General features: G+C 63.5%; 44 protein-coding genes, 1 tRNA gene and 1 pseudogene. 20 read left to right on the plus strand and 26 right to left on the minus strand.

Going from position 1 to position 50,041, the window contains the following annotated elements:
* Positions 1-226: 226 nt before the first annotated feature.
* The 6 genes from ACYP5B_RS21240 to ACYP5B_RS21265 form a co-directional block, all read right to left on the minus strand.
* A complete protein-coding gene (locus ACYP5B_RS21240) occupies positions 227-829 on the minus strand; it encodes a 50S ribosomal protein L25/general stress protein Ctc (RefSeq protein WP_267605409.1) in 603 nt (200 codons plus the stop codon).
* Between the two features lie 122 nt (positions 830-951).
* Positions 952-1,905: a ribose-phosphate pyrophosphokinase gene (locus ACYP5B_RS21245; RefSeq protein WP_017229695.1), complete on the minus strand. Its 954-nt coding sequence runs from the start codon at positions 1,903-1,905 to the stop codon at positions 952-954.
* A gap of 96 nt (positions 1,906-2,001) precedes the next feature.
* Positions 2,002-2,078, minus strand: a tRNA-Gln gene (locus tag ACYP5B_RS21250).
* A 59-nt stretch (positions 2,079-2,137) separates the two neighbouring features.
* Positions 2,138-3,016, minus strand: coding sequence for a 4-(cytidine 5'-diphospho)-2-C-methyl-D-erythritol kinase (gene ispE, locus ACYP5B_RS21255; protein WP_318231594.1), 879 nt, complete (start codon positions 3,014-3,016; stop codon positions 2,138-2,140).
* Positions 3,013-3,642, minus strand: a complete 630-nt coding sequence (lolB, locus tag ACYP5B_RS21260; RefSeq protein ID WP_459570984.1) for a lipoprotein insertase outer membrane protein LolB — start codon at positions 3,640-3,642, stop codon at positions 3,013-3,015. Before lolB ends, ispE begins: the two co-directional genes overlap by 4 nt.
* A 119-nt stretch (positions 3,643-3,761) precedes the next feature.
* The gene (locus tag ACYP5B_RS21265; RefSeq protein WP_459570985.1) at positions 3,762-5,645 is read right to left on the minus strand and encodes a tetratricopeptide repeat protein; all 1,884 of its coding nucleotides are present in this window, start codon (positions 5,643-5,645) and stop codon (positions 3,762-3,764) included.
* A gap of 141 nt (positions 5,646-5,786) precedes the next feature.
* Here ACYP5B_RS21265 and mutM point away from each other — a divergent pair, with 141 nt between their 5' ends.
* From mutM to mutY, 3 genes are all read left to right on the plus strand, one after another.
* Positions 5,787-6,668 carry a bifunctional DNA-formamidopyrimidine glycosylase/DNA-(apurinic or apyrimidinic site) lyase gene (mutM, locus tag ACYP5B_RS21270; RefSeq protein WP_459570986.1) on the plus strand — a complete coding sequence of 294 codons (882 nt, stop codon included), beginning with the start codon at positions 5,787-5,789 and terminating at the stop codon, positions 6,666-6,668.
* Between the two features lie 283 nt (positions 6,669-6,951).
* The gene (locus ACYP5B_RS21275) at positions 6,952-8,895 is read left to right on the plus strand and encodes a dynamin family protein (protein WP_400091477.1); all 1,944 of its coding nucleotides are present in this window, start codon (positions 6,952-6,954) and stop codon (positions 8,893-8,895) included.
* A gap of 110 nt (positions 8,896-9,005) precedes the next feature.
* Positions 9,006-10,175, plus strand: a complete 1,170-nt coding sequence (gene mutY / locus ACYP5B_RS21280) for an A/G-specific adenine glycosylase (RefSeq protein WP_400091479.1) — start codon at positions 9,006-9,008, stop codon at positions 10,173-10,175.
* Between the two features lie 322 nt (positions 10,176-10,497).
* On the opposite strand, the gene ACYP5B_RS21285 is transcribed toward mutY, so the two are convergent.
* The 11 genes from ACYP5B_RS21285 to ACYP5B_RS21335 form a co-directional block, all read right to left on the minus strand.
* Positions 10,498-11,175 (minus strand): LON peptidase substrate-binding domain-containing protein, encoded by a 678-nt coding sequence (locus ACYP5B_RS21285; protein WP_459570987.1) that lies wholly within the window; start codon positions 11,173-11,175, stop codon positions 10,498-10,500.
* 66 nt (positions 11,176-11,241) lie between these two features.
* Positions 11,242-12,159 carry an RNase adapter RapZ gene (rapZ, locus tag ACYP5B_RS21290; RefSeq protein ID WP_459570988.1) on the minus strand — a complete coding sequence of 306 codons (918 nt, stop codon included), beginning with the start codon at positions 12,157-12,159 and terminating at the stop codon, positions 11,242-11,244.
* Between the two features lie 119 nt (positions 12,160-12,278).
* Positions 12,279-12,602: a PsiF family protein gene (locus ACYP5B_RS21295; protein ID WP_459570989.1), complete on the minus strand. Its 324-nt coding sequence runs from the start codon at positions 12,600-12,602 to the stop codon at positions 12,279-12,281.
* A 175-nt stretch (positions 12,603-12,777) separates the two neighbouring features.
* Positions 12,778-13,749, minus strand: a complete 972-nt coding sequence (gene hprK, locus ACYP5B_RS21300) for an HPr(Ser) kinase/phosphatase (RefSeq protein ID WP_006159437.1) — start codon at positions 13,747-13,749, stop codon at positions 12,778-12,780.
* Positions 13,750-13,784: 35 nt separating this feature from the next.
* Complete coding sequence (gene ptsN / locus ACYP5B_RS21305) at positions 13,785-14,240, minus strand: PTS IIA-like nitrogen regulatory protein PtsN (protein ID WP_006159436.1); 456 nt, start codon at positions 14,238-14,240, stop codon at positions 13,785-13,787.
* Positions 14,241-14,619: 379 nt separating this feature from the next.
* On the minus strand, positions 14,620-14,970 hold the full coding sequence (gene hpf / locus ACYP5B_RS21310) for a ribosome hibernation-promoting factor, HPF/YfiA family (protein WP_006159435.1): 351 nt from the start codon (positions 14,968-14,970) through the stop codon (positions 14,620-14,622).
* A gap of 49 nt (positions 14,971-15,019) precedes the next feature.
* The gene (locus tag ACYP5B_RS21315; RefSeq protein WP_267605421.1) at positions 15,020-16,495 is read right to left on the minus strand and encodes an RNA polymerase factor sigma-54; all 1,476 of its coding nucleotides are present in this window, start codon (positions 16,493-16,495) and stop codon (positions 15,020-15,022) included.
* 137 nt (positions 16,496-16,632) lie between these two features.
* Positions 16,633-17,418 (minus strand): LPS export ABC transporter ATP-binding protein, encoded by a 786-nt coding sequence (lptB, locus tag ACYP5B_RS21320; RefSeq protein WP_150991814.1) that lies wholly within the window; start codon positions 17,416-17,418, stop codon positions 16,633-16,635.
* Positions 17,419-17,464: 46 nt separating this feature from the next.
* On the minus strand, positions 17,465-18,109 hold the full coding sequence (gene lptA, locus ACYP5B_RS21325; protein ID WP_459570990.1) for a lipopolysaccharide transport periplasmic protein LptA: 645 nt from the start codon (positions 18,107-18,109) through the stop codon (positions 17,465-17,467).
* A 54-nt stretch (positions 18,110-18,163) separates the two neighbouring features.
* Complete coding sequence (gene lptC / locus ACYP5B_RS21330) at positions 18,164-18,790, minus strand: LPS export ABC transporter periplasmic protein LptC (protein WP_267606579.1); 627 nt, start codon at positions 18,788-18,790, stop codon at positions 18,164-18,166.
* Between the two features lie 15 nt (positions 18,791-18,805).
* The gene (locus tag ACYP5B_RS21335) at positions 18,806-19,789 is read right to left on the minus strand and encodes a KpsF/GutQ family sugar-phosphate isomerase (RefSeq protein WP_318231585.1); all 984 of its coding nucleotides are present in this window, start codon (positions 19,787-19,789) and stop codon (positions 18,806-18,808) included.
* A gap of 151 nt (positions 19,790-19,940) precedes the next feature.
* On the opposite strand from ACYP5B_RS21335, the gene ACYP5B_RS21340 reads away from it, so the two are divergent.
* A complete protein-coding gene (locus tag ACYP5B_RS21340; protein ID WP_400102661.1) occupies positions 19,941-21,920 on the plus strand; it encodes a monovalent cation:proton antiporter-2 (CPA2) family protein in 1,980 nt (659 codons plus the stop codon).
* Positions 21,921-21,956: 36 nt separating this feature from the next.
* Here the strand turns inward: ACYP5B_RS21340 and ACYP5B_RS21345 are convergent, their stop codons facing one another.
* Together ACYP5B_RS21345 and ACYP5B_RS21350 are read right to left on the minus strand one after the other, a co-directional pair.
* Positions 21,957-22,340, minus strand: coding sequence for a ribbon-helix-helix domain-containing protein (locus tag ACYP5B_RS21345; protein WP_267605424.1), 384 nt, complete (start codon positions 22,338-22,340; stop codon positions 21,957-21,959).
* Positions 22,341-22,408: 68 nt separating this feature from the next.
* Entirely contained in the window at positions 22,409-22,987 is a 579-nt protein-coding gene (locus ACYP5B_RS21350; RefSeq protein ID WP_043343454.1) for a DJ-1/PfpI family protein, read from the minus strand.
* Between the two features lie 161 nt (positions 22,988-23,148).
* On the opposite strand from ACYP5B_RS21350, the gene ACYP5B_RS21355 reads away from it, so the two are divergent.
* Together ACYP5B_RS21355 and ACYP5B_RS21360 are read left to right on the plus strand one after the other, a co-directional pair.
* Positions 23,149-23,721, plus strand: coding sequence for an adenine phosphoribosyltransferase (locus ACYP5B_RS21355; RefSeq protein WP_267605425.1), 573 nt, complete (start codon positions 23,149-23,151; stop codon positions 23,719-23,721).
* Between the two features lie 353 nt (positions 23,722-24,074).
* Positions 24,075-25,760 (plus strand): Na/Pi cotransporter family protein, encoded by a 1,686-nt coding sequence (locus tag ACYP5B_RS21360; protein ID WP_400096236.1) that lies wholly within the window; start codon positions 24,075-24,077, stop codon positions 25,758-25,760.
* A 28-nt stretch (positions 25,761-25,788) separates the two neighbouring features.
* On the opposite strand, the gene ACYP5B_RS21365 is transcribed toward ACYP5B_RS21360, so the two are convergent.
* The 3 genes from ACYP5B_RS21365 to uvrA all read right to left on the minus strand — a co-directional run bounded on the left by ACYP5B_RS21365 (position 25,789) and on the right by uvrA (position 29,611).
* Positions 25,789-26,274 (minus strand): adenosine-specific kinase, encoded by a 486-nt coding sequence (locus ACYP5B_RS21365; protein ID WP_267606580.1) that lies wholly within the window; start codon positions 26,272-26,274, stop codon positions 25,789-25,791.
* A gap of 112 nt (positions 26,275-26,386) precedes the next feature.
* Positions 26,387-26,740 (minus strand): hypothetical protein, encoded by a 354-nt coding sequence (locus ACYP5B_RS21370; protein WP_459570991.1) that lies wholly within the window; start codon positions 26,738-26,740, stop codon positions 26,387-26,389.
* 6 nt (positions 26,741-26,746) lie between these two features.
* Positions 26,747-29,611, minus strand: coding sequence for an excinuclease ABC subunit UvrA (uvrA, locus tag ACYP5B_RS21375; protein WP_400096237.1), 2,865 nt, complete (start codon positions 29,609-29,611; stop codon positions 26,747-26,749).
* A gap of 383 nt (positions 29,612-29,994) precedes the next feature.
* Between uvrA and ACYP5B_RS21380 the strand changes: the two genes are divergently transcribed.
* The 11 genes and pseudogenes from ACYP5B_RS21380 (at position 29,995) to ACYP5B_RS21430 (ending at position 42,802) form a co-directional block, all read left to right on the plus strand.
* On the plus strand, positions 29,995-31,251 hold the full coding sequence (locus ACYP5B_RS21380; RefSeq protein ID WP_400096238.1) for an MFS transporter: 1,257 nt from the start codon (positions 29,995-29,997) through the stop codon (positions 31,249-31,251).
* A 190-nt stretch (positions 31,252-31,441) separates the two neighbouring features.
* Complete coding sequence (locus tag ACYP5B_RS21385; protein WP_318231578.1) at positions 31,442-32,002, plus strand: single-stranded DNA-binding protein; 561 nt, start codon at positions 31,442-31,444, stop codon at positions 32,000-32,002.
* A 289-nt stretch (positions 32,003-32,291) separates the two neighbouring features.
* Complete coding sequence (locus ACYP5B_RS21390; RefSeq protein ID WP_459571026.1) at positions 32,292-33,401, plus strand: tyrosine-type recombinase/integrase; 1,110 nt, start codon at positions 32,292-32,294, stop codon at positions 33,399-33,401.
* On the plus strand, positions 33,373-34,920 hold the full coding sequence (locus ACYP5B_RS21395; protein ID WP_459570992.1) for a site-specific integrase: 1,548 nt from the start codon (positions 33,373-33,375) through the stop codon (positions 34,918-34,920). Before ACYP5B_RS21390 ends, ACYP5B_RS21395 begins: the two co-directional genes overlap by 29 nt.
* An 89-nt stretch (positions 34,921-35,009) precedes the next feature.
* Entirely contained in the window at positions 35,010-36,926 is a 1,917-nt protein-coding gene (locus tag ACYP5B_RS21400) for an integrase (RefSeq protein ID WP_459570993.1), read from the plus strand.
* Positions 36,923-37,357 (plus strand): hypothetical protein, encoded by a 435-nt coding sequence (locus ACYP5B_RS21405; RefSeq protein WP_459570994.1) that lies wholly within the window; start codon positions 36,923-36,925, stop codon positions 37,355-37,357. The genes ACYP5B_RS21400 and ACYP5B_RS21405 overlap by 4 nt, the downstream gene beginning before the upstream one ends.
* Positions 37,357-37,794, plus strand: coding sequence for a VPA1267 family protein (locus ACYP5B_RS21410; RefSeq protein ID WP_459570995.1), 438 nt, complete (start codon positions 37,357-37,359; stop codon positions 37,792-37,794). Before ACYP5B_RS21405 ends, ACYP5B_RS21410 begins: the two co-directional genes overlap by 1 nt.
* Positions 37,791-40,160 carry an AAA family ATPase gene (locus ACYP5B_RS21415; protein ID WP_459570996.1) on the plus strand — a complete coding sequence of 790 codons (2,370 nt, stop codon included), beginning with the start codon at positions 37,791-37,793 and terminating at the stop codon, positions 40,158-40,160. The genes ACYP5B_RS21410 and ACYP5B_RS21415 overlap by 4 nt, the downstream gene beginning before the upstream one ends.
* Before the next feature lie 28 nt (positions 40,161-40,188).
* A complete protein-coding gene (locus tag ACYP5B_RS21420; protein ID WP_459570997.1) occupies positions 40,189-40,584 on the plus strand; it encodes a hypothetical protein in 396 nt (131 codons plus the stop codon).
* 84 nt (positions 40,585-40,668) lie between these two features.
* Positions 40,669-42,219, plus strand: coding sequence for a methyl-accepting chemotaxis protein (locus ACYP5B_RS21425; protein WP_459571027.1), 1,551 nt, complete (start codon positions 40,669-40,671; stop codon positions 42,217-42,219).
* A 175-nt stretch (positions 42,220-42,394) separates the two neighbouring features.
* Positions 42,395-42,802 (plus strand): annotated as a pseudogene (locus ACYP5B_RS21430) (LrgB family protein).
* On the opposite strand, the gene ACYP5B_RS21435 reads toward ACYP5B_RS21430, so the two are convergent.
* The 4 genes from ACYP5B_RS21435 to ACYP5B_RS21450 all read right to left on the minus strand — a co-directional run bounded on the left by ACYP5B_RS21435 (position 42,772) and on the right by ACYP5B_RS21450 (position 46,547).
* The gene (locus tag ACYP5B_RS21435) at positions 42,772-43,980 is read right to left on the minus strand and encodes an MFS transporter (protein WP_459570998.1); all 1,209 of its coding nucleotides are present in this window, start codon (positions 43,978-43,980) and stop codon (positions 42,772-42,774) included. The pseudogene ACYP5B_RS21430 and the gene ACYP5B_RS21435 sit on opposite strands and share 31 nt — an antisense overlap.
* 6 nt (positions 43,981-43,986) lie before the next feature.
* Complete coding sequence (locus ACYP5B_RS21440) at positions 43,987-44,613, minus strand: cysteine hydrolase family protein (RefSeq protein ID WP_459570999.1); 627 nt, start codon at positions 44,611-44,613, stop codon at positions 43,987-43,989.
* Between the two features lie 133 nt (positions 44,614-44,746).
* Complete coding sequence (locus ACYP5B_RS21445) at positions 44,747-45,193, minus strand: cupin domain-containing protein (RefSeq protein ID WP_459571000.1); 447 nt, start codon at positions 45,191-45,193, stop codon at positions 44,747-44,749.
* Between the two features lie 70 nt (positions 45,194-45,263).
* On the minus strand, positions 45,264-46,547 hold the full coding sequence (locus ACYP5B_RS21450; protein ID WP_459571001.1) for an epoxide hydrolase family protein: 1,284 nt from the start codon (positions 46,545-46,547) through the stop codon (positions 45,264-45,266).
* Here ACYP5B_RS21450 and ACYP5B_RS21455 point away from each other — a divergent pair.
* The 3 genes from ACYP5B_RS21455 to ACYP5B_RS21465 all read left to right on the plus strand — a co-directional run bounded on the left by ACYP5B_RS21455 (position 46,534) and on the right by ACYP5B_RS21465 (position 49,794).
* Positions 46,534-46,845 carry an ATP-binding domain-containing protein gene (locus ACYP5B_RS21455; RefSeq protein ID WP_459571002.1) on the plus strand — a complete coding sequence of 104 codons (312 nt, stop codon included), beginning with the start codon at positions 46,534-46,536 and terminating at the stop codon, positions 46,843-46,845. The two genes, ACYP5B_RS21450 and ACYP5B_RS21455, sit on opposite strands and share 14 nt — an antisense overlap.
* Positions 46,846-47,486: 641 nt before the next feature.
* The gene (locus tag ACYP5B_RS21460) at positions 47,487-48,791 is read left to right on the plus strand and encodes a tyrosine-type recombinase/integrase (RefSeq protein ID WP_459571003.1); all 1,305 of its coding nucleotides are present in this window, start codon (positions 47,487-47,489) and stop codon (positions 48,789-48,791) included.
* A 421-nt stretch (positions 48,792-49,212) separates the two neighbouring features.
* Positions 49,213-49,794 carry a TetR/AcrR family transcriptional regulator gene (locus tag ACYP5B_RS21465; RefSeq protein ID WP_400096241.1) on the plus strand — a complete coding sequence of 194 codons (582 nt, stop codon included), beginning with the start codon at positions 49,213-49,215 and terminating at the stop codon, positions 49,792-49,794.
* Positions 49,795-50,041 lie beyond the last annotated feature (247 nt).

Below are 50,041 nucleotides of genomic sequence, written 5' to 3' on the forward strand. Positions count from 1 at the left end.
CGAGGCGCCCCATACGGCAACTAACACCGCCACGGCTCGCTTCGCATCGCGGCTGGGTTTGGCCGCAAGCGGGCCAAACAGGAAATCTGCGGTTCGCGGGTGTGCCGGCAGAGGCAAGCATACGCGATCCTCGGCACGAAAAAAAACCGCCGGACGCGCCGGCGGTTTTTTCTTGCGGCTGCGAGAGCCGTCCCGTCGCACAACCCGAAGGCTGCGTTCAGGGTACTCAGGCAGCAGGCGTTTCGCCTTCGGCGGCTTCCGACACGCCACCGGCCGGCAGCGAGATGCTGGCGATAGTGGGGTTTTCGTCACCGTGGGTGATGGCGCTCACGCCCTTCGGCAGCTTCACGTCGGACAGGTGCAGGGTCTGGCCCAGTTCTGCATTGCCCAGGTCCACTTCGATGAACTCAGGCAGGTCGGCCGGCAGGCACGACACTTCCAGTTCGTTCAGGATGTGGTTGACGATGCCATGGCCCAGCTTCACGCCCGGGGCGTTTTCCTGGTTCATGAAGTGCAGCGGCACCTTGACGTGGATCTTGTCGGTGGCCGACACGCGTTGGAAGTCAACGTGCAGGACCAGCGGCTTGAACGGGTGCATCTGGAAAGCGCGCAGCAGGGCCTTCTCAGCCTTGCCTTCCACTTCGAGGTCGAGAATCGACGAGTGGAATGCTTCTTTCTTCAGCGCGTGGAACAGCGCGTTGTGATCGAGTTCGATCATCTTGGGCTCGGCTGCGCCGCCATAGATGATGCCGGGGGTCTTGCCGGCGTTGCGCAGGCGGCGGCTCGCACCCGTTCCCTGTACGCTACGCTCGAAGGCTACTACTTTCATGATGACTCCAAATGTAAGAGGGCTGTCCGCGACCAGACAGCCCGATGAACCCCGCCACGTGCCGTAATCGGGGTCTTACCCCCAAAAAAACAGCCGCAAACGCGGTAAAGCCTTGAATTCTATCAGGAATCGGCAAACAGCGACATGATCGAGTCGCCCTTGACGATCCGGGTAAAGGTCTCTGCCAGCAGCGATGCGGTCGAGAGCTGGCGAATCTTGCCGGACTGGATGGCATCGTCGCGCAGCGGAATCGTGTCGCATACCACCACTTCATCCAGTTCGGAGTCGGCGATGCGGGCAGCCGCGCCGCCGGACAGGACCGGATGGGTACAGTAAGCGAATACCTTCAGCGCGCCGCGTTCCTTGAGCACCTGGGCAGCCTTGCACAGGGTGCCGCCGGTGTCGATCATGTCATCCATGATCACGCAGTTGCGGCCGTCGACTTCACCGATGATGTTCATCACTTCGGCCACATTGGCCTTGGGGCGACGCTTGTCGATGATGGCCAGGTCGCAGTTCAGCTGCTTGGCCAGCGCACGGGCGCGCACCACGCCGCCGACGTCGGGCGAGACCACCAGCAGATTGCCGTAGTTCTTCTCGCGCAGGTCGCCCAGCAGAACCGGGGAGGCGTAGATGTTATCAACCGGGATATCGAAGAAGCCCTGGATCTGGTCGGCGTGGAGGTCCATGGTCAGGACCCGCTCGACGCCGGCAACTTCCAGCATGTTGGCTACCACCTTGGCCGAGATCGCGACGCGCGCCGAACGCGGGCGGCGATCCTGGCGGGCATAGCCGAAGTAGGGCATGGCGGCGGTGATGCTGCGTGCCGAGGCGCGCTTGAGCGCATCGACCATCACCATCAGTTCCATCAGGTTGTCGTTGGTCGGCGCGCAGGTGGACTGCAGCACGATGACGTGCTTGCCGCGAACATTTTCCTGGATTTCAACTTGGACTTCGCCGTCGGAGAACCGGCCGACCTGGGCTTTCCCGAGCGGGATGCCGAGGTGCTGCACGACAGCCTCCGCGAGTTTGGGGTTGGCGTTGCCGGTAAAAACCATCAAGCCTTCGCTGCTCATTCGGTGCACCTGTCTTGCTGCTGGAGGGGGAACGATTGCTGCCGGCTAGTGCCGGCAGCTTTTCGTGCAGGTCCATTAGGACACTGTAGGATGTAATGGCAGGGGAAGAAGGATTCGAACCTTCGAATGCCGGAATCAAAATCCGGTGCCTTGACCAACTTGGCGACTCCCCTACACAACCGGGTACGTCCATCGTCACATTCAACTGCCTGCGACGCCGAACGAAAAACTTTTATGCGAGCGTTGCGAGTGGGTGTTGCGATAAACTCTTCGCACACCTGCCATCCCATTCGGGAGGCAACCGGTCTAGTACCTGCTGCGCAGTTTGCTCGTCGTTAAATCGGGCAAACACGCAGGCTCCGGAACCGGTCATCCTTGCATGTGGACTGTACTGTCTCAACCATTCAAGGGCTCGGGCAACTTCGCCGAACTTCACTGTTGCTATCGCTTCCAGGTCGTTGCGACCGAAACCGAACTTGTTTGTGCATCCAGTGAAGTCCGCTATTATGGTGATCGCTGTATCCCTTGTCAAGCGCTTGTCCGAAAAAATTGCCACGGTCGGAACATGCTGGCGCGGATGGATGATCACGAACCAACTGTCGGGCAATTCGACCGTCGTCAGCTCCTCGCCAATCCCTTGCGCGAACGCGTTTTCTCCATGCACGAAGAACGGCACGTCGGCACCTAGCGCAAGGCCGATGCGCTTGAGCTCGTCGCGGCTCAGCCCCAGCCCCCACAGATGATTCAGCGCCAGCAGCGTGGTCGCCGCATCCGAAGATCCGCCGCCGATGCCGCCGCCCATCGGCAGCCGCTTGGCAATGGCGATGTCCGCGCCAAAGCCGGTGCCGCTAGCCTGCTGCAAGGCCCGAGCGGCACGCACGATGAGGTCGCTCTCCACCGGCACGCCCGGCACGTCGCTGATGCGCTCGATGCGGCCATCGTCGCGGCGGCAAAAATCCAGCGTGTCGCTCCAGTCCACCAGTTGGAAAACCGTCTGCAGCGTGTGGTAGCCGTCCGCGCGGCGTCCGGTCACATGCAGGAAGAGATTCAGCTTGGCGGGCGCCGGGCAGTTGCGCAGCTCCGGCGGCGGCAGGGGGCGGGCCGTACTCATTGTGCTTGCTCCGGATCGATGACGAGGCGTACCGAGAGCGGGTTGGCTTCGCCGTCGCGTGCCAGGTCGATGCGGCGCGGGCGCGCCGCGGCCGCGGTGGATGGTGTGGATGGCGTCGTGGGCGAGGCTTCCTGCCACGCTACGTAGCGTACGGTCCAGCCGTTCTGCGCCAGGGTAGCCAGGCGTCCGCTGTCGTCGCGCGTGGTGCGCGCCGGGCTGCCGGGCGCGGGGCGGGCGTGCAGCCAGTCGCGCAGGCCCGCCACCGGCAGCGAGAAGCCAAGCGCTTCTTCCAGCAAGGTGTCGACCTCGGGCGCGTTGCGCGGTGCCTGGTTGGGCAGGTCGAGCGTGGCGCCCGAAGGCGTGGAAGTGACCACGGCCAGGGTCTGGCCCAGCGGCGAGATCAGGTCCAGGCGCACATTGCGGCCTTGCTCATGCCATTGGAAGCTGCCCTGCACGCCTTCATCGCGGCCGTAGCGCACGTAGTTGGCGGCGAAACGGCCGCTGAGCTCGCGTGGCTGGGCGGTCTCGCCAGCGTCGAACTGCCGCGTGGGCGTGATGCTGGCGCAGGCGGCGAGCCATAGGGGGGCGCTCAGGCAGAGCAGGGCAAGGCGTCGGGATGTGGGCATGGCGTTTGGCGTGCGCGCCGGCGCCGCCGGGCGCCGGGCTGCCGGCCCGGCGCGAGGGCCGGGCGGCGGATGATTGCGGGTGATCTGTTTGCTGCGTGACGGCTGCGGACGGCAGGGTGCTACTTGGACAGCGCGGAGAGCGGCACGTTGTAGCGGCGCAGGGTGTCGATCAGGATGACGTTATCCGGCTCGATTTTGGCGGCTTCGGTCCAGGTCTTGCGGGCTTCGTCCTGCTGGCCGAGTTGCCACAGCACCTCGCCGAGGTGGGCACCGATTTCGGCCTCGGGCGCCTTGGCGTAAGCGTTGCGCAGCAGTTCGGCGGCCGGCTGCAACTGGCCCAGGCGGAATTTGACCCAGGCCAGGCTATCCATGATGTAGGGATCGTCCGGGCCCAGCGCGGAGGCCTTTTCCAGCAGCTTGAGGGCCTCGGGCAGGCGCACGTTGCGGTCCGCAAGCGAATAGCCCAGCGCGTTATAGCCTTGCTTGGCTTCCGGCTGCATGGCGATCACGCGGCGCAGCAGCTTTTCCATGCTGTCGTAGCGCTTCTCGCGCTCATCGAGCATGGCGAGCTCATAGACCCAGTCCGAGTTGTCCGGCTCCGCCGCGGCGCGTTCCTCCAGCACCTTGCGGGCGCGGTCATAGGACTTGGCGTCGATCAGCATGCCGACTTCGGCCTGGCGGATCGCGGTCATGCGCTGCGCGCGCTGGTCGGGCTCGGGAATATCCTCGGCATCGGCCAGCATGTCGTTGAATACCGCCTGGGCGTCGTCGAGCTTGCCCATGCGGCCCAGCAACTGCGCGCGCTTGACGGCTGCCGCCGGCGCGAGCCGGGCGTCGTCGATGCGGTCGAGCCAGGCCACGGCCGCCGGATAGTCCTTCTTTTCCTCGGCGATCTGCGCCAGGTACTGGTAGGCGATATCCGGGCTGGCCGCCGGCACTTGCTCGGCGAGCTGCAGGTACTCCTTCAGGTACAGCTCGGCTTCGTCATAGCGCTTGGACTGCAGGCTGGTGAGGCCGAGGGCGAGCGGCACGCGCGGATCCTTCGGCGCGATCGTGCGCAGCGTCTCGAACTCCGAGCGCGCGGCTTGCAGGTCGTTTTGCTGCAGGTAGAGGCGGGCCAGCGTGATGTGCCCGTTGACCGAGGCCGGGGCCTTGTTGACGAACGCCTTCAGCCCGGCAATGGCCTGGTCCGGCGCGCTGTCGGCACGCAGCTCGGCGGCCATCAGCGCAGCGGCTTCGAAGTCGGGGCGGATCTTCTGGGCCTCGTCGAGCTCGGCCAGGGCGCCGGGAATGTCGTTGGCGGTTTCCTTGGCGCGGGCGAGGGCAAGGTGGGCCTCGGCCGACTTCAGGTCGTTGGCCACCAGGCGCTGCAGCAGCGCGGCGGCCCCGGCCGGATCGCTGGTGCGCGAAAGCTGTTGCTGCATCTGCAGGATGGCCTCCGGCCGGTGGCTCGGCGGCACGCCATTGAGCTGCAGGGCCAGCAGGGGCTCGGCTTCGTCCCATCGGCCGCTCAGGACCAGCAGGGTCGACAGCACTTGCCGCGCACCGGCGGAGGTCGGCGCAAGCTCGGTCCACAGCCGCGCGCCGTCAAGCGCTTGCTGGGCGCTGCGGGCATTGAATGCGATCTCGGTGGCTCGCTGCGCAAAGCGCGGGTCGCGCGTATTGCGGGCCAGCTCAACGTACGTCTGGTAAGCGGGGCCAACCACGCCGCGCTGGGTGGAGATTTCCGCGGCCAGCACCCGGTAGAGGATGTCCGCGGTCAGCGGCACCGCCGGCAGGGGCATCTTCGGCGGCATCGGGTTCGAGCGGATTGGCGTGGTGGCCTCCGCGGCGACCTTCATCGCGGGCTTGCCGTCCGCGGACGCGGCATGGCTGGCGAGCGGCGCCAGCGCGCAGACTGCTACCGCGGCCGCAGCCGTGGCCGCGAGCCTGTGACGCAGCGGCCGCCGGGGAGAAATAAATTGAGCGGTGGTCATCGGGGTACGGTCCAGGCGGTCCGACATGTGGGTGGGTACTCCAGCACTCAAAGGCGATGGGGAAGGTAAAGGCATTGTAGCCTGCCGCTACAATGCTTTGCTTATCCGCATGGCACTAGCACGGCTGGGGTCTCTGGCGGTTTGAGTGGCACAAAAGGGAGAGGTTCGATGCCTGAGTTGCCCGAGGTCGAAGTGACCCGGCGCGGCTTGCTGCCGCATGTGGTTGGGCGGCGCATTGCCGAAGTGGTGGTGCGCCATCGCGGCCTGCGCTGGCCGGTCGAGCCGGACCTGGAGTCGCAGCTGGCCGGGCGGGTGATCGCGCGCATCGAGCGGCGTGGCAAGTACCTGCTGCTGGAGTGCGTGCGCCCGGACGGGGAGGCCCCCGGATGGCTGCTGATCCACCTTGGCATGACCGGCACGTTGCGGGTGCTGCCGCAGGCGCCGCCGCCGGGCACGCACGATCACCTTGACCTGGTCCTCGCCGACCCGGACGGCCCGGGGGATACGCGGTCCGGCGCCGGCACTGGACTAGTGCTGCGCTTCCGCGATCCGCGGCGCTTTGGCGCGGTGCTGTGGAGCCTGCTCGAAGAGTCGCAATTGCCGACCCATCCGCTGCTGAGCAAGCTTGGCATCGAGCCTTTCGACCCACGCTTCGACGGGGCCTGGCTCTACCGGCTGGGACGTGGGCGCAGCGCGGCCATCAAGACCGTGCTTCTTGCCGGCGACATCGTGGTGGGCGTGGGCAATATCTATGCGTCGGAAAGCCTGTTTGCCGCTGGCATCCGCCCCACCACGCCGGCCGGGCGCTTGTCCCTGGCGCGTTGCGAGCGCCTTGCCGAGGCCGTGCGCGACACGCTGGCCCGCGCGATCGAGCGCGGCGGCAGCACCTTGCGCGACTTTGTCGGCAGCGATGGCAGCAGTGGCTATTTCCAGCTGGATTGCGCCGTGTACGACCGCGCCGGCCATCCATGCCGGGTCTGCGGCACCACCATCCGGCAGATCGTCCAGGGGCAGCGCTCGACGTTCTATTGCCCGACCTGCCAACGCTGAGTCCGGCGGGGGCGTGCCGGTGGCTCTCGTGCCGCAGCCCGCACGAGAGTGACGATTGCCTATCTTCCCGCGAATGTGGTGCCAACCCGATGGCCCGGCGCAACAGGAGAGGCGGCGGGCGGCTCGAATTTCACAAAAGTCCGCCGTAAACCTGTATCTTGAAGAACGTAAAAAAGTGTTACAAAGACACCATGTCACCGCCCGGGTGCCGGCCATCGGACATCAAGATGCCAGGCCTGCAGCGCCGTCGCGGGGGCTTTTCGCCAAGCCGATCCCAGTGCCAATGACAACCCTCGCCCTTCAATTCGAACAATACGGCGCCTGGAGAACCGGGGTACTCAACTCCCTGGCCGAATTCCGCTCCTGGCTCCAGCAGCACGATCTCTACGACGCCCAGGCCGACGAACGCGTCCAGCGCATCCAGGGCGTGCTCAAGAGCGACCGGCTCAAGGTGGCGTTCATCGCGGAGTTCTCGCGGGGCAAGAGCGAGCTGATCAACGCAATCTTCTTTGCCGACTACGGCCGTCGCATCCTGCCGTCTTCCGCCGGGCGCACCACGATGTGCCCGACCGAGCTGCGCTACGACGAAGCCGAGGCACCGTGCATCCGGCTGCTGCCGATCGAGACGCGCCTGCAGGAAGCTTCCACCGCCGATTTCCTTGACGTCGACGCGCACTGGCATACGGTGCCGCTCGACCCCTCGTCGCCCGACGGCATGCTGGATGCGTTCCGGCATGTGGTCGAGACCAACCGCGTCACGCGCGAGATGGCCGAGTCGCTCGGCCTGTACAACGAGAACGATCCCGACGCCGCCTACGCGCTCGATGCCGACGGCATGGTCGAGATTTCCCGCTGGCGCCACGCGGTCATCAACTTCCCGCATCCGCTGCTGCGCCAGGGCCTGGTCATCCTCGATACGCCTGGCCTCAACGCGATCGGCACCGAGCCCGAGCTGACGCTGCGCCTGATCCCGGACGCGCATGTCGTTGTGTTCATGCTGGCGGCCGACGCCGGCGTGACCAAGAGCGACCTCGACCTCTGGCGCAGCCATGTGAGCGCAGGCCACCGCAAGGGCTGCCTGGCCGTGTTGAACAAGATCGATGGCCTGTGGGACCCGCTCAAGTCGCCCGCCGAGACCGCGGCCGAGATCACGCGCCAGGTCACAACCAGCGCCCATGTGCTGGGCATCGACGAGTCGCGCGTCTATCCGGTGTCGGCGCAGAAGGGCCTGGTGGCCAAGGTCACTAACGACGCCGACCTGCTGGCGCGCAGCGGCCTGCCGCAATTCGAGCACGTGCTGTCGGACCAGCTGATCCCGCAGCGGCGCGAGATCGTCGCCGACCAGGTGCAGCGCTCGGTGGAGGAGATGGCACGCGGCGCGCAGCAACTGCTGCAAAGCCGCCGCCGCAGCATCGTCGAGCAGTTGTTCGAGCTGCGCGGCCTGCGCGGCAAGAACCACGCGATGGTCAAGCACATGCTGATGCGCGTGCAGTCCGAGAAGGAAGAGTTCGAGCAGAGCATCGCCAAGTTCCAGGCGCTGCGGCTGGTATTCGGGCGCCATAGCGCCGACATCATCAAGAGCCTGCAGCTGCGCGACGTGCGCCGCACCATGCGCGAGCGCCGCGAGCAGATGAAGGAGCGTTTCTTCTCGCGCGGCATGCGCGAGGACATGGACGCCTTGTTCACGCGGCTTGGCGAACTGGTCAGCGAGGCGGACCAGAAGATCGCCCAGCTCCACCAGCTCACCGACAGCATGTACCGCCGCTTCAATGCCGAGCATGGCTTTACGCTGCCCGCGCCGATCCAGTTCGTCACCGCGCGCTACGTCAGCGAACTGCAGCAGACGCTGGCGCTGGCCCACACGCACTTCGGTGCCATGAACATGCTCACGCGCACGCGCCCGCAGCTGGTGCAGAGCGCGTTTTCCACCATCGCGACCCGCGTGCTGGAAACCTTCCGCGATCTGAACCGCGATATCGAGATCTGGCTCAAGTCGGTGATGACGCCGCTGGAGGCGCAGGTGCGCGAACACCAGAAGCAGTTGCGCCGCCGGGTCGATTCGATCGAGCGCATCCATGAGGCCACCGACACGCTCGAGAGCCGCATCGCGCAGCTCGAGGAAGTGCTCAACGGCCTGGACGATCGCAGCGGCCGCATCGAATCCTTCTCCAGGCGGATCCTGCAGCCGGACGCCGACGAGGGGCAGCTCAGGGCGTTCGCGGCCTGAAGCGCGGCCGGCGCAAGGCTGGCCGCGAGTGCCGGTGGCGGCGAGGCGGTATCATGACGCGCCGCCGCCTCCGGCGCTGTCGCCCTGTTGCCTTACCCGTCACGTACCCGATGCCCCGCAAGCCCGCTGCTTCTCCTGCCGTTTCTTCCGATCTTCCCCCCGCCGCGGTTCCCGCCGATTTCGCCGCGCGCGTGGTGGGCTGGCAGCGCATGCACGGGCGCCATGACCTGCCCTGGCAGAACACCCGCGACCCTTACCGCATCTGGCTGTCCGAGATCATGCTGCAGCAGACCCAGGTCAGCGCGGTGATCGAGTATTTCCAGCGCTTCGTCGGCCGCCTGCCAACCGTGGCTGCATTGGCCGAGGCCAGCGCGGACGAGGTGATGGCGCTGTGGGCCGGGCTTGGCTACTACTCGCGCGCGCGCAACCTGCACCGCTGCGCCAAGGCCGTGATGAGCGAGCATGGCGGCGTGTTCCCGACCGACCCCGAGGTGCTGGTGACGCTCCCCGGCATCGGCCGCTCCACCGCGGCGGCCGTGGCCGCGTTCAGCGCCGGCGTGCGCTCGCCGATCCTGGACGGCAACGTCAAGCGCGTCTTTGCCAGGTTCTTCGGCATCCATGGGCATCCCGGCGTCAAGGCGGTGGAGAACCGCATGTGGCAGCTTGCCGATGAGGTCTTGCCAGCCAAGGGGCCCACGCAAGCCGAGGACATGGTGTCCTACACCCAGGGCGTGATGGACCTTGGCGCCACCGTATGCTCGCGCGGCAAGCCAGCTTGCCTCGCCGCCGCCGCGTCATGCCCGCTGGCGAGCGACTGCGTGGCGCGCCGCGACGGCCTGACCGGCGTGCTGCCCACGCCAAAGCCGCGCGCCGCCATTCCCGAGCGCAGCACCGTGATGCTGCTGGTCCGCCGCGGCCGCGAAGTCCTGCTCGCGCTGCGCCCGGACAGCGGCATCTGGGGCGGCCTGTGGAGCCTGCCCGAAATGCCGGTCGATACCGTGCCCTTCGATGCGGAGCTGGCCGAAGACGCTGCGCTAGAGCGCGCTCGTGAATTCGGCAATCCCGGCGCTGCCAACATGGTCGGCGAACTCACCCATGTCTTCACCCACTTCCGCCTGCTGATCCGCGCCATCCGCGTCGACGTCACCGGCCTCGCAGTGCGTGACGCAGATAGCGGCCCCGCGCTGCGCTGGCTTTCGCTGGACGATCTGGACGCGGTAGGCACGCCCGCGCCAGTGCGCAAGCTCCTGGAAGCGCAAGCCCAAGGCGGATTGTTTTAACAGCGTCTCGGAAGGTGCGAAGAAATCGTAGCGAGCGGCCCGTGGCAGGTGCGAGGAGCGCAGCCGTACATGCGTACGGCGAGCACCGCAGCGCCTGCCACGGGCCGCGCAGTAGATTCTTGATGCAGTAGGCACGCCAGCCCCAGTGCGCAAGTTGCTGGAAGCACAAGCCCAGGGCGGTCTGTTTTAACAGCGTCTCGGAAGGTGCGAAGAAATCGTAGCGAGCGGCCTGTGGCAGGTGCGATGAGCGCAGCCGTACATGCGTACGGCGAGCACCGCAGCGCCTGCCACGGGCCGCGCAGTAGATTTATTCGCACCTTCCCTACAGGATGTGGTGCTGGTGCATGTACTTGTGCACGATCTCGATCCGCATCCCTGCGTCCGGCAGTGCCATCAGCATCTGCTTGGCCTTGAGCGGCACCGGCAACAGTTCGCACAGCCGATTGGCGACCCAGCTGGGGTCATCCCACAGGAACGGCTCGGTGAAAGGCAGCTTGCCTGGATGCTCCGCATGGAGCGAGGCGACGATACGCCGCAGCACGGCCAGGCATTCGCCCAGCAGCTCCAGCTTGCAGTCGATGATGTCGGGCGGCAGCAATTCCGCCTGGCCAACCAGCAAGCCATCCGGGTTCAAGCTGTGGCCCAGCAGCCGGAAGCGCTGGCGGCCGCGCGCGCTGATCAGCAGCACGCCAAGTTGCTCCATATTGCAGTCGACGATGTCGGCCAGGCAGCCGATTGGCTCGGGCAGGGTGGGCTCGTCCGGCCGCGCGACCTCGTTACCGCTGGCGATCAGGCAGACGCCAAAGGGCGCGCGATCGCGCATGCAGGCGCGCACCATGTCCACATAGCGTGCTTCGAACACGCGCAGCGGCAACAGCCCATCGGGAAAGAGTACGGTGTGCAGCGGAAACAGCGGCAGGCTATCCAGCGTAGGCGCCGCCGAGGTGCTGTGCGAGGCGGGGCTGGATGCGGATGAACCGGGCGTGGCGGGTGAGGACATGCTGAGCCAGCAAAGGTTTCGGGCGGGGATTGCCGAGCCTGACCGCGAAACCTGGCGGTGCGGCGTTCAGCCGCCCGGTGCGAGCTCGCGGTGTCTCACCAGCACATTACCATGGGCGCGAAAATAGTTGGCAAGTCTTTCCGCGATGTAGACCGAGCGATGCTGGCCGCCCGTGCACCCGATTGCGACGGTCAGGTAACTGCGATTGTCGGCGATGAAACTTGGCAGCCACTTTTCCACATAGGCGCGGATGTCATCGGCCATGGCCAGCACCATCGGCTGGCTCTGCAGGAAATCGATCACGGGCTCGTCGCGGCCGGTCAGCGGGCGCAGCGCCAGGTCGTAGTAGGGGTTGGGCAGCGAGCGCACGTCGAACACCAGGTCGGCGTCGCTGGGCACGCCGTGCTTGAAGCCGAACGACTCGAACAGCAGTGTGAGCTTGATGTCATCGCCGCGCACGAATTCCTTGATCCACGCGCGCAGTGTATTGGTGCGCACATTGCTGGTGTCGATGCGGTGCGCAGCCTCCGCCAGCGGGCTCAGGAGCTCGCGCTCCATCTCGATGGCCTCGATCAGCGAGGTGTCGTTGAATGTGGCCTCGGCGGCGCTATCCGCAGGATTCTCGTTCTTGGGATTTTCCGAGAGGCCAGCCATGGCCGCGCGCATCGACAGCGGATGGCGCCGCCTCGTCTCGGAATAGCGCTGCACCAGCGCATCGGTATTGGCGGTCAGGAAGACCACCCGCACCTGGTGCTCGGAGGCGAGGTCGCGAAGCGTGCCGGGCAACTCGTCCAGCGATTCGCGGCTACGGATATCGGTGGCGACGCCCAGATGGGTGTAGCCCTGCGCCGCGAGGTACTTGGCCAGCTCCGGGATAAACTGAGCCGGCAGGTTGTCGACGCAGTAATAGCCCGCATCTTCCAGTACGTTCAGGGCAACGGATTTGCCGGAGCCGGAGATCCCGGTGATAAGTATGATGCGCATAGCGTGACAAGCATAACATCAGGTGATGACGCCGTCATGACGGCGACGCGCCAGTAAAAATGGCGAACCGAAGAGGTTCGCCATTTTTACACGTCCGCGCCGCAAGTGATGCCGGCAGCTTACTTGGACAAGCAATCGCTCATGAAGGCCTTGCGCTCGTCACCCTTCTTGCCGGTGGCCTGCGCGTTGCAGGTCTTCATCTTTTCCTGCTGGCTGTTCTTGGCGGGTGCGGCCGCGGGCTTGTTGGACAGGCAATTGCTCATGAAGGCCTTGCGCTCGTCGCCCTTCTTGCCGGTGGCCTGCGTGTTGCAAGCCTTCATCTTGTCCTGCTGGGTGTTAGGGGCCGCCGGTGCCGCAGGTGCAGCGGCCGGAGCATTCTGGGCGAAGGCGCCGGTGGCAAAAAGCGGGGCTACCAGCACGCACATCGCGATCAATTTTTTCATGCTTGCTCTCCTGGCTGTGGAAAACTTCATGGCTGCTGGCCTGTCGGCTCGGCAACTCGGGGCTGGGCCCAATGCCCATTACTGCACAAAACGGCCTATGCCCCGATGACGTTGACGATCGAAGCGCGGCCGGATGTAAGCAATTGAAAACAGCCCCTTTGCGGGGCTGCCAGACCTAGAGTAGCCGACCCTGGCCCCGCGATGCGACATCGGCCTGCATCGCGGCGCGCTGGCGGTCCATGAAGTCGCGCAGCGTGTCGATGCCGCGCAGGCGCAGGATGGTGTTGCGCACGGCGGCCTCGACCAGCACGGCGAGATTTCGGCCGGCCGCCACCTGGATCTTGACCATGTGGATGGGCAGGCCGAGCACGTCGAGATACTGGGAATCGAGCGGCAGGCGCTCGAATTCGCCGTCGTTGCGGCGTACCAGCTGCACCACCAGCTTCAGCTTCATCTTGCGGCGTACCGCGGTCTCGCCAAAGATGGTCTTGATGTCGAGCAGGCCCAGGCCGCGCACTTCCAGCAGGTTCTGCAGCAGCGGCGGGCACCGGCCCTCGATGAAGTCCGGCCCGAGGCGCACGAAATCCACGGCATCGTCCGCCACCAGCCCATGTCCGCGCGAGATCAGTTCCAGGCCGAGCTCGCTCTTGCCCAGGCCGGATTCGCCCATCACCAGCACGCCCATGCCGAGGATGTCGAGGAACACGCCGTGCATGGTCACGCGCGGCGCGGAAATGCGGGACAGGTAGAGGCGCAGGTGATCGATCACCGCCGCGGAAGACACCGGCGTGGTGAACAGCGGGGTGGACGAGCGCGTGCAGCGCAGTTCCAGGTCGGGCGGCGGCTCCATGCCGTCGGCGATCACCAGGAACGGCGGCTCCAACAGGATCAGCTCGCCCATCTGGCGCTTGCGCATCTCGTCGTCGAGGCGCTGGTAATACGTGATTTCGGGCTTGCCCAGCACCTGGATCCGGTTCGGGTGGATCAGGTTCAAGTGGCCGACGAGATCGGCCGCCGACGTGGCTTCACGCGCAAACTCGACATCGAAGGCCCGGTCCGCGCCTTCCAGTCCTGCTACCCAGGAGAGTTTGATATCGGCTGCGTTGTCGTCGAAGATCGACTGCGAGGTGACGCCAGTGAGTTCCATTCGGGTGCTTTCAGGGACGGGCTTTCAGTGGCGGATCAAGGGTGCCATTGCGTCAGCAACTGGTGCACGTCGTCGGGGGTGGGCAGGGTAGCCAGTCCTTCGCGCATCTCGCGGTCGGACAGCAACTGGGCGATCTCGGAGAGAATTTCCAGATGCTGCTGGGTGGCCTGTTCGGGCACCAGCAGGAAGATCAGCAGCGCTACCGGCTTACCGTCGGGCGACTCGAAGGGGATCGGCTCGGCCAGGCGCATGAAGGCGGCCAGCGGCTGCTTCAGTCCCTTGATGCGGCCGTGGGGGATCGCAACCCCGGCGCCAAGGCCGGTGGACCCCAGCGACTCGCGGGCGAACAGGTTGTCGGTCACGGTCGCGCGCGCAACGCCATGGTTGTTCTCGAAGAGGAGCCCGGCCTGTTCGAACACGCGCTTCTTGCTGGTGACGCTGACGTCGAGGTTGATGTTGCCGGGTGGCAGCAATTTAGCCAAACGATTCATGTGGAATGCGCAGGGTTTTCTAGAAAGCAGGCCCGGGGCAAGGAGGCGTCCCGCCGGGCGGAAAGAAGATAAAAACCAAGGCCCGATGTTTCCACCGGGTGTCCCCATGCCGGTGTCGGGCGTCTGGCCATTATAGAGCAGGCCCGCTGCCGCTTTGTGCATTGCAATAGCCGAGGCGCTGAAGCGGTGCCGCATGCACGGAAATGGCCAGGCAAATCAACTATGTATGGCACAGCATACACCGGTACATATGCGTTGCGGAATCCCCTGCGTGGCCCGAAGGGGGGAGGCTGGAACGAAAAAGCCGCGCTGGGCGCGGCTTGATTCCGTTTTCAATGGACTGACACCGACGGCCCGGTATGTGGGCCGCCAGGCACGGTCATTGCTGCATCTGGGATGCGGCCATCTGGTACTTGACCGCTTCACGGTCGTGGCTTTGCACGCGATCCTTGTGGCGAATCACCTGCCGGTCGAGCTTGTCGACCAATGCGTCGATAGCGGCATACAGGTCTTCATGATGCGCTTCGACAAAGATGTCCTTGCCCTTGAGATGTAGATTGATTTCCGCGTACTGCCGCCGGTCCTTTTCTTTTGTATTGTCGACAGAGAGCAGCACACTTACGCCAATGACTTGATCGAAATGCCTGACGATACGCTCCAGTTTCGTTTCCACGTACTCACGCAGAGGGGGCGTGATGTCCAAGTGGTGTCCACTGATCTTGAAGTTCATAGCGTTTCTCCTTCTGAAAGAGCTGCATCAGGCAGGCGATGCAGCTCGGCTACAAAGTCTTACGGAGATTGACCGCGGGAATCTTGAGCGCTTCGCGGTATTTGGCAACGGTACGCCGTGCTACCACAAAGCCTTGCTCGCCGAGCAATTCGGCAATCCGGCTGTCGGACAAGGGGTTCCTAGCGTCTTCGGCTCCTATCAATTGCTTGATCAACGCACGGATTGCCGTTGATGAGGCCGCGCCGCCGGTTTCTGTGGATACGTGAGAGCCGAAAAAATACTTCAGCTCGAAAGTCCCCATCGGCGTTGCCATGTACTTATTGGTAGTCACCCGAGAGATGGTGGACTCGTGTAAACCCAGTGTATCGGCAATCTCCCGCAAAACCAAGGGGCGCATCGCAATTTCACCGTGGGTGAAGAAGTTCTTTTGACGTTCGACAATGGCTTGTGCGACGCGCAATATCGTGTCGAACCTCTGCTGGATATTCTTGATCAACCAGCGTGCTTCCTGCAGCTTTTGCTGCAGTCCCGCCGCGCCGGCATCGCCTTTTGCACCGCGCAAAATCTGCGCGTACATGTCGTTGATACGTAGCCGCGGCATCACATCCGGGTTGAGATGGGCGATCCATCCGCCGCTCAACTTTCGAACGAAAACATCGGGTACCACGAAGTCGGCTTCCGGCCGGCTGTAGGCATGGCCGGGATAGGGCGCGAGCGAGCGGATCAGTTCATGCGCCGCCTTGAGTTCCGGCTCGTCCACTTGCAGGGCTTTTTTCAGGCGCGTGTAATCGCGCACCGCCAGCAGCTCCAGGTGATTGGTGACGATGCTCAGCGCCAGTTCGCGCTGCGGATGCTTGAGCCTGCGCAGTTGCAGCGCCAGGCACTCGGCTGCGTTGCGCGCCCCGACGCCCGGTGGATCGAAGCTCTGCAGCAGCGTAAGCACGGCCTGGATCTCGTCGACCTCGAACTCGAGCTCCTCCGGCAGCTCGCTGCAGATTTCCTCGAGCGTGGCGCTCAGGTAGCCGTCATCGTCCAGGGATTCGACCAGGAAGATGGCCAGCCCTTTGTCTCGCAGGGAAATCTTGAGCGGCGCCAGCTGCTCCATGAGGTGTTCGCGCAGCGTGGGCTCGGCGTCGCGCAGCTGCATCGGTGTTTTTTCGTCGTCTTCGCCTTGCGGGCGGCGGGCGAAATCGTCCAGGCTCCAGTCGTTGCCGTAATCCTCGTTGCTGTCGGAATAGCTGTCGTCGGCTTCGGGGGCGCCATCGGGGCGGTTTTCGCTGGTGCCCTGGCCATCGGCGGGCGCTGGCGCGGGCGCGCTCTGGAGGTTCACCGAGCCGTCCGAGGACACGCGCAACGGGCTGTCGAGCCAGTCGTTCTCGCGCTCGAGCAAGGGGTTCTCGGTCAGCGCCTGTTCCACTTCCTGCTGCAGTTCAAGCGTGGACAGTTGCAGCAGCCGGATCGACTGCTGGAGTTGCGGCGTAAGCGCGAGATGCTGCGAGAGGCGGAGCTGTAGCGACGGTTTCATGCGACCTATTTTATGCCCAACTTCCGTACTGGTGGAACGGAAATTGCTATCGCTGGCGTCGCATGATCGTTTGAAGGATGAAAGGCGACACCGAAGCCGCCCGGGGGGCCGATGCGCGGCAGGCGCCGCGCGCGCCTTTACATGCGGAAGTTCTCGCCCAGGTAGACCTTGCGCACCGACTCGTTGGCGATGATGTCTTCAGGCTGGCCGGACGCCAGCACCGCGCCCTCGCTGATGATGTAGGCGTGGTCGCAGATGCCCAGCGTCTCGCGTACGTTGTGGTCGGTGATCAGCACGCCGATATTGCGCGCCTTGAGGAAGCTGACGATGCGCTGGATTTCGCCGACCGCGATCGGGTCGACGCCGGCGAAGGGCTCGTCAAGCAGGATGAAACGCGGCGCGGAGGCCAGCGCGCGGGCGATTTCCACGCGGCGGCGCTCGCCGCCGGACAGCGACAGCGCCGGGTTGTCGCGCAGGTGGGCAATCTGCAGGTCATCCAGCAGGGTGTCCAGCCGGCGCTCGATCTCGGCCTTGCCCAGGGGCTTGCCATCGTTGAGCTGCAGTTCCAGCACCGCGCGGATATTTTCCTGCACATTGAGCTTGCGGAACACCGAGGCTTCCTGCGGCAGGTAGGACAGGCCCATGCGTGCCCGCTCATGGATGGCCAGGCCGCTGATGTGCTTGTCGTCGAGCACGATATCGCCCTCGTCCAGCGCCACCAGCCCCACGATCATGTAGAACGACGTGGTCTTGCCCGCGCCGTTGGGGCCGAGCAACCCGACCACTTCGCCGCTCTTCACGTCGAGGGACACATCCTTGACCACAGTGCGCGAGCCGTAGCGCTTCTTCAGGTGGCGCACGACCAGCGTGCTGCTGTCCTTCAGGGTGGCGGGCTGGGACGGTGCGGTCTGGGTAGCGGTCATGAAGGTCAAGGCAGAATCCGTGGATTGGGGGCGTGGCGGCGTCAGGTCAGGGGTTGACGGGGGCGGGTGCCGGCTTGAGCGGCAGCGGGTTGGCTGCGCCGCCGCTGGCGGGCTGCTCCTGGCGCGGCGACAGCACGGCGCGCACGCGGCCGGACGGGCTGCCCGCGGTCGCGTTCTCGGCGCCGCCGCTGGCCGTATAGAACTCGTTGCGGCTGTCATAGGTGATCACCGCGCCGCGGATCTCGTCGACCAGCTTGGCGCCGGCCAGGCGGGCCATGCGGGCGCGCCCGATCAGCTTGGACAGCTCCTGCTTGCCGTCATATTCGATGCGGTCGCCCCAGCCGTCGATGTACTCGTCGACGTTGTCGCGCTTCTGGCGGATATAGGCTTGCTTGCCGCCCTTGGAGGTCGCGACCGCGTACTGGTAGCCCTCGGGATCGGTACGGACTTCGGCCGCGTCGGATTTCAGCACCATGGTGCCCTTGGTCAGCACCACGTTGCCGGTCAGTACATAAACCTGCTTGACGTCGTCGTAGCTGGCATTGTCGGCCTCCAGGACCAGCGGCTTTTCGCGGTCGGCTTTTTCGGCGCTGGCGGGCGCGGACAGCGCGAGGCCCAGGACGGCTGCCAGCGTCAGCAAAGCGGCCGTGCTGCGGCGGCGACAGGACGAAGTCGTCAGGAATGGATTCATGTTGGCGTGATGGCGGTTGACGCGGGCGGCTGGAGCCCGCGGGCGGCTTCAGGGCTACTTCGCGGGACTTGCCGGCGGCGGCACCGTAATGATGGTGCCGCGTACGTTACCCAGCAATTGTACTTCGCGAGTGACATTGTTAAAGATCAGGCCGTTGGCGGTCATCACCGACGGGCCGCGGGTCAGCTTGACAGCCTTGTCGGTCTTGACGATGTCATCGTTGACCAGCACCTGGAAATACTCCGAGGCGGCCGTCATCTTCGGATCCTTGGCGGGGTCGGTGCCCTGGGCGCGCACGATGAAGCCATTGCCGAACAGGTCGATGACCGAGCCTTCCGCGTTCATCGTGCCGCGATCGGAGTGGCCAGTGACGGGCGGGCGGTCGATTTCGTAGGAGCGCATGGCCGGGCGCGTCACCTCGTAGGTCTGGTCGTCCTCGAAGTGGATCATCTTGTCGCCGGTAAAGCGCAGCTTGGTGTTCCCGTCCTCGGCAAGCTCGGTCGCGGAAAAACGGATCATGTAGTAATCCGGCTCATGTTTCTTGCCGACCGGCCCGGTGTCCGCTTCCTTCGGGGAGTTGACCTGCACCAGCCAGAAGGTGCTGCCCGCCACCAGCGCCATCAGCAGCAGGGGCAGCGCTCGCATGGCAAGCCGGCTCAGGGAGGACAGGATTTCCCGCATAGGCATTGGCTGGCCTCAGATGACCTTGGCGCGGGTCAGGTCGTGGATGTGGAGCGCGCCGACCAGGCGCCGCTCTGCGTCGACCACCAGCATCTGGTTGACACGGTTCGCCTCCATCACCTGCACGGCTTCCACGGCCAGCTGGTCCGGCCCGACGGTATGCGGCGTGCGGTGCATGACCTCGCTGATGGGTACGGTCTTCCAGTCGCGCGGGGTTTCGAGCAGGCGGCGCAGGTCGCCGTCCGTGAAGACGCCGATCAGGCGGTCGTCCGGGTCAACCACCGCGGTCATGGCCATGCCCTTGCGGGTAATTTCCATCAGGGCTTGTGCCAGCGGCGTGCTCTCGCGCACCTTGGGCACCGCGTTGCCGCTGCGCATGACGTCGCGCACGTGGGTCAGCAGCTTGCGCCCGAGCGCGCCGCCTGGATGCGAGCGGGCAAAATCTTCCTCGCCGAAGCCGCGGGCATCCAGCACGGCCACCGCGAGCGCGTCGCCCATCGCCAGTGCGGCGGTGGTGCTGGCGGTCGGGGCCAGGTTGAGCGGGCAGGCTTCTTTTTCCACGCCGGCATTGAGGTGCGCATCGGCCAGCTTGGCCAGCGTGGAGGCGGGGTTCCCGGTCACGGAGATCAGCTTGGCGCCGATGCGCTTGACGATCGGGACGATCGAAAGCAACTCGGCGGTCTCTCCGGAATTGGAAAAGGCGATCAGCACATCGTCGCGCGTGACCATGCCCAGGTCGCCGTGGCTGGCCTCGGCGGGATGCACGAAAAACGCGGGGGTGCCGGTCGAGGCCAGCGTGGCCGCGACCTTGCGGCCAATGTGGCCGGACTTGCCTATGCCGGACACGACCACGCGTCCGCTGCAATTGAGCGTCAGTTGCACGGCCTGCGCGAATCCGTCGTCCAGGCGGCCTGCGAGGGCGGCGACGGCGTCGGCTTCGATCTGGAGGGTCTCGCGAGCGAGCCGAAGTGCTCGATCCGCATTGAAATTAGCTATCATGGCGACGAAGTATACCAACGAATGCGATGGCGCTTGGGCTGTTCCTGGGATCGGGCGGCCGGAGAGGCCATCGCGCTTGCCGTAATCCACCGGCAGGGTCGCCCGCACCGGGCCGGCCCGGTGCCCGGGGCGGCGTACCCTGACCCTGTCGATGCACTCTCCGCTGGACCTTACCCTAGTCCTGCTGGCCGCCGCCGTGTTCGGCGTGGTCGCCTTTCGCATGCTGCAGTTGCCGCCCATGCTGGGGTACCTGGTCGTCGGCATCCTGATCGGGCCGCATGCGCTCGGGCTGGCCCGCGATACCGCGCAGACCAAGTACCTGGCCGAGTTCGGCGTGGTCTTTTTGATGTTTTCGATCGGCCTGGAGTTCAGCCTGGGCAAGCTCAAGGCGATGAAGCGGCAGGTGTTCGGGCTGGGCGGCTCGCAGGTGGTGCTGTCGCTGCTGGCGGTGATCCCGGCGAGCTGGGCATTCAACTGGCTGTTTCCGCTGTCCTGGCAGGCCTCTGTGGCGCTGGGCGGGGCGTTGGCCATGTCGTCCACCGCCATCGTGTCCAAGATGCTGTCGGAGCGCCTGGAGCTGGAAAGCGAGCACGGGCGCAATATCATCAGCATCCTGCTGTTCCAGGACCTGGCCGTGGTGCCGCTGCTGATCGTGATCCCGGCGCTCTCGCGCGATCCTGGCGACCTGATGATGGCGCTGGGCCTGGCCACGGTGAAGATCGTGGTGGCCCTGAGCCTGATCTTCTTCGTCGGCCAGCGCTTCATGAGCCGCTGGTTCCACATCGTGGCGGCGCGCCGCTCGCAGGAGCTGTTCATGCTCAACCTGCTGCTGGTCACGCTGGGCATGGCCGCGCTGACCGAGCGGCTTGGCCTGTCGATGGCGCTGGGCGCCTTCATGGCCGGCATGCTGATCTCCGAGACGCCTTATCGCCATCAGGTGGAGGAGGACATCAAGCCCTTCCGCGACGTGCTGCTTGGGCTGTTCTTCGTCACCATCGGCATGCTGCTCAATATCCATGTGGTGCTCGACCACCTGTGGCTGGTGCTGGCGCTGCTGGCGGTGCCCATTGTCTTCAAGCTGGTCCTGATCTCCGGCCTGGCGCGCCTGTTCGGCTCGCGCCCGGGGGTGGCGATCCGTACCGGCCTGGGCCTGGCGCAGGCCGGCGAGTTCGGCTTCGTGCTGCTTAACCAGATCGACGGCCTGAACCTGGTCGATCCCGTGCTGATCCAGGTCATCCTAGCCTCGATGCTGTTGTCGATGCTGGCGGCGCCGTTCCTGATCCAGTACAGCGACGCCATCGTGTTGCGCTTTACCGCCAATGAGTGGCTGATGCAGTCGCTCAACATGACGCGCATCGCGGCGCAGAGCCTGCAAACCGAGAAGCACGCCATCATCTGCGGGTTTGGCCGCAGCGGCCAGAACCTGGCGCAAATGCTGGAGCGCGAGGGCATCACCTACGTGGCGCTGGACCTCGACCCGGACCGCGTGCGCGAAGCCGCCGGCGCGGGCGACACGGTGGTGTACGGCGATGCCGGCCGGCGCGAAGCGCTGATCGCGGCGGGCCTGCATCGCGCGGCTGCCTTGATCATCACCTACAACAACACGCCCTCGGCCCTCAAGGTGCTGCACCATGTGCAGGAACTGGAGCCGGCGCTGCCCGTGATCGTGCGCACCATGGACGATTCGGAACTCGACATCCTGCAAAAGGCCGGCGCGACCGAGGTGGTGCCGGAGAGCATCGAGGGCAGCCTGATGCTGGCCTCGCACGCGCTGGTGCTGCTGGGCGTGCCGATGCGGCGCGTGGTGCGCGGCGTGCAGGAGGCGCGCGACGCGCGCTACAGCCTGTTACGCGGCTATTTCCACGGCCGCGACGACGAGGAAGACATGGTGGAGCGCGAGTCCGTGCGGCTGCACTCCATCTCGCTCGGCCCGGAGGCCACGTCGGTGGGGCGGCGCCTGGGCGCGCTGGGGCTGGATCGTATCGGGGTGGAAGTGACGGCGGTGCGCCGGCGCGGCATCCGTGCGTTCGATCCGGAACCCGATACGGTGCTGGAGCCTGGCGATATCGTGGTGTTGCGCGGCCAGCCAGAGGCGCTGGAAGCGGCCGAGGCGCGCATGCTGGCCGGCTGAGGCTGCGCTATGCGCTCAGCGGCCGCAAGTTCAGGTTCATGCCGCCGCGCGGCTGCCGACGTGCGCCTCTTCCGCCCACGATGGCGGCAGGCCTTCTAGCACGGAGCGCGCGTCGAGCGAGCCGATCGGGACGCGCGGGTCGGCGGGAATGCGGCCTTCGCCTTGCAGCATCAGGTAGCGCAGGCAGCACACGCGCAGGAAGGACGTGAAGTTTGCCGCCTCGCCCCGGTATGCCACCAGTTCGTCGTGCAGCCGGGTGATGAGCTGGCCCACGCTCATGCCGTCGCGGCGCGCCAGCGTTTCGAGCACTTCCCAGAACAGGCTTTCCAGCCGGATGCTGGTGGCCACGCCATGCAGCCGGAGCGAGCGCGACTGGCCCTGGTACGACTGCGGGGTGGCCCGGATGAAGATTTCACACATAGAAGAACTCCCGTGCGGAACGGCCCGCGATAGCCCTCGACAGGCTCGCGGGCCGCGTTCGGTAGCCTCTAATGTACGATCTTGGTGCCCAGGACGGCAAGGAACTGCGCCAGCCATGCCGGGTGCGCGGGCCAGGCCGGTGCGCTCACCAGGTTGCCGTCGGTGTAGGCCTGGTCGACCGGGATGTCGGCATATTTGCCGCCCGCCAGGCGTACTTCGGGCGCGCACGCCGGATAGGCCGAGCAGGTCCGGCCTTCCAGCACGCCGGCCGCGGCCAGCAGCTGGGCGCCGTGGCACACCGCTGCGATCGGCTTGTTGGTGCTGGCAAAGTGCCGCACGATCTCCAGCACCCGCTCGTTCAGGCGCAGGTATTCGGGCGCGCGCCCGCCCGGGATGACCAGCCCGTCGTAGGCTGCCGGGTCCACATCGGCAAAGCTCGCGTTCAGCGCGAAGTTGTGGCCGCGTTTTTCGCTATAGGTCTGGTCGCCTTCGAAATCATGGATGGCGGTGGGGCAGCTGGCGCCGGCCGCCTTGTCCGGACACACCGCATGGACCGTGTGGCCTACCATCTGGAGTGCCTGGAAAGGCACCATGGTTTCATAATCTTCGGCGTAGTCGCCGACCAGCATCAAGATCTTTTTTGCCATCGCTGTCTCCTGTATGGTTACGGGTGTCCCGGGGGAGCCGCGCCGCAAAGCGTGCAATCCGCCCAGGCGTTGCCCATTGTGTTGCCGATTGCGGCAGCCCGGGTGGTAACCCATTACCGCATCCAGCCTGCCGATATGGCGGGCGGTCCGAACGAGTCCCCATGCCCAACACCACGATCCAGTCGTCCGCCCTTGGCGACGTTACCCACTACCTGCGCGAACGCATCCGCACCGTGCCGGACTGGCCTCAGCCCGGCGTGATGTTCCGCGACATCACGCCGTTGTTGCAGGATCCCAAGTCCCTGCGCGTGCTGATTGACGTCTTTGTGCACCGCTACATGGACGCCAAGCTCGACGTGGTGGCCGGCATCGACGCGCGCGGCTTTATCCTGGGCGCCATCGTGGCGTACGAGCTGAACCTGGGCTTCGTGCCGATCCGCAAGAAAGGCAAGCTGCCCTTCGAGACCGTGGCCGAGGAATATGAGCTGGAGTACGGCAGCGCCACGGTGGAAATCCACGCCGATGCCTGCAAGCCGGGTGACCGCGTGCTGCTGGTGGACGACCTCATCGCCACCGGCGGCACCATGATGGCCGGCCGCAAGCTGCTCGAGCGCCTGGGTGCCACCGTGGTGGAGGGCGCCGCCATCGTCGACCTGCCCGAACTGGGTGGCTCGCGCCACCTGCTGGACAGCGGCCTGCCGCTGTTCACGGTTTGCCGCTTTGACGGGCATTGACGCCTGGCCACGGATCATTGACCGGCGCGCGCATCGATCGCCGCGGCGCGCGTCTGTGTGAGACGCCGTTGCAGGGCTACATTGTTTCTGGCAATGATGCAACAAAATGCCAATAAATGTAATAATATGCCAATCAAGACGCGCCCGGCATTGGCCGCCCCGGGCACGCCCGCGGTAGTTGCGTCCAACGGCGTGCGCGGCATTACGCCTTGGACTTGCGGCCATTCCGGCCGCTTGCCTATGGCGTTGTCCCCACATGCGCGGCGGCGCATAATGCCCCATTGACAACGATACGATGGCCGGGCGAAGTCTTGCGTGATGCAATGGAGGCACCGGTCACATAAGGGCGCACCATGGGCGTACTACTTCATTTGCTTTCCGGCGTGGCGCTGCTGGTGTGGGGCACCAACATCGTCAAGGTCGGCATCCTGCGCGTGTATGGCGCCAACCTGCGCCACGTGCTCTCCTCCAGCATCTCCAACCGCTTCACGGCCTTTGCCGCCGGCCTCGGCGTGACCGGCCTGGTCCAGAGCAGCAACGCGACCGCCGTCATCGTCAGTTCCTTCGTCGGCCAGGGCCTGATTGCCGTGGCCCCGGCGCTGGCCATCATGCTGGGCGCCAACGTCGGCACCGCCATCATGGTGCAGGTGTTCTCGCTGGACCTGTCGTGGCTGTCGCCGCTGCTGATCTTCGTCGGCGTGATCCTGCATCTGTCCTGGAAGGGCAACAAGCCTGGCCACGTGGGCCGCGTGCTGATCGGCCTGGGGCTGATCACGCTGGCGCTTGAGCTGATCTCCATTGCCACCCGCCCCGTGGTGGAAGCGGCCGGCGTCAAGGTGCTGTTCGGCACGCTCACCGGAGACCCCACGCTGGACATGCTGATCGGCGCCTTCCTGACCATCCTGTGCTATTCCAGCCTGGCGGTGGTGCTGTTCTGCGGCGCGCTGGCCTCGGCCGGCGTAGTGTCGCTGCATGTGGCGATGGCGCTGGTGCTGGGCGCTAACCTGGGCTCCGGCATCTCCGCGTTGCTGACCACCTCGGGCAACAACCAGCCCGGCAAGCGCGTCACGCTGGGCAACCTGCTCTCGCGCCTGCTCGGCTGCGTGATTGCGCTGCCCTTGCTGGGGCAGGCCGAACGCCTGCTGGCGCTGGTCGATGCCGATCCGCAGCGGCTGGTCGTGAATTTCCACCTGCTGTTCAACGTGGCGCTGGCGGTGCTGCTGCTGGGCGCCACGGGCCCGCTGGCGCGCCTGTGCGAGGCGGTGCTGCCCGGGCGCAATACCGGCGATAGCCAGGTCACCCCCCGCCACCTCGATCCCGCCGCGCTGCCCACGCCGACGCTGGCGCTGTCCAATGCCGCGCGCGAGGTGCTGCGCATCGGCGACCGCATCGAGCAGATGCTGGACAACATGCTGCGCGTGCTGCGCACCAACGATGCCAAGCTCGCCACCGCCACCTGCCGCATCGACGACGAGGTGGACGATCTCTACACCGCGATCAAGCTCTACCTGACCCGGATCAGCCTGGAGGCGCTGGATGAGCGCGACGGCCGGCGCTGGACCGAGATCATCTCGCTCACCATCAACCTCGAGCATGCCGGCGACATCATCGAGCGCATCCTGCAGGACGCGCGCGAAAAGAAGATTGCCCACAACCTGGCCTTCTCGGAGGCGGGCATGCAGGAGATCTCGCAGATGCATGCGCGCGTGGTGGCCAACCTGCGGCTCGGGCTGTCGGTGTTCCTCTCCGGCGACCTGAAAAGCGCGCAGCAACTGATGGCGGAGAAGGCGACCTTCCGCGAGATGGAGCGCCAGTACGCGCGCACCCACCTGCAACGCATCGCCGTGCAGACCGCCGAGAGCATCGAGACCAGTTCGCTGCACCTCGACGTGATCAGCGATCTCAAGCGCCTGAACTCGCTGTTCTGCGCCACCGCCTACCCGGTGCTGGAAGACGCCGGCGTGCTTAACCGCAGCCGCATGAAGGAAGACGACGGCGAGCCCCCCGTGCGGGCGGTGCCGTCGCCGCAAGCGCACTGAGGGCGGGGCTGCCGCTCCACGGAGCCGGCTACAGCTTGTAGCCGATCTCCCGCAGCAAGGTCCGCCGCGAGGCAATGTCCGCCTCGGTTTCCAGCCCGAGCGGCGACGCGCCATCCACCACGCCAAGCACCGCGCGCCCCTGCGCGGTCTGCGCCACCACCACCTCGGTCGGGTTTGCCGTGGCGCAATAGATCCTGCATACCTCCGGCACCGCGCGCACGGTCGCGAGCACATTGACCGGATAAAAGCCGTCGCCAAGGAACAGCAGGAAACTGTGGCCCGCGCCGATCGCCAGCGCGTTCTGGCACGCCAGGTCGATCATTGCCTCGTCGGTGCCGGACCAGCGCACCAGGCGCTTGCCCGAGGCCTCGCAGAATGCCAGTCCAAAGCGGATGCCCGGCACCGCGCCCGCCAGTGCCTCGTGGATGTCGTCCACGGTCTTGATGAAATGGGATTGCCCGAAGATGAAATTGGTCGCCTCAGGCTTGGCGATCTGCACTACGGTGAGCTCCATGGCCGTGCTCCTGCTCTGGCCGGTGCCAGCCCCGGAAAGGGCTTCGACAGGCGCGGCCTTTCGCAGTCTATGGTAGGCCGGGCAAGGTCGAATGCAAGGCGGCCGCGTGCGCCTACTTCGAGGAAGGCGGGCGGCGTCTGCGGCGTGCGCGCTGCAGCATCACGGCGATGGCCACGAGCACGGCCGCGCCGCCCAGCGTCAGCGCCAGATTGCCGGAGACCGCGCCGCTTGCCGTGCCTGGCACCTGGGCCTTGCTGGCAGCGCTGGCGGCGCTGGCATCCTGGGCGGCTTGCGCGGGCGGGGCGGACGCCGCTGTCGCGGCAGGTTCATCGAGCGCTCGCGCCGCCGGCGCTGCCAGGTCGATGGGCGTGACCGTGGCCTGCGCCGCGGCGGGACCGGCAGCGGCGCTGCCGAGCAGCAGCGCGCATTGCCAGGCGCACAGGATGAGGAGGGATTGCGCGCGCACTGCGTTTCAGCGACGCTCTAGCAGCGGCGCCAGGTACTTGCCGGTGAAGCTCGCGCGGCTCGCCGCCACCGTTTCCGGCGTGCCCTTGGCGATCACCTGGCCGCCGCCCGCGCCGCCTTCCGGGCCCATGTCGAGCAGCCAGTCCGCGGTCTTGATCACGTCCAGGTTGTGCTCGATGATGACCACGGTGTTGCCCTGGTCGCGCAGCTTGTGGATGACCTTGAGCAGCAGCTCGATATCGTGGAAGTGCAGGCCCGTGGTGGGCTCGTCCAGGATGTAGAGCGTGCGGCCGGTGTCGCGCTTGGACAGCTCCAGCGACAGCTTGACGCGCTGCGCCTCGCCGCCCGAGAGCGTGGTGGCGGACTGGCCCAGCCGGATGTAGCCCAGGCCCACGTCGAGCAGCGTCTTGAGCTTGCGCCGCACGACAGGCACCGCCAGGAAGAACTCGTGCGCGTGCTCCACCGTCATGTCGAGCACTTCGTGGATGTTCTTGCCCTTGTAGAGCACTTCCAGCGTTTCGCGGTTGTAGCGCTTGCCGTGGCAGACATCGCAAGGCACGTACACATCAGGCAGGAAGTGCATCTCGACCTTGATCACGCCATCGCCCTGGCAGGCCTCGCAGCGCCCGCCCTTGACGTTGAACGAGAAGCGGCCCGGATCGTAGCCACGCTCCTTGGCCGAGGGCACGCCCGCGAACAGCTCGCGGATTGGCGTGAACAGGCCGGTGTACGTAGCGGGGTTCGAGCGCGGCGTACGGCCGATCGGGCTCTGGTCGACGTTGATGACTTTGTCGAAATGCTCCAGCCCGTCGATGCGGTCGTGCGCCGCGGGCTCCGCCGTGGAGCCATACAGGTGGCGCGCCACCGCGTGGTAGAGCGTGTCGTTGATCAGCGTCGACTTGCCCGAGCCGGACACGCCGGTCACGCAGGTGAGCAGGCCCACCGGGATCTCGGCGCTGACGTTGCGCAGGTTGTTGCCGGTGGCATTGATGATGCGCAGCAGCTTTTCCTCGTCGGGCGCGGCGCGCTCCTTGGGCACCTCGATGCGGCGCGCGCCGGACATGTACTGCCCGGTGAGCGAGTTGGGCGACTGCTCGATCTGCAGCGGCGTGCCTTCGGCCACGATCATGCCGCCGTGCACGCCGGCGCCGGGGCCGATGTCGACCACGTAGTCGCAGGCGCGGATCATGTCTTCGTCGTGCTCCACCACCAGCACGGAGTTGCCGATGTCGCGCAGGTGCTTGAGCGTGCCGATCAGGCGGTCGTTGTCGCGCTGGTGCAGGCCGATGGAAGGTTCGTCGAGCACATACATCACGCCCGTCAGGCCGGAGCCGATCTGCGACGCCAGCCGGATGCGCTGCGCCTCGCCGCCCGACAGCGTGTCGGCGCTGCGTTCCAGCGACAGGTAATCCAGCCCCACGTTGTTGAGGAAGTTCAGGCGCGCGCTGATTTCCTTGACGATCTTGTCGGCAATCTCGCGCTTGGCGCCGTGCATGTCCAGCGTGAGGAAATACGTCAGCGCGTCGCGCAGCGGCCAGCCGTTGATCTCGTAGATGGCGCGCGCCTGGTCGTTCTCGCCCAGCTTGACGTGGCGCGCCTCGGTGCGCAGGCGGGTGCCGTGGCAGGCGGGGCAGGGCTGGTTGTTCTGGTACTTGGCCAGTTCCTCGCGCACCGCGATCGAATCGGTCTCGCGATAGCGCCGCTCCAGGTTGGGGATGATGCCCTCGAAGGCATGCTCGCGCACCGTGGTGCGGCCGCGCTCGTTCATATAGGTGAACGGGATCTCCACCTCGCCGGAGCCGTGCAGCACGACTTCCTGCACCTCGGCCGGCAGGTCCTCGAAAGCCGTCTCGAGCTCGAAGTCGTAGTAGGCTGCCAGGCTCTGCAGCATCTGGAAGTAGAACTGGTTGCGGCGGTCCCAGCCCTTGATGGCCCCCGAGGCCAGCGACAGGTTGGGGAAGGCCACCACCCGCTTGGGATCGAAGAAGGTGATCTGGCCCAGGCCGTCGCAGGTCGGGCAGGCGCCCATCGGGTTGTTGAACGAGAACAGGCGCGGCTCGAGTTCCTGCAGCGAGTACGAGCAGATCGGGCAGGCGAACTTCGAGCTGAATACATGCTCCTGGCTGGTGTCGATCTCCAGCGCGATGGCGCGGCCATCGGCCAGGCGCAGCGCGGTCTCGAACGATTCCGCCAGCCGCTGCTTGATATCGGGGCGCACCTTGACGCGATCCACCACCACCTCGATGGAGTGTTTCTCGGTCTTCTTCAGCTTGGGCAGCGCGTCCACCTCGTAGACCACCGCCGGCGCCTCATGTGTGGTGCCGCCCCCCGAACGCACGCGAAAGCGCACGAAGCCCTGCGCCTGCATGGTGTCGAACAGGTCGGAATGCTCGCCCTTGCGGTTGGCCACCACCGGCGCCAGGATCATCAGCTTGGTGTCTTCGGGCAGCGCCAGCGCGGCGTCGACCATCTGCGAGACGCTTTGCGCCTGCAAGGGCAGGTTGTGGTCGGGGCAGTAAGGCGTGCCGGCGCGGGCGTACAGCAGCCGCAGGTAGTCGTGGATCTCGGTGACCGTACCCACGGTCGAGCGCGGGTTGTGGCTGGTTGCCTTCTGTTCGATGGCGATCGCCGGCGAAAGCCCCTCGATCAGGTCGACGTCGGGCTTCTCCATCAGTTGCAGGAACTGGCGCGCGTAGGCCGACAGCGACTCCACGTAGCGGCGCTGGCCCTCCGCGTACAGGGTGTCGAAGGCGAGCGAGGACTTGCCCGATCCGGACAGCCCGGTAATCACGATCAGCTTGTTGCGCGGCAGATCAAGATTGATGTTCTTCAGGTTGTGGGTACGGGCACCACGGATTCTAATTTCTTCCATATACCGATTGTCTTCGCCAGGCGGGGCCGCCGGTCGGGTCGACAGGCCGGGTCTCACGGAATTTCAAGAAAAAAGCATGCCAGCAGGGCTGCAGCCGGCTTCAGGCCAGCCTCGGGCCGGGCTTCGCCAGCCCGCGCCGGGGCTCGCGGCGTCCGGTCCGGACCCGAAAGCGCAGCGGAGCAAACCTGTTAATATACCGAACTTCGGTTTCCGGGGGTTGCTTGGGCCATTAGACTGCGCCCTGCAGCAACGGTGGCAGAAGCGCCGCAACTTCCGCTCCGGCCATGGATCGAAGTTGTCGCCGCCCCGTCAGCATTGGGGTGATGCGGTGCGTGCGCGGTGCACGAGCCGGCAATCCGTCATAGAAATTCCCCACGATCGCAATGTCGTCGATCCATAGCTCCTCCCAAGATGCGGCCAAGGCCGACGATTCCAAGGTTCGGCCGGCTGCCGGGCGCGACCGCATGACCAGCATGGAAGTGCGCGCCAGCATTTCGCTCGCCAGCATCTTCGCGCTGCGCATGCTGGGCCTGTTCCTGATCCTGCCCGTGTTCGCCGAATACGCGCACGGCCTGCCCGACGGGCACGATGCCCAGCGCGTGGGCCTCGCCATGGGCATCTACGGCCTGATGCAAGCCTTCCTGCACATTCCGCTCGGCTGGCTGTCCGACCGCGTCGGCCGCAAGCCGGTGATGGTGGCCGGCCTGCTGCTGTTCATCGCCGGCGGGCTGGTGGCGGCCAATTCCGACACGCTGTCCGGCATCATCATCGGCCGCTCGCTGCAAGGCATGGGCGCGATCTCCGCGGCCATCACCGCCTGCATCGCCGACCTGACCCGCGAGCAGCATCGCACCAAGGCCATGGCCATGGTGGGTGGCAGCATCGGCCTGACCTTCGCGCTGTCGCTGGTGATCGCCTCGCCGCTGCTGCACAGCATCGGCATGCCGGGGATCTTCACGCTGATGTCGGTGCTGGGCGTGATCGCCATCCTGGTGACCCTGTTCCTGGTGCCCACGCCGCCGCCGCCGCATCCCGTGCGGCTGCCGTTTCGCAGCGTGCTGCTCAACCCCGACCTGATCCGCCTGAACGTGGGCGTGCTGGCCTTGCATGCGTCGCAGGTGGCCATGTTCATGGTGGTGCCGGCCATGCTCAGCGACGCCGGCATGCCGCTGGACCAGCACTGGAAGGTCTACCTGCCGGTGGTGCTGGTGTCCTTCGTCCTGATGCTCGGCCCGATGATGGCCGCCGAGCGCTATGGCAAGGTGCGCCCCGTGCTGCTCTGCGCTGTCGGCCTGATGACCGCGGTGCAGCTGCTGTTTGCCGCCGTGCACGGCCTGTGGGGCATCGTGGGCGTGCTGCTGTTGTTCTTCGTCGCCTTCAACGTGCTGGAGGCCATGCAGCCCTCGCTGGTATCGCGCTACGCCGCCGCGGCGCGCGGAGCGGCGCTTGGCGTCTACAACACCACGCAGGCGATGGGCCTGTTCCTGGGCGGCGCGGTGGGTGGCTGGCTGCTCAAGCATGAGGGCCGCAGCGCGGTCTTCATCGGCTGTGCCGTCGTGCTCCTGCTCTGGCTTATAATCGCCTGGAACATGAAGTCGCCTCCGGCCCGGAAAAGCAGTGTCCCGGCCGTCGCTGTCTGAAGTTGGCAGCCCGCGGTGGTTGGCCCGCAAGGGTTGCCCGCATCACTTCGTATAGCTTTTTGCCGTAAATTGGCACTAGCATGACCGCGCGCCCGACTTCTTGGCCGGGGGCGCGTTATTCGTTTACGCATCAGTCAAGGCATCGCCACGCCGCTTGCAGCAGAGGGCGTGGCCCTGGGAGAACATTCACATGGCATCGATCAACAAAGTCATCCTCGTCGGCAACCTGGGCGCGGACCCGGAAACCCGCTACCTGCCCAGCGGCGACGCCGTGAGCAACATCCGCCTGGCGACCACCGATCGCTACAAGGACAAGACCAGCGGCGAGATGAAGGAAGCCACCGAGTGGCATCGCATCGCCTTCTTCGGCAAGCTGGCCGAGATCGCGGGCCAGTACCTGCGCAAGGGCTCGCAGGTCTATATCGAAGGCCGCATCCGTACCCGCAAGTGGACCGACCAGTCCGGCGTGGAAAAGTACAGCACTGAAATCGTGGCTGAGCAAATGCAGATGCTGGGCTCGCGCCAGGGCATGGGCGGCGGCGGCGGTGGTGGCGACGACATGGGCGGCGGCGGCGGTGGCTACGGTGGTGGCCGCGAAGCTTCGGGTGGTGGCGGCGGTGGCTACGGCGGCGGTGCACGCAGCGGTGGCGGCCAGGCTGCCGGTGGCCAGCAAGGTGCTGGCGGCGCGCGTCGCCAGCAGCAGGCTCCGTCGAACGGCTTTGAAGATATGGACGACGATATTCCGTTCTAAAACCTACTTTGTTGTATTTTTGTTGATAAAAGCCCGCAGGCCCCGAGTCTGCGGGCTTTTTCTTTACCCACACATTATTTTGTGGTTTAGTGGAGGCGTGCCTCAACTACTACTTGGCCAAAACGGTGGGTAAATGACGAGATTCGTTGCGAAGCGGGTCATGTTCCGGAACGGAGAGCGCCACTCTGTTCTTAGCAGGCCAGGCGCTCTGCCTGTCCACGAAGTAACCCTGTACCTTGCGGGATACCGCAAACGCGGCCGAGCTGCCAATACGATTCATGGCGTCTGCGTGGTCTTGGCGTTGCTGTATCGCGAGCTGACCGCGGCGGGCATCGACTTGCTACAGCGGTTGCGGGAGGGGCAATTCTTGACGATCCCCGAGCTCAACCGATTGGCCGATGCTGCTCAGTATTGGGCGGCCGACCTCTCGGATGAAGACGTGGACGAGCGGCGAGGCGCGAACGTCGTTGACATCAAGCGAATCCGCATGCGCCGCAAAGCGGCAGTCGAAGAGCGTAAGGCGGTCGATGTAGCGACCCAGGCCTCCCGACTCCGGTACATGGCCGACTATCTGGAGTTCCTGGTCACTTATGTGAGTGCAGCGCTGGCTACGGCCTTGCGAGAACAGCTCGTGCGCGAAAGTGCCGACGCGCTCAAAGCGTTTCGTGCTCAGGTGCCCCGAGTTCCCAAGCGAGCGAAGCTTGGTGCCAGAGAGGGGCTCTCAAAGGAGGACCAGGACCGGCTCCTCAAAGTGATTCATCCCGATTCTCCGGACAACCCGTGGACGGATGGCTTCGTCCGTCGGAGGAACTGGCTGATTGTTGTGCTCTTGCTTGCGACTGGCATGCGTCGCAGCGAACTGCTCGGCATACAGATTCGTGATCTCGACCAACGCTTGCCCAAGCTGCGCATCATTCGCCGAGCGGATGCGAAAGAAGATCCCCGTCGCGATCAACCAAACACCAAGACCAACGACAGAGAGCTAGAACTGCGGCCGGCAATTATGCGGGCCGTTTGGAGCCACATCCAAAACGACAGAAGGAAGATCAAGGCTGCACGCAAGTATCCGCAGCTCATCGTCGGGGATGAGGGTTTCCCATTGTCTGCGAAAAGCGTCGACAAGCTGTTCGTGGATCTGCGCCAGGCTTGCCCAGGCCTGCCCGTCAGTCTGACCAGCCATGTGATGCGTCACACCTGGAACGAACGCTTCTCCGAGCAGGCTGAATTGATGGGGCTAACGGAGACTGTCGAAGAGAAGGCCCGGAACGAACAACAAGGGTGGGCCGACAACTCGAAGTCCGCTGCCACCTATACCCGCCGTCACACTAGCCGAAAAGGGCGTGAGCTGTCTCTGAAACTCCAAGAACAACTTGAACAAAAAGATGACACAGACCGCTGAACTTCGCTCGTCCAGTGCTGTTGTAGTTTCATTGCCCGAGCGCGTATTCACGCGAAGCGGGAGCAGTTTCGACCCGAGGAAAGATCTTTGGGAGTGGGCTGACGGCCCGTTCAACGCACGCATTGACTTCAGTCGGTACAGCCGCGGATTCGAAGCGTTCGTTCTGTCCCTAAAGCAGGCGCTCCTCCCGTTCGTGAGGGGGCATTCATCCTCTCACGTCGTCAATCTGCAGGTGGCGTTTTACCATTTTGTAGACGCCATCCCGATATGTCCAGAGTCGCTTGGCGCTCAGCATATCTCCAACTACGTGGCCACGCTGGATACCCACGAAAGCTGGCGGGTTGGGACGCTCAACGGCCTGCTACAAAAGTGGGTTGAATTTGGTTTGCCCGGGGTCGATCCGGAATGCGCTACCTACTTGTTGGAGCGAAAAAAGCCGGGGAACAAGAAAGGCGAGGCAGTCCGGATGCGCAATCCGGTCGAAGGTCCTCTGAGCGAGGAAGAATACACCGCACTGTACTCCGCGGTGAACGCCGCCTATGGGCGCGGAGACTTACCGTTGTGGACGCTTTTGCTTACCCGGTTGCTCTTGGCGTGCGGGGGGCGCATTTCTCAATTCGCCTCGCTGAAGCTCAGCGACTTTGACAGCAGTACGCTGGTGCTCAACCTTCCACAGGCCAAAACGGGCCAGAAACATGCGCGAGTTAGCTTCCTCTCTTTCGAAATCAGCCGACAAACGGCGCAGCTCATAATCGAATACAAGGATGGCTTGCTGGCCGAGGGCTACGATGAAAATTCGGCCTTCTTCCCCGAAGACTTGGTCATGCCAAAAGGTCCGCGCAAACAGCTTCGTGGCAGCAGCGACATGTTCTACGGGCACTGCACTCCCCCCAACCTTTCGAGGTGTTTCAAGGCTCTCTTGCAGGATATCGCGCCGCCAACTTCCCGGCTCGACTTCGCGCCGACACCACTGACGCCGAAGAGATTTCGATACACCTTTGGTACTCGGCTGGCGGAGGAAGGTGCGAGCAAAGTGGTCATCGCAAATCGTATGGGGCATGTAGACCTGCAGCAGGTCGAAGTGTACGTCGCAGCTTCGCCGAAGATTGTTGAGAATATTGACAAGACTATGGGAGAGTTGCTGGCACCGCTCGCCCAGGCATTTAAGGGCAAGGTCGTACTCGACGAGCAGCACTCCACGCATCAAGGCGCGCCCGGAAGCCGAATCATTGATTTCCGGGTGTCCAAGGACCCCGTGGGTAGCTGCGCTGGCAAAGGAAAAAACTGTGCCTTCAACAAGCCAGTGGCCTGCTACGCGTGCTTCCGGTTCGAGCCGTGGCTTGACGCTCCGCACGAGAAGGTGCTTGTACGCTTGGAGGCCGACCGGGAGCGTTGGTCGGCGGACGACCGGATGGCAGCGGTGAACGATGAGCCCATCCGGGCAGTCAAGGAAGTGATCGCGCTTTGCGACCAGATTTGGCAACAGCGAACGGAACAGAACTCGGAGGCTGCAACGTGAGCGCCCCAGTCCTCAGCTTCACACCTCGAGCCGAGCTGGAGCCCTTGGCCAATCTCGAGGCATTCGTGGCCCTTTGTAAGGACTCTGACGTGCTGAACGCCAAGGCTCAGTTCGAAAAGAACGTCTGGGATATCGGCTATCTGAAGGGGCACAACAAGGTGAACCGCGCCGTCTTCAGCACCTTGGAGGCTGCCCGCGAAAATAAGCCCGAGCCGACCTTGCCACTGCCATTCCTGGACTTTGCGAAAGCGGCCCTTGTCTATCTTCATGATAAGCGTCCGGTAGAATCCCAAGGTCAGCGCATCGCTGCGCTTCGATGCCTGGAAGCTGCATTGCGCGACTCAACCAAAGGTTCGCGCCCGACGGCTGTCGATGAAATGGTGCTGGACAGCGCGGTTGAACTTGCCAAGCAGCAGGTATCGCCCTCTGTAGCCTACCGGACCGCAGGTCAGCTTGAATACATCGCCGAGTTCATGCGGTCGAAAGGGTTCATTCGTCTTCGCCAACGATGGGCTCATGGCGTCAAAAAGCCACAAGAAGGAGGATCGCGCATTTCAAAGGAGGCGTTGACCGCGCGTCAGGAGAAACTGCCTTCCGTCGCCACTCTTCGTGCGCTTGGAGCGATCTTTCATGATGCCATCGAGCCCTCCGATGTTTTAATCTCGAGCGTGACGGGTCTGATGCTTTGCGCGCCGGAACGCATCAACGAAGTACTTCGGCTTCGGCGCAACTGCCTTGTCGAGGGCGAAGGCGAATACCGTGGGAAGCTGGGGCTACGGTGGTCGGGGTCAAAGGGAGCGGAGGACACCACGAAGTGGCTCCCCACGGAAATGGTACCCATCGCACGTCGGGCGATCGCAAACCTCATAAAGGTAACGACGCCGGCACAGGAGTTGGCGGCGTGGTACACGGCGAACCCTACGAAGTTGTACCTGCACGAGGGAGCAGCGCATCTTCGTGACAAGAAGGTCCTCACGTTGGAGGAAATCGGCCTCATGCTGTGGGGAGATGAGACGGCCACCGGACCCGCCAACAGTTGGGCGAAAATAACTAACAATCTACCCAGGCAGCGGCTTGGCGGGCGCCGTGTCGGATTTCTTTTTGAGGACGTTGAGCGCGCTGTCCTTGCGATGCTTCCCGAGACGTTCTCATACGTCCCGGGCGCCCCTGAGTTACTGTGCCATGAGTCCATGGCCATCATGCGCACGAACGAAATGCATTCGGCGAAGGCAACATACCTGTGCATGTTTAGCTGCGTCTCTTACACCGTTATCACGAAGCACTACGGGGCTGAGGGGCGGCTTTCCATCTTCGAGCGGTTCAGTTACACCGAGGATGACGGCTCGCCCATCGAGCTCAACAGCCATAGCTTGCGCCATTACCTGAACATGTTGGCACAGACCGGTGGCTTGAGCAGTACCGAAATTGCCATCTTCTCCGGTCGAAAGGACGTAAAGCAGAACCGCGCCTACGACCATATGACCTCGGACGAGGTGCAGGCGCCCATTGGTCAGGCCTTGAAGGACGGGTTCACATCAGAACTGGAACCGGTGTTCGGCGGGGCGCGGAAACTGGTCACTCGCAGCGAGTTCGAAAGCCTAGGGCTGACTGCCGCACATACGACGGATTACGGATGGTGTGAGCACGACTTCGCGAGCGAGCCATGCCACTTGCATCGCGACTGCCTCAACTGCGATGAGCAAGAGTGCATAAAAGGCGAAGCGCACAAGGAAGCAAACCTCCGCTCGCTTAAGAGCGAGACTGAGCACCTATTGAAGGTAGCCCGGGAAGCCCTAAGCGACGAAGAGTATGGCGCCGATGCGTGGGTCGAACACCAGCAACTTACGCTGGATCGGGCCAATTCTCTACTGTCGATTCTGGAAGATCCGGCGGTGCCCATTGGTACGCGAATTCGTTTGGATGTGAGCAATGCCTCGCTCATCACAGAGGACAATGTTCGTCCCGTCAGATTTGTCCAGACTACACGCCAAAAGGCTATTGCATGAAAAAGGACCGGGCGCAGAACCTAACCGCTGAGCGTATTGCCGTAGTTCTTGATACTTTGGATGCATGGACAGGCAAACTCACATGGGATCTCTTGCTGGATGCAGTGAAGGAATCCACGGGTTCCCGATACTCCCGGTTCACGTTCGCCGAATACCCGGAGATTGCCAACGCCTTCTCGCTCAAGAAGGACGCATTGCGCGGTACCTTGCCGCGAGCACGTGGTGAGCCGCGAGACGAACGGCTTCGTGCCGCGCTGGCACAAGTAGAGCGCTACAAGGCGAAGGCAAAGCGGCTCGAAGCGGAGAACCAGCTCCTGACCGAGCAGTTTGTGACATGGGCGCTGAACGCCGAACGCAAAGGTGTGACAATGGACATGCTTAACGCACCGCTTCCAAAGCCGAAGCGGGACCGCTCGAAGGGAGAGGATTGATGGCGAACGGGCAGCAAATCGCTGAGGAGAACGTCCAGCGGTTCACAACATGGGCTGCGTCAAAAACAGAGGCCGACTTCCGGGACATGGTGGTCCGTGGTGTTCTATCCCGGACCGAGATCGCGGCGGAGTGCGGTTTCGCTAAGTCGGCGCTTGCGCAGAATCCACGCATCCGAGAGGCGCTCAAAAAGCTAGAGGGAGACCTCCGTGAGCGAGGAGTACTACCACGACTTGCGGCGGGAGACGACGTTGTTGCGACATCATCTCCACCCCGACCTGGTGATTCTGCCCGCTCCGCTAGGGACGCTGAGCGTCTCTCTCGCCTGGAGCAGGAAAACGCAAGCCTGAAAGCGGAGAATTCCGAGCTCAAGCGATTGCTTGCCCGCTACACAGTGCTACAGGACGCCTTGGCGGAGACAGGGAGGCTTCCCCGGTGACCGTGGCTACCGATGTGACCTTGCGCGTGACGGCGGTCCGAACGCAGAACCCCCGAGGCTTCGGAGGCGCGATCTTCACTGGCGTACCTGTAAACGCCTCAGGTTCTGTCCTGAGTGCCTGCACCTATGTCGTAGTCAAGGCAACGGCGTCGACGCTTTGCGACGCACAGGTAGAGCGGGGCCAATGGTGGACAGTGACGGGGCCCGTCACAGAGAGAAGGTCTGTCGTCGACGGTTTCGAGTTGATCGAACAGCAGGTTGAGGCGGAGAGCGCTTGCCTGGCTCGACCATCGGGCGAACATATCGTTACCTACATCGCCGAGAGCCCAGCTTTTGATGGCATTGGATCTGTCAAGGCCCGTCGATTGTGGGAGCGGTTCGGTGAGGAACTGTATGACTTGTTGGACGCTGGCGAAGCCACGGCGTTTGACGACGTGCTGACAGATGCCGCAGCCAAACGCCTGGTCGAGGCTTGGGCCGTCCAGGGGAAGTCTCGTACTCTGCAGTGGCTGCAAGCACAGGGCTTTGACGTTCGTGTTGGCAGAAAGATACTACGGTTCTTTGGCGATGAGGCGCAGCAACGCATTGAAGAAGATCCCTATCGTCTGCTTTCATTTGCGGCTGGATGGGTGGAAGTCGACCGTCTGGCGATGAATCGTTTCGGCGTGAGGGCGGAAGATCCCAGACGGCTTCGCGGGGCCGTGGAGGAGGCCTGCTATCGCACCTTCGCGAAGGGTCACACAGTGCTCCTCGAGACGGAGTTGGTGCGTCAGGTGGGGCCGTTGTTAGGGCAGGCTCCGAAGGGGATGCGATGGGCAGACTTGCTTGCCTTGGCCGTCACCGAAGGTATCGCCAACGGCAGCGTTGTACGCACAGAGCACGGTCTCCAGCCTTTCGGCGCGCTGGTGATGGAACGGCAGGTTGCCAAGACCATACAGGAACGGCTGATCGTCAGTGACCAACAGTTGATGTCACCGTTTAGCGTTGACCGACTCATTGCGGCGGGCGAGATGGAGGACGCTATTGAGCTCAACGTCGAACAGCGGAGCGCAATTCATTTGGCGGCGAAGCTTCCGTTCATATGCATTACAGGCGGCGCCGGTGTGGGGAAGACGACGGTCCTAAGATCGCTGTACCGTCTCTACGACAAAGCAGGCGTCAGAATCCTACAGGTCGCCCTTGCCGGCCGGGCCGCCAAACGCATGCAAGAGGCAACGGCTCGACCTGGCGCGACCATCGCGAGCTTCCTGAAGGCCATAAATGTTGCGACCTTCGAAGGCCCAACGGTCCTCGTCATCGATGAATCGAGCATGGTCGATATCGTCTCAATGAGCAACATTTGCCAGGCTCTACCGAGCCATGTGCGCCTGGTGTTGGTCGGCGATCCTCACCAACTTATGCCGGTAGGGCCCGGACTCGTCCTGCATTGCGTCATGCAGTTGCCTTCGATTCCCATGGTCGAATTGAAGACGGTGAAGCGCTATGGGGGTGAAATTGCTGCGGTGGCAGAAGCTGTTCGCGCCGGACAATGGCGTCCCATGTCCACCGACGATACTGCTGCGGTTGCCTTCATCCCTTGTGAGGAGGCGTCGATCGCTGATTTGATCGTGGAGTTGTACGCATTGGACACCGCCAACACCCAAGTGCTGGCCCCTTTGCGCAACGGGCATGCGGGAACTCGGGCTCTCAATCGGCTGTGCCAACAGCGGTTCACCGGCCACCAACCGGCGATTACACGTTGGAACGCTGAATTCGAGCAGACCGAGCATTGTGGGCTAAATGTCGGCGACGCCGTGCTTTGCACGCGCAACCTCTGGGACAAAGGCCTACAAAACGGATCACTCGGCCGGATCGTGGAGTTGGTGGCGCAGTCAGGTGAGACAGAAGATTCGGCCTCTATCTTGGCTTGGATCGACTGGGACGACGGCGTTCGACGCCCGCTTACTGCTGAGTTCGGTCCCGCAGATTTTTGGGAGAACCGTGCGGCAACCGCGCGAACCAATGGCCTTGCCGCCTTGACCGACGCAATACTCGGACGCTGGTTTACCCCCGAATTTGCAGCCCGTCGTCCGGATGTCATTGACTTTGCGAGATCAATGCTGGCTGGAGTCGACCCCAATGGGTACGCAGCCTGCTGTCAAGCCGCCGCTCCGTTCGATTTTGGAGACAAACTCTCCGGGATTACCCAACCCACGCTTGTCATAGCGGGCACACGCGATCTGGCAACGACAGTGGCGCAAGCCGGTGTGCTCCGCGAGGGCATTCCGCATTGCTACTATCGGGAAATGGATACGGCTCACATCGCGAATCTGGCGGAAGGCGACGCATTCGCTTTAGTTGTGCAGGAATTCCTGCGGGAACCGTGATCGCTGTCTGGAAATTGAACAGGAGAAAATGATGATTGCTAACAAGGAAGAGATTCACGCCGCGTGCATGGCGACGCTCGACAGGTTCATGGACGCGCTGAACGAACACGATGCGAGGGGCATGGATGCAACGATGCATTTCCCTCATCTTCGATTGGCTGACGGAAAGTTCAAAGTCTACGAGGCGCCTGGTCAGAATCCGATGGACCTGTTCGTCAGGCTAAGAGAACAAGATGACTGGAAATACAGCCGATGGATTCGGAGGGATCTGATTCAGTTCAACAGCTACAAGGCGCATTACGCACTCAGCTACACGAGGTACAGAAGTGACGACTCGATCATTGGAACCTACGAATCACTTTACGTGCTGACATTGCAGGATGGACGGTGGGGCATACAGGCACGATCCAGCTTCGGGCCGTGACCGAGCTCTAATATCTGGCGAGGCGCGATTCAATTCGTGCAAACCAAGCTCCGATGTGCCAGCCAAAACGAGATCATGACTGGAATTCCAAGAATAACCCTCAATCAACGGCTTTGGTTTCCCCTGAGCCTGATCTGGCTGGCCATGCTGGGAACAGCTACCTACGACGCATTCGGTACGCGTGCGGAAATGTATGCAGGACGTCAGCGCGAGATGCAAAGCGTGGCGGAAGCGTCCGTCAGTCTCGTGGCCGCAATCGAGAAGGAGGCCGCGAACGGCAATATTTCGGAGAAGCAAGCGCAGAAGCAGGCAAAGGAGCGCCTTCGCCTAATCCGATTTGGCACGGACGGCTATGTGGCAATCACCGATTTCTCCGGCAGGTCGCTCATGCATCCATTCAAGCCAGAAAATGAGGGCACGGACTTTAGTGGTCTGAAGGATCCGAGCGGCAAGCTTATCTATGTGGAAATTTCCAGGGTCGCCCGGGATCAAGGAGGCGGCTTCCTGACCTATATGTGGCCGAAGCCGGGTGCAACAGAGCCGCTGCCAAAGCTCGGCTACGTCAAGGCGTTCAAGTCGTGGCAATGGGCCATCACCACCGGCGCCTACGTGGACGACATCGAAGCGGCATTCCGGAAGAAACTTCTTCTCTCCATCCTGATGCTGCTAGCGCTTGGCGGAGCTGCCACTTTGCTGGCCGCGTGGCTATTGCGTGGTGTTCAGAAAGAGCTCGGTGGGGAGCCAGCGTATGCAGCATCAATTGCGAACAGCATTGCTGACGGCGATTTTACCCGCCGCATTGAAATTCGCCAAAATGACACCTCCAGCCTGCTTCATGCAATGAACCGCATGCAGACCAGGCTTGCCAGTACAGTGAAGCAGATTCGAGATGCCGTCAGCTCGGTGAGCACAGCATCCGCTGAAATTGCGTCCGGCAACACGGACCTCTCCTCGCGTACCGAGCAGCAGGCCGCCTCACTTGAGGAAACTGCGGCCTCGATGGAGGAGCTGACTTCCACAGTGAAGCAGAATACAGACAATGCGCGGCAGGCAAATCAATTGGCTGCGTCCGCGTCGGAAGTAGCGGGCAAGGGCGGTGACGTGGTCTCGAAGGTGGTCGAGACCATGGGATCGATCAGTGAATCTTCCCGGAAGATCGTCGACATCATCGGGGTAATCGAGGGCATTGCGTTCCAAACCAATATTCTCGCGTTGAACGCCGCGGTCGAAGCCGCTCGAGCCGGGGAACAGGGAAGGGGTTTCGCAGTAGTAGCCGGCGAGGTCCGCACGCTGGCTCAGCGGTCGGCTGCAGCAGCGAAGGAAATCAAGACACTGATCGAAAGTTCGGTAGAGAAGGTCGATGCGGGTACCGTCCTGGTCGGCCAAGCGGGTCACACAATGGCAGAGATTGTCGAGAGTGTGAAGCGAGTCACTGACATCATGGGCGAAATCACGGCCGCTACCCAAGAGCAGACCTCGGGTATTGAGCAGGTCAACCAGGCCGTTGCTCAAATCGATGATGTCACTCAACAGAACGCAGCATTGGTCGAGGAAGCCTCTGCAGCCGCGCAATCGCTACAACAGCAGGCAAACCAGCTTGCACATGCAGTCAGTGTATTCAGGGTGGATAGCTAATAGAGGCATCAAGCTCGCGCTCCTTCAATACGTATTCTCAAGCTTCGACTGCTCCCGGTATCTGTTTTGGACGTTGTGGTGTCGCCACGAGATGCCTTGTCCCATAGCGATGCTTTCCAGATCCGCCGAGTCCAGGCCCGCTGTATCACGCCCCCAAGTTGCAGGCGTCAAACACATGTCGAAGAGCGCGGTTGCGGCTGTCGATGTGCAACCGGTAGTCACTCGCTCGCTAAACACGCCCTTCGCGATGGCCGTTTCCAATGCGATCGGTGGCGTGTCACGCCTGACGGCGTTCTTTGTGGTCCCCACGAGCCTGGTAGGGGCAATCGTGAGGGTGTGATGCTCTCCTGGCTGCCCCTACGCTGGGGCATTGCGGCGTGGTGCATTCCTTGGCGTGAGCGCACATGGCGCGAGAACCACGAAGGCCTACCAGCTTGGCAGGGAAGAGGGGTCCGTAGCAGAGCTCGTCATGATCCTGACGGGCTGCTCAACGTCGCTGTGTCGCCGCTGCTTTCGCTGTTCCTGCATGCGCTGCTGGAGTAGGGCCGCCAGTCAGACTTCGTCTGTCGCCGCCATCATGTAAGCCTTGCAGTAGCCAACGACGCTAGCCGCAAAGGCCAGCAGTGCCAGCATGGCGCCAACGGCGGCAAGCCCTGTCCAGCCGTCGCGTTGCGCGCCAATTCCCCCAATTGCGGCACCCGCCGCCCCCCCAAGGAAATACGAGACCATGAATGCCGTGTTGAGCCGGTTGCGGGCTTCAGGACGCAGCGAGTAGATCCGCGCCTGATTGGCAACGAAGGCGGCCCGGTTGCCCAGGTCCAGCAGTACCGTGCTGACGAGCAACCATGAAAGGTGCGTGGCGCCAGTCGAAACCAGCACGAAGGCCAGAAACACCGTGAGCGCGCCCGCGGCGGAGACCAGGCTGGCATGGATGCGGTCGACCAGGGCGCCGATGTACGGTGACGCCACGAGGCCGATCAGGCCGACCAGTCCAAACGCGCCCACCGTGCCAGGGCCGAATTGATACGGCGGCTGTGCCAGTAGCACGGCCAGCGTGGCCCAGAATGCGCTGAAGGCGCCGAATGCGAGGAAGCCGGTCGCGATAGATATGCGCAATGTCGATTCTGTGCGAATCAGCGAAACGAGCGACCGCATCAGATCGCGATGACGTATCGCCGCCAGGCCGGTCGCACGGGGAAGCCGGGCAACGACGGCAATGAGCGCCAGATCGAATGCGGCGGCTGATACAAACATCGTGCGCCACCCGAAATGAGCGCCAACGAATCCACTCAATGTGCGGGCCAGAAGTACACCAGACGACAGGCCGCCCAGGAGCATGCCGACGGTACGCCCGCGCCGCTCCGGCGACGCCATACCCGACGCCGACGGAATGATGATCTGGGCGGTGATGGCGGTCACGCCAACGACAAAGCTGCTGGCAATCAACAGCCGGAACGACGGGGCCATCGCGCACACAAGGAGTGCGATGGCATTGCCAGCAATAGCCATGGTGGCCAGCTTGCGCGGCTGCACACTGTCGGCCAGCGGCACGAACAGCAAGAGGCCCAATGCATAGCCGAGCTGGGTGACGGTGGCAATCAGGTTGCCCCGCGTAGGCGAGACACCGAATGACGTGGCAATCTGCGGGAGCAGCGGCTGGTGGTAGTAGATGGCCGAGACGGCCAGGGCACAGGCCAGAGCCATAAGGAAGACCTGCCGCGAAGTCAGCCCGGACGTCACGCCATGCTGTCGATCCGTCATGGCGAATTATCCCCGCGGCAGCGCCGTAATGAATTCACGTGTGTCGACGATGCTATGCGCGAAAGTCGGCCCGTTCAGTTCGTGGGCGGCACGCATCATTTCTTGCCGGAACGCCGCCGTGGCGTCCTTGATCAACGTGACGTGGTAGCCGAGTTCCTGCGCGTATCGCGCGGTGGCCTCGATACAGGTGTTGGCCAGAAGGCCCACCACTGCCACGTGCGTAATGCCGTGCTGCTTCAGCTGGAAGTCAAGGTCGGTGTTGGCGAAGCCGCTCGACCCCCAGTGCTCGTGCGCGATGATGTCGCCAGGTTGCGGCGCGAAGTCGGGATGCCATTCCCCGCCCCATTCGCCAGCGGCAAAATGATGGCCCTGCATGATCTTTTGCTGACTGGGACTCGGGTGGCACCAACACTCGTAATCGCCTGGGCGCCAGCGGCGGTGCGGAACGATGACCACCTGGATGCCAGCAGCCCGAACCGCCTGCGTGATGGCGCGGAGATTGTCCAGTAGTCCCACTTCTTCGGCGATGTCCTTGATGAACGGCCACACCTTGCCGCCTTCCGACAGAAAATCGTTGTAGGGATCGACCAACAGCAGCGCCGTCGATTCGGCGCGATAGGATGAATTGCTCATGTTGCACAGCTCCTGATGCGTGGCATGCCGCAGGGTTCTTCATCGGGACCCGGCATGGATTCCGGTCACTGGCGCGGACCCGCTACCCAGCGCCAGAAATGGCGGCGGCTGGACGGGGGGATCCGCTTCCGACTTATTTGGCGGGCACTACCAGCGGTAGCCCTTTCTTCACTACGTAGGTCGCAAGCTCCGAGGCTCTGCCGGTGCCGACATTCTTTGCCGAATGTGGCGTGCCGGCCGGGATGAACAGGGAATCGCCAGCCTTGAGCGTCACCGGCGGCTGGTCTCCGAGTTGATACTCGAGCGTTCCCTGGAGCACGTGGGCGATTTCTTCCCCCGGATGCGAATGTTTTGGCGCAAACGTGCCCGGTTCGAAATCGACTCGGACCTGGATGCCTTCGCGATTGGGCACGCTGAGATCGTGCTGAACAAGGTCGGTGCGTTGGATGCCGGCCATCTGTGCGAGGGCGGACTGAAGCGTCAGCGCGGTGCCGGCGATGAGCAGGGTCGCGGCGAGAGGGTAACGAACTGTCATGGTGTGGGTCTTTCGTTGCGATTTCAGGGTGAGTAATACCTTCACAACCGAATGGCAAGCAAAGCAGGCGTTCTGGCTAGTGCCACGGTCGCGAGCAGCGTCAGAAGCGTTCGCCTCAAGGGCTGGTCTGGCGCAGCGATCGGAATGCCGCGCGCAGTTCCTCGGCGAAGAGTTGAGGCTGCTCCCAGGCGGCAAAGTGGCCGCCCTTGTCGGCTTCGTGGAAATAATTCAGGTTGCGATAGGCTCGCTTTGCCCACGTTTCGGAGGGGCGATAGACGTCCTCCGGAAATACCGTGATCGCCACAGGCAGCGAGATCTCGGTAGTCTTTTGCGCCGCCGCGAACAACGGGCTTCGTCCCTTGTTTTCCCAGTAGAGACGTCCCGCGGATGCGGCGCTGTTCGTCAGCCAGTACAATGTGAAGTCGTCCAGCACCTCGTCCTTCGTCAGGGATTGTCGGGGATCCGCGCCATAGTCCCACTCTGCGAATCCCGGATGCCCGAGCATGAAAGCCGCAAGGAAAGCCGGTGAATCCGTTACGCCATAGCCGATCGTCTGTGGCCGGGCGCCCAACATCGTGGTGTAGGCAGAGTTCCCCTGTCTGGTGAATGCAAGAAGCGTGTCGAAGGTCGCGCGTTCTTTCACGGTAAGACCCACCGGCGCGGGTCCGCCCGTGGCCAGCGCCGCGGCCACTTCCGGCGGCACTGTAGCCGGCAGATTGAGGTGGATGCCTGCCAGTCCCCGCAGCGCGTGCCGCGCCATGGCGCTGGTGATGGGGGCACCCCAATCGCCGCCTTGGGCGACGTAGCGCGTATACCCGAGGCGCTGCATCAGTTCCGCCCAGACTCGCGCGATGTGGTCCGGGTCCCACCCGGTGACAGTCGGTTTGCCGGAGAATCCGTAGCCGGGGATGGATGGGATGACGACGTCGAAGGCATCGGCGGCGTAGCCTCCGTGTGCAGCTGGGTCCGTAAGTGGGCCGATAACCTTGACGAATTCGAGGACGGAGCCCGGCCAGCCGTGCGTCATGATGAGCGGCAGCGCGTCCGGACGTTTGGAGCGCACCCAAATGAAGTGGATGTCGACCCCGTCAATGGTGGTCACGTACTGAGGTAAGGCATTGAGCCTGGCTTCGGCCTTGCGCCAGTCGTAACGCGTCCCCCAGTAGCGCACCAGCTCGTGTAGCCGCGCCAGTTGTGCCCCCTGGGTGCGGTCCGCTACCGTTTCCTGGTCCGGCCAGCGCGTGGTCGCGATGCGTTGGCGCAGATCGGCGAGCGCGGAGTCCGAGACATGCACATGGAAGGGGTGGACGAGCGTCGTATCGGCTTGCGGAGACGCGCTGGCGAAGGCAGAAACGGACAATGTAAGGGCCGCCAGGAGTGCGGACATGCTGGAAGACATTGAGCTGGGCTTTGCCATAACGATCCACAAGGCACAAGGATCTCAATGGCAGCGCGTTATCATTCCTATTACCAAGTCTCGGCTGTTGGATCGCACGTTGCTTTACACAGCGATCACGCGCGCTCAGACCCAGGTCATCTTGGTAGGGAACGTAGAGGCGGCTCGCAGCGCAGTCCTGGCTCCGCCCAAAGCCAGAAGCCGCAAGGTAGCTTTGGATCTTGCTCTCCGGCATTTCCTTGTCGCTGATGGGCAAAGGGTTGCGGGGTATGGGGGCGCCTTAGCCCCCATGCAAGCTTAGGGCGGCTATCATTAGGCGGCGGTGGTATGCGGCTGACGACGGTTGATAACAGGGGTGCCTGGTCGCTCCTTGCAAGCCAACTCGAGGCTGCAATTGGCTACCCACAAATGGTGTGTCGCGAGCCCTTCAGAGCCGATTTGAGGCGCCCGCACATCGTTGTACCAACAAAACCGTGGGTCCAATGTCCTGCAAAGCCTTTTACTCACTCACATCGAGCGGTCTATCCACAGTTTTTAGTGGGCATAACCGTTTTAATCTTGTGTAACCAAAATCTGTAAAGAACGACCCCGCCTTTGTGCGGGGTTTTTTCTTTTATATCAGTACCTTATGTGGCGGTGGGGCAGTGGAAATATTCCGGCGGCGTCCTCGTCACAGCGGATGAATCTTTGTCAGTAAGCTTGATTGTTAACTTTTGATGGCCGCTGTCACGACTTTAGGCGTGTCGCCAGCCTTTCACAGCGGCGATTAGGAGGATTGGGAGTGGTCGCCTGGATGGCCACGTATTACTCCGTGGGAGCTTAGAGCCACTTCGTAATCGTTAGGGTGGCGGCACTTTGGCTTCTATCGCAGTGCGTGGGTGACACGGAAAAGTCGTAAACATTGCCTACGGTGGTTTGGACGCGCTGGCCAAGGAGAAAGCTATGCACGCCCGATTCCATGTGGTGATCGTCCGCCACCCAGACGGCGAACGCCTGCCAATCCTGCTTGACGCCCGCCGGCAGCCCATCGACTGGATCAACGAATATTCGATCAAGCGGCTTCGCCCACGGCTGTCGGCCAATAGCCTGCTCAAGGCGCTACAGATCCTGGGTATGCTATGGGCGTGGGCAGCAAGACAGTCCTTCTGCCTACAGGAGCGCCTCAGCACCGGCGAGGGGCTGTCCCCGGACGAGATCGTGAGCCAGCTCTATCCCCGGCTGCGCCGCGACTTCCAGGCGCGAGCCAAGGTGCGCAAGCTGGTAGTCGCTCCCAGTACTGTGTTGCAGCGACTGCAGGTCATCTCCCGCTTCGTGACTTGGCATCTTGAAGCAGCCATGGCGCGTTGGCCGGCGGGCAGCCCGGAATTGTGGGATATGAGGAGACGACTGAAATGCATCGAGCATGCCTTTGCTACAGCCGGACGGGCTCGCCCGGAAGCGCCCCAACACGCCAGAGCACTATCGACGGAGCAGGTCCAGCGGCTGCTGCTGGTCTGTCGACCGGGGCATGACGAAAATCCTTGGAAGCCGCCGTACCAGGAGCGCAACTATCTTATCGTTCTGATGCTGTTGCTTCTCGGGCTTCGGCGGGGCGAGCTGCTCAAGCTGAAAGTGGGCGATTGCATGCTCTCGCGCAGCATTCCGGAGATAAGGATCGAGCGATCGCCGGACGACGAATGGGACAGCAGGCGCGATGAACCCCAGGTCAAGACAGCGTCTCGGCAACTGCCTTGTGACCGCTCGCTTGCCACCCGTCTCAACGCCTATATCTGCCAGATCCGGCGCAACATTGGTGGTGCCGACAAAACGCCCTTCCTGTTCCTGAGTCGAAGTGGAAGTCCAATGAGCCTGGCGCGCGTGAATGGCGTGCTGAATCAGATTGGCGTCGTGCACGAGGAGTTCGCCGACTTGCATCCTCATTGCCTGCGCAGTACGTGCGCCACCAGCTTCCGGGCCCAGGGATTGAGCAATGGACTGGACGAGGATCGAGTCGAGAAGCACATGATGTACTTCTTCGGCTGGCGATCCTCGGATTCGCTTCGACCGTACATAGCAGATGCGATCCGCAGGGAATCGTGCGAGTTCAGTCTCGGCTACCAGGCCACGCTCCTGGGGGGCGATCGGGGATGCCCGCGCCCTGCAAGCGGCTTCGACGGTCGCTCCACCCCAGACGCATCTAGGCCCACCGGAGGTCCAAACTGTAAAGTCTTCGATGCCTCTTCGGGCAAAACTTTACGAAATACTTGACACTTTTCCTTGGTGCTGCAGCACTATGCGTGCAATCGGCCTGTGTACGTATGCGGTATTCGCTCACTCACGCACAGGGCATTTCGGAGTTTTTGGTATTAACAACCGTTCTGACGATTGCTTTTCTGCTTCTGTCAAGAACAAGCCCGCAGCCCTGTCGCTGTGGGCTTCTTTGTTTACCTCTCTCTGACGGAGTTACTGGACTGAGTCTTGCAGCCCACCTCTCGGGATGCGTGAACAAGTCAGTCCCTATCTTGTCTTCCCCCAACCACGCACCGCTGGCGCTCGCAGCCCCACGCGCACTGAGTGTGCCGCAGGGGCGTAAGCGCAAAAACAATACATAAATATTGTTTTTCATCGAAATTCCGGCTATGTTCGAGGGTTCGTTAGGCGGGGTAGCCCTCCGCTGTGGAGATAGACAATGGAGAACACGGTACGGTCGGAGCGATCCCGCCAGATCATCCTCGACGCAGCAATCGCCATCCTCGCGCGCGAGGGCCCTGGCCGGCTCACGATCGATGCCATCGCGCAAGAGGGCGGGATCAGCAAGGGCCGGGTGATGCACCAGTTCCGTACAAAGGCAGCCGTGGTGGAGGCGCTGCTGGAGCATCAGATCGAATACTTCGACAAGTTCGCGAAGGACTACTTTGCCGCTGCCGGCGCCGGGAATCCCGAGGCGCAGCTGTCGGAGCAGATCCTGGCGTTTCGCGAATCCATCTCCCATCCACAGTCGCTCGTCTTTGCCATCCTCGGCTCCATTGCGGAGAACCCCGAACTGTTGTCGGTGGTCAGGGAGAAGACGGCCGAGAAGGTGGTGCGCATCAAGGAAGAGGCTGAGGATCCCGATCTGGCGCTCCTGCGCTGGCAGGCTGCCCAGGGGATGGTGCTCGCAAAGATGCTGGGGCTCTGCCCGCTTGCGCCGCAGGAGCGCGACCGCTTGTTCGACCGGCTGCTCGACAGCCAGGCCTGGACAACGCAGCCCAAGCCCAAGAAAAGAAAGTAGTCCGCGCTAGAGCTAGACGGTGCCTGGCAAGGCGTCGGCGATATCTGCCCAGGCGGCAGCCAGGCTGCCGCCCACGGACGTGCAAAGCGTCTGATCTGAAGCAGGAGCCCCGGGACTTGCCGCAATAGGGCAAGCATCGGGCGGCACCGCGCTGGCTCCGTCTGCCCGTCTCTCCCTCCCGCCCCCCTCCCGACCTCCAGCGATTGTTAGTCTTCAGCCGCTTTCCTGCTCAAAAACAAACCGACTG

It is taken from the genome of Cupriavidus sp. 8B, assembly GCF_054589115.1.

What these genes read in the sequence shown, in the direction of transcription:
- ACYP5B_RS21240 (WP_267605409.1), bottom strand. Translation starts at nt 829, where the DNA reads ATGAAAGTAGTAGCCTTCGAGCGTAGCGTACAGGGAACGGGTGCGAGC.
- ACYP5B_RS21245 (WP_017229695.1), bottom strand. Translation starts at nt 1,905, where the DNA reads ATGAGCAGCGAAGGCTTGATGGTTTTTACCGGCAACGCCAACCCCAAA.
- ispE (WP_318231594.1), bottom strand. Translation starts at nt 3,016, where the DNA reads ATGAGTACGGCCCGCCCCCTGCCGCCGCCGGAGCTGCGCAACTGCCCG.
- lolB (WP_459570984.1), bottom strand. Translation starts at nt 3,642, where the DNA reads ATGCCCACATCCCGACGCCTTGCCCTGCTCTGCCTGAGCGCCCCCCTA.
- ACYP5B_RS21265 (WP_459570985.1), bottom strand. Translation starts at nt 5,645, where the DNA reads ATGTCGGACCGCCTGGACCGTACCCCGATGACCACCGCTCAATTTATT.
- mutM (WP_459570986.1), top strand. Translation starts at nt 5,787, where the DNA reads ATGCCTGAGTTGCCCGAGGTCGAAGTGACCCGGCGCGGCTTGCTGCCG.
- ACYP5B_RS21275 (WP_400091477.1), top strand. Translation starts at nt 6,952, where the DNA reads ATGACAACCCTCGCCCTTCAATTCGAACAATACGGCGCCTGGAGAACC.
- mutY (WP_400091479.1), top strand. Translation starts at nt 9,006, where the DNA reads ATGCCCCGCAAGCCCGCTGCTTCTCCTGCCGTTTCTTCCGATCTTCCC.
- ACYP5B_RS21285 (WP_459570987.1), bottom strand. Translation starts at nt 11,175, where the DNA reads ATGTCCTCACCCGCCACGCCCGGTTCATCCGCATCCAGCCCCGCCTCG.
- rapZ (WP_459570988.1), bottom strand. Translation starts at nt 12,159, where the DNA reads ATGCGCATCATACTTATCACCGGGATCTCCGGCTCCGGCAAATCCGTT.
- ACYP5B_RS21295 (WP_459570989.1), bottom strand. Translation starts at nt 12,602, where the DNA reads ATGAAAAAATTGATCGCGATGTGCGTGCTGGTAGCCCCGCTTTTTGCC.
- hprK (WP_006159437.1), bottom strand. Translation starts at nt 13,749, where the DNA reads ATGGAACTCACTGGCGTCACCTCGCAGTCGATCTTCGACGACAACGCA.
- ptsN (WP_006159436.1), bottom strand. Translation starts at nt 14,240, where the DNA reads ATGAATCGTTTGGCTAAATTGCTGCCACCCGGCAACATCAACCTCGAC.
- hpf (WP_006159435.1), bottom strand. Translation starts at nt 14,970, where the DNA reads ATGAACTTCAAGATCAGTGGACACCACTTGGACATCACGCCCCCTCTG.
- ACYP5B_RS21315 (WP_267605421.1), bottom strand. Translation starts at nt 16,495, where the DNA reads ATGAAACCGTCGCTACAGCTCCGCCTCTCGCAGCATCTCGCGCTTACG.
- lptB (WP_150991814.1), bottom strand. Translation starts at nt 17,418, where the DNA reads ATGACCGCTACCCAGACCGCACCGTCCCAGCCCGCCACCCTGAAGGAC.
- lptA (WP_459570990.1), bottom strand. Translation starts at nt 18,109, where the DNA reads ATGAATCCATTCCTGACGACTTCGTCCTGTCGCCGCCGCAGCACGGCC.
- lptC (WP_267606579.1), bottom strand. Translation starts at nt 18,790, where the DNA reads ATGCGGGAAATCCTGTCCTCCCTGAGCCGGCTTGCCATGCGAGCGCTG.
- ACYP5B_RS21335 (WP_318231585.1), bottom strand. Translation starts at nt 19,789, where the DNA reads ATGATAGCTAATTTCAATGCGGATCGAGCACTTCGGCTCGCTCGCGAG.
- ACYP5B_RS21340 (WP_400102661.1), top strand. Translation starts at nt 19,941, where the DNA reads ATGCACTCTCCGCTGGACCTTACCCTAGTCCTGCTGGCCGCCGCCGTG.
- ACYP5B_RS21345 (WP_267605424.1), bottom strand. Translation starts at nt 22,340, where the DNA reads ATGTGTGAAATCTTCATCCGGGCCACCCCGCAGTCGTACCAGGGCCAG.
- ACYP5B_RS21350 (WP_043343454.1), bottom strand. Translation starts at nt 22,987, where the DNA reads ATGGCAAAAAAGATCTTGATGCTGGTCGGCGACTACGCCGAAGATTAT.
- ACYP5B_RS21355 (WP_267605425.1), top strand. Translation starts at nt 23,149, where the DNA reads ATGCCCAACACCACGATCCAGTCGTCCGCCCTTGGCGACGTTACCCAC.
- ACYP5B_RS21360 (WP_400096236.1), top strand. Translation starts at nt 24,075, where the DNA reads ATGGGCGTACTACTTCATTTGCTTTCCGGCGTGGCGCTGCTGGTGTGG.
- ACYP5B_RS21365 (WP_267606580.1), bottom strand. Translation starts at nt 26,274, where the DNA reads ATGGAGCTCACCGTAGTGCAGATCGCCAAGCCTGAGGCGACCAATTTC.
- uvrA (WP_400096237.1), bottom strand. Translation starts at nt 29,611, where the DNA reads ATGGAAGAAATTAGAATCCGTGGTGCCCGTACCCACAACCTGAAGAAC.
- ACYP5B_RS21380 (WP_400096238.1), top strand. Translation starts at nt 29,995, where the DNA reads ATGTCGTCGATCCATAGCTCCTCCCAAGATGCGGCCAAGGCCGACGAT.
- ACYP5B_RS21385 (WP_318231578.1), top strand. Translation starts at nt 31,442, where the DNA reads ATGGCATCGATCAACAAAGTCATCCTCGTCGGCAACCTGGGCGCGGAC.
- ACYP5B_RS21405 (WP_459570994.1), top strand. Translation starts at nt 36,923, where the DNA reads ATGAAAAAGGACCGGGCGCAGAACCTAACCGCTGAGCGTATTGCCGTA.
- ACYP5B_RS21410 (WP_459570995.1), top strand. Translation starts at nt 37,357, where the DNA reads ATGGCGAACGGGCAGCAAATCGCTGAGGAGAACGTCCAGCGGTTCACA.
- ACYP5B_RS21420 (WP_459570997.1), top strand. Translation starts at nt 40,189, where the DNA reads ATGATGATTGCTAACAAGGAAGAGATTCACGCCGCGTGCATGGCGACG.
- ACYP5B_RS21435 (WP_459570998.1), bottom strand. Translation starts at nt 43,980, where the DNA reads ATGACGGATCGACAGCATGGCGTGACGTCCGGGCTGACTTCGCGGCAG.
- ACYP5B_RS21440 (WP_459570999.1), bottom strand. Translation starts at nt 44,613, where the DNA reads ATGAGCAATTCATCCTATCGCGCCGAATCGACGGCGCTGCTGTTGGTC.
- ACYP5B_RS21455 (WP_459571002.1), top strand. Translation starts at nt 46,534, where the DNA reads ATGCTGGAAGACATTGAGCTGGGCTTTGCCATAACGATCCACAAGGCA.
- ACYP5B_RS21450 (WP_459571001.1), bottom strand. Translation starts at nt 46,547, where the DNA reads ATGTCTTCCAGCATGTCCGCACTCCTGGCGGCCCTTACATTGTCCGTT.
- ACYP5B_RS21460 (WP_459571003.1), top strand. Translation starts at nt 47,487, where the DNA reads ATGCACGCCCGATTCCATGTGGTGATCGTCCGCCACCCAGACGGCGAA.
- ACYP5B_RS21465 (WP_400096241.1), top strand. Translation starts at nt 49,213, where the DNA reads ATGGAGAACACGGTACGGTCGGAGCGATCCCGCCAGATCATCCTCGAC.